Below are 57,671 nucleotides of genomic sequence, written 5' to 3' on the forward strand. Positions count from 1 at the left end.
AAGCCAGCTTCAAAAGGGAAAAGTAGTTGTTGTGGCAGGATTTCAAGGCATGACAGACGACAGTGAAATCACGACTTTGGGCAGGGGCGGTTCAGACACAACAGCAGTGGCTTTGGCTGCCGCATTAAAAGCGGACAAATGTGATATTTATACCGACGTGCCCGGCGTGTTTACAACCGATCCGCGCTACGTGAAATCAGCGAGAAAGCTTGCCGGCATCTCTTACGATGAAATGCTGGAGCTTGCCAATTTAGGCGCTGGAGTTCTTCATCCGAGAGCGGTTGAATTTGCGAAAAATCACCAAGTGCCGTTAGAAGTGCGTTCAAGTACAGAAACAGAAGCGGGAACATTAATTGAGGAGGAATCATCCATGGAGCAGAATCTTATCGTCAGAGGCATCGCGTTCGAAGATCAAATCACAAGGGTAACCATCTACGGGCTGATAAGCGGACTGACCACTTTGTCTACTATTTTTACAACTCTTGCAAAAAGAAACATTAACGTGGATATCATTATTCAAACGCAGGCGGGAGACCATGAGACCGGAATTTCCTTCTCTGTTAAATCCGAAGACGCGGACCAGACTGTTGCCGTACTTGAAGAGTACAAAGATGCGCTGGAATTCGAAAAAATCGAGACAGAAAGCAAATTGGCCAAAGTATCCATTGTTGGATCAGGCATGGTATCAAACCCTGGTGTAGCGGCTGAAATGTTTGCTGTACTGGCGGAAAAAAACATATTAATCAAAATGGTCAGCACATCTGAAATCAAAGTTTCAACAGTAGTGAGCGAAAATGACATGGTAAAAGCGGTGGAAGCACTGCACGATGCGTTTGAACTCTCGAAACACCCTTCAGCTGTGTCATGACAACCAAAAAGGCGGGACTCATGCAGTCACCGCCTTTTTCATTAAACAGGGTCTTTCATATCCCATTTAACAGTCAGAACCACTTTATCGGCTCTCTTTTTTACTTGTTCGTATGATTCGGCAATCTGATCATTCATCAATTGAATTTGCTCGGCGATGAAGCCAGCTTCCAGCTGAAAGCACGGTTCTTTCTGATATTTGAGCCGATTGGAAATGATCTGCCCTTCAAGCTCGAATTCCAGCTCCTGTTTCTTTGCGCTAACGTTTGTGAGGGTTCCCCAGCCTGCTTCTTCAAAGAAAGCCGGAAATTCCTCCCATGATTCAAGAGGAAACTTTCGGGCGAGATGTTTCCCTGCCCAATACATCATGGAAGAGTAATCTTGGCCAAGCATGTCTGGGAGAACAATCTCTCGTATCAGTTCATAGGCATAGGCGTTCATTTCAATTTCTTTTAGATTATGTATTGATGCTTCATATTTAGACTTCATATCTGTCTCCCCTCTCTCCTTCGTATATTATAGCCCAAACAGGGGGGAGGATTACAGAATGATCCTGTAATTCTCATGAAAAATTAAGAAAGAATTATATATTGATAAAATAAAATTTTTGAATCAACTAATCAATTCGGAAAATTAGAATTTATGTACGCGTTTTCTTGACGCCCTTTTGTGGTAGGAGTAAAATGAAATTGTCAATAAATCTTAATAAAGTGCTTACAATTGAAAGAAGTGGGGGAAGAGATTTAGCACATTTCGCACTTATCAAACAGGGGGTAAAGTAATGTCTGGGAACAGAGAGTTTTATTTTCGAAGATTGCATTCCTTGCTTGGCGTCATACCGGTCGGCATCTTTTTGATTCAGCATTTGGTCGTCAACCAGTTTGCCGCAAGGGGCGCGGAAGCATTCAATAATGCTGCTCATTTTATGGATAGTCTGCCTTTCAGGTATGCTCTGGAAATCTTTATTATCTTCTTACCTTTAATTTATCATGCAGTTTATGGTGTGTACATAGCGTTTACTGCGAAAAATAACGCAGGACAATATAGCTATATGCGAAACTGGCTCTTCGTCCTGCAGCGTGTAACCGGTATCATCACTCTCATTTTTGTGAGCTGGCATGTGTGGGAAACCCGCATTGCTGCACAGATGGGCGCTGAGGTCAATTTCGACATGATGGCGAATATCTTGAGCTCGCCGGCTATGCTGGGCTTTTACATTGTAGGTGTTTTATCGACAATTTTCCACTTCTCGAACGGTTTATGGTCTTTTGCTGTCACGTGGGGCATCACTGTAACGCCACGTTCTCAAAGAATTTCGACGTACGTTACGCTGATTATCTTTGTTGCACTGTCATACGTAGGCTTAAAAGCGATTTTTGCATTTGTATAAGAGTACTAGATTACTAGAGGGAGAGGGGCTATCATGAGTCAAACAAGCATTATTGTAGTCGGCGGGGGTCTTGCCGGCCTCATGGCGACAATCAAAGCAGCGGAATCAGGAATGGCGGTTAAGCTGTTTTCCATCGTTCCTGTGAAACGTTCTCATTCGGTTTGTGCCCAAGGCGGCATCAACGGAGCAGTCAATACAAAAGGGGAAGGCGACTCTCCGTGGGAACATTTTGACGATACTGTATACGGGGGAGACTTTCTTGCCAATCAGCCGCCGGTTAAGGCGATGTGTGAAGCGGCGCCATCAATCATCCACTTATTAGACCGGATGGGCGTCATGTTTAACCGGACGCCTGAGGGGCTGCTTGATTTCCGCCGATTTGGGGGTACACAGCACCACAGAACAGCTTATGCAGGTGCGACGACTGGCCAGCAGCTGCTTTACGCTTTGGACGAGCAAGTGCGCAGATACGAGGTTGCCGGTCTGGTCACAAAATACGAAGGCTGGGAATTCCTTGGCGCTATATTAGATGATGACAGAACCTGCCGCGGAATTGTCGCGCAAAACCTGACAAACATGCAAATTGAATCCTTCCGTTCTGACGCTGTCATTATGGCGACAGGCGGACCGGGAATCATTTTCGGTAAATCCACAAACTCCATGATTAATACAGGGTCTGCTGCATCGATCGTTTATCAGCAGGGAGCGTATTATGCAAATGGAGAATTCATTCAGATCCACCCGACAGCCATACCGGGGGATGATAAATTAAGGTTGATGAGTGAATCTGCACGCGGTGAAGGCGGACGTGTATGGACATACAAAGACGGTAAGCCGTGGTATTTCCTTGAAGAGAAATATCCTGCATATGGAAACTTGGTGCCGCGTGATATTGCGACACGCGAAATATTTGATGTGTGTGTGAATCAGAAACTCGGCATCAACGGCGAGAATATGGTATATCTCGATCTGTCTCATAAAGATCCAAAAGAGCTTGACATTAAGCTCGGCGGCATCATTGAAATTTATGAGAAGTTTATGGGAGACGACCCGCGCAAACTTCCGATGAAAATCTTCCCTGCGGTTCATTATTCAATGGGCGGCTTATGGGTGGACTACGATCAAATGACAAATATTCCGGGACTGTTTGCCGCTGGAGAATGTGATTACTCCATGCACGGCGGCAACCGCTTGGGAGCAAACTCCCTGCTCTCCGCGATTTACGGAGGAATGGTAGCCGGACCGAATGCGGTTAAATATGTAAACGGCTTAGAATCTTCCGCAGAGGATATGTCTTCATCGATATTCGATGCCCACGTGAAAAAAGAAGAAGAAAAATGGGCTGAGATCATGAATATGGACGGAAACGAAAATGCATACGTCCTCCATAGAGAGCTCGGGGAATGGATGACGGCGAATGTGACGGTTGTCCGCCATAACGACAAGCTGTTGAAAACAGATGACAAAATTCAGGAGTTAATGGAGCGGTATAAAAAGATTAACATCAATGACACGACAAAATGGAGCAACCAGGGAGCTATGTTTACACGCCAGCTTTCAAACATGCTTCAGCTTGCCAGGGTGATTACACTGGGTGCTTACAACCGTAATGAAAGCAGGGGCGCCCATTATAAACCGGATTTCCCTGAGCGTAATGACGATGAATGGCTCAAAACAACAATGGCTAAACATGTAAGCCCGTATGAAGCGCCTGAGTTTGAGTATCAGGATGTTGATGTATCACTGATAACGCCTCGGAAACGGGATTACTCGAAGAAGAAGGTGGCGAAATAATCATGAGTGAGAAAAAGACCATACGATTTATTATCACACGTCAAGATACACCCGACAGCACGCCTTACGATGAAGAATTTGAAATACCATACCGCCCGAACCTGAACGTCATTTCCGCTTTAATGGAAATCCGCCGGAATCCGGTTAACGTGAAAGGTGAAAAGACAACTCCTGTCACATGGGATATGAACTGTCTTGAAGAAGTATGCGGCGCATGTTCAATGGTTATAAACGGAAAGCCCCGCCAGTCTTGTACGGCGCTTGTTGACCAGCTTGAACAGCCGATCCGCTTAAAACCGATGAAAACATTCCCGGTCGTGCGTGATCTGCAGGTTGACCGCAGCAGAATGTTTAATTCTCTGAAAAAAGTAAAAGCGTGGATACCGATCGACGGCACTTACGATTTAGGACCGGGACCGAGAATGCCGGAAAAACGCCGCCAGTGGGCATATGAATTATCAAAATGCATGACGTGCGGTGTCTGCCTGGAAGCCTGCCCGAATGTAAACAGCAAATCGAAATTCATGGGGCCTGCTCCGATGTCTCAGGTCCGTCTGTTTAACGCCCATCCGACAGGAGCCATGAACAAATCCGACCGGCTGGAAGCGCTGATGGATGAAGGAGGCCTTGCAGATTGCGGCAACTCGCAAAACTGCGTTCAATCCTGTCCGAAAGGCATTCCGCTTACCACTTCTATCGCTGCCTTAAACAGGGATACAAACTTACAAGCATTCCGCAATTTCTTCGGAAGCGACAGAGTATAAGATGAAAAAAACCTCTTCCGCATGGGAGAGGTTTTTTTAACAATAAGGAGATGAGTGAAATGAAGCTTCCTGCTTACATTGACATGCCGTTTCAAAAATGGAAAGAATCCTTTTCTTTTTTTAATGAAGTATCTGTACGATTTTCTGAAACAGATATGCTTGGGCATATGAATAATGTAATCCCTTTCATCTATTTTGAAGAAGCGAGGATATCTTATTTTAAAAATCTGAATATGATGAAACAACATAAGCAAACCATGACAGTCGTTGCCAGTCAGCAATGTGATTATCTGCGCCAAGTTATGCCTTATGAAGACTTGCGTATTTATGTAAAAACAAGCGCTGTCGGCAGTTCATCCCTCACCTTGCATTACCTCGGAGAAAATAGCGTAGGGGAGCCTTGCTTCACCGGAGCCGTTGTCATGGTTCAAGTGTCAAAGGAAAGCGGAAAGGCTGTCAGCTGGACGAGTGAGGAGAAAGAAAAGCTTCTCCATACACCATAAACTAATTCTTCTGTAAACGTCACCTCCTGCGCCCTCCTGACATATGATATCTTGACTATATCAAAACCCATTCGTTTCAGATTCGCTCTCACCTTAGCAAGGAGGGTTACAATACTTGAAGGAGAAAGAATTTCAATCGAAGCCGCTGCTAACGAAAAGAGAAAGAGAAGTGTTCGAATTGCTCGTTCAAGATAAGACAACAAAGGAGATTGCAAGCGAGCTATTTATCAGTGAGAAAACCGTTCGAAACCATATTTCAAATGCCATGCAGAAATTAGGTGTGAAAGGGCGTTCGCAAGCCGTTGTTGAGCTTCTTAGAATGGGTGAGCTAGAGCTTTAATCCTTGCCGGTATTCCTTCTTTTCAGGAGGGAGCCGGTTATTGCTGTTTGTTTGAAAAGTTCCAAATTCCTATATTAAACTTGGATGATACGATATAAAACGAGATTTTCAATTTGCTTTCATTTGCCTAATGTCCCTCTATTTCTCGTCCCGCGAGTCTTGCATTTTCTTTAAAAAAGAAGGAAAATAGACACGGAACGCTTTTGTGCGTAAGAGATCCTTGAGTGAGGGATGGACAAATGACATCAAAACCTTTGGAGCATGTTGCGGACATTGAAAAGTCGCTCCGCCACATTGCCGCGATCATTAAACAAAAAGGAAGAGAAATCCTAAACCAATACGCGATCACGCCGCCGCAATTTGTCGGTCTGCAATGGCTTTATGAATTAGGAGACATGACAATCGGCGAACTATCGGGGAAAATGTATCTGGCATGCAGCACGACGACGGATCTCATCGACCGTATGCAAAAAAATGAGCTTGTCGAGCGGGTAAAGGATCCGGCGGACAGACGTGTCGTCAGGATACACCTTCTGCCTGAAGGAGAACGCATTATCCAAGAGGTCATTACAAAAAGGCAGGAATACCTGCGTGATATGTTCGAAACGTTTACAGATGAAGAAATAGCCATCTTCGAAAAATCATTGATGAAACTGCAGCATGAAATGAAGAGAAAATGAGGCGATTTTGTTGGAACAACCAATAGGAGTCATTGATTCCGGGGTTGGCGGGTTAACCGTTGCAAAGGAAATCATGAGACAGCTACCAAAAGAAAATATAATCTACGTAGGGGATACAAAACGGTGTCCGTACGGGCCGCGTCCTGAAGAAGAAGTGCTTCAATACACGCGGGAGCTGACAAATTATTTGTTGAAAAACCACCACATTAAGATGCTGGTGATCGCCTGCAACACCGCGACAGCAATTGCACTGGAAGACATCCAGCGCGACGTTGATATTCCGGTGGTCGGGGTGATCCAGCCTGGTGCGCGGGCAGCGATAAAAGTGACAGAAAATCAGCATATCGGTGTAATCGGCACAGAAAACACCATTAAGAGCAATGCTTATGAAGAAGCCCTTCTGGCATTAAATGCCGAACTGAAGGTCGAAAATCTTGCCTGTCCGCTGCTTGTGCCGTTTGTGGAAAGCGGAAAGTTTCTGGACAAAACAGCAGACGAGATTGTCAAAACATCATTATCTCCATTAAAAGATACATCGATTGACTCGCTGATTTTAGGCTGCACCCATTATCCTATTTTAAAAGACGCAATTCAAAGATATATGGGAGAGCATGTGAATATTATTTCGTCAGGCGATGAAACAGCCCGGGAAGTGAGTACGATTCTATCGTATAAAGGACTGCTGAATCAATCTCCGTTTGCCCCGGATCATCAATTCCTGACTACAGGAGAACGGGATCAGTTTGCGAAAATAGCAGATGACTGGTTTGGCCATGAAGTAGGTCACGTAGAATGCATCTCTTTGCGAGAACCAATTAGAAGATAGTTTTGCCCCGCAACGGCGTGTTGCGGGTTTTTTCTGTTTTTAATGGAATTCATCGGTCTATTTCCCGCAGAGGCTCGTATACATAGTAGTACAAACAGCCTTAGGAGGGAAAAGTATGCTGAAAAAAGGACCTGCAGTCATTGGTGCCACTTGTCTCACCTCTGCCTTGCTTTTATCCGGGTGCGGTTTATTTCAATCCGATAAGACAGCTGAGGAAATCGATCCGCCTCAAGACGTTACATACGTAAATGATGAAGCGGGGACCGATTCAAATACAACAGCAGCCGAAAAAACAAAAAATGAAAAAAGTGATACCGAAAAAGCGAATCAGGACTCTTCTACAGTGATGAGGGAGCTTTATCTCATTGATAAAAACGGTTATGTCGTTGCGCAAACGATGCCTCTTCCGAAAAGTGAAGGAACGGCTAAGCAGGCGCTTGAATACCTTGTGCAGGGCGGGCCTGTGTCAGAGATTCTGCCGAATGGCTTCAGAGCCGTTTTGCCGGCTGACACAACTGTTAACGTAGACATCAAAAAAGATGGCACTGCTATAGCGGACTTCTCGAAAGAATTTAAAAACTATAAGAAGGAAGATGAACAGAAAATCGTCCAATCGGTGACGTGGACGCTGACTCAATTCAGTTCAATTGATAAAGTGAAGCTGAGAATCAACGGCCATGAACTGAAGGAGATGCCTGTAGGCGGCACGCCGATCTCAGACGATTTAAGCCGTAAGGACGGGATTAATTTGGAAACTGCCGGCGTCAATGATCTCACAGCTACACATCCGCTGACAGTCTATTATTTAGCGGAAAACGATGACAGTGAATATTACGTGCCGGTAACAAAACGAATTGACAATTCCAAAACAGACGACATTACAGCGGCTATTAATGAACTGGCTGAGGGCCCGAGCAAGGCGAGCGGCCTGTTGACGGATTTCAGCGAAGATGTGAAATTGGTCAGTAAGCCGAAAATCAAAGATGGACGTGTAACGTTAGATTTTAATCAATCCATTTTCGGAAGCGCCGATGAAAAGACGAAAATGATTTCTTCAGAAGTGCTCAACAGCATTGTGCTGACTTTAACAGAGCAGCCGGATGTAAAAAGCGTATCTGTTAAAGTGAACGGAAAAGCCGAGCTTGTGAACGAAAAAGGCGAAAAACTTTCAGAAGCGGTATCCAGACCGTCTCAAGTGAATACGGGTAGTTTTTAAATTGGGATTTTTGATATACTAGAAAGAAAGAGGTTAGCGTTCCGGCTGCCTCTTTCTTTATTCAATTCCGGGACAAAAATGGTTTATGTACATACAATCGGAGGTAAAACATGAGACATGACGGAAGACAACATGATGAGCTGCGTCCAATCACGTTTGATTTGGACTTTATCAGCCATCCGGAAGGGTCTGTTCTAATAACAGCGGGGAATACAAAAGTAATCTGCAACGCATCTGTAGAGGATCGCGTACCGCCGTTTTTGCGGGGCGGAGGCAAAGGCTGGATTACAGCTGAATACAGCATGCTGCCGCGGGCTACAAATCAAAGAACGATCAGAGAATCTTCCAAAGGAAAAATTTCCGGCAGAACGATGGAAATTCAGCGTTTGATCGGCCGCGCGCTTCGGGCAGTCGTTGATTTAGAGAAACTGGGCGAACGGACGATTTGGATTGACTGTGACGTCATTCAGGCGGACGGAGGAACGAGAACGGCTTCCATTACCGGAGCATTTCTTGCCATGGCGATTGCGGTTGGCAAGCTTCTCAAAGCAGGAACGATTAAAACAAACCCGCTCACTGATTACCTGGCAGCGATCTCTGTCGGAATTGATAAAGAGCAGGGAATTTTGTTAGATTTAAATTATGAAGAAGATTCTGCTGCTGAAGTTGATATGAATGTCATCATGACAGGCAGCGGCCGCTTTGTGGAGCTTCAGGGAACAGGGGAAGAGGCAACCTTTTCACGTGAGGATCTGAATGGGCTTCTCGGTCTTGCAGAAAAAGGCATTCAGGAACTGATTGACAAGCAAAAAGAAGTACTGGGCGATTCTCTTCCAGAACTGAAATAATGACAGAAAGGCTTGATCATCATGAAAGAAGCAATTATTGCAACTCACAATCCGGGAAAAGTGAAGGAATTTAAAGAAATCCTTGAGCCGAAAGGGTACGAGGTAAAATCATTAGCTGAAATCGGGTTTACAGATGAAATTGAAGAGACAGGCCATACGTTTGAAGAAAATGCGATTCTAAAAGCGGAAGCGGTGGCGAAAGCAGTGAACAAAATGGTGATTGCAGACGACTCCGGCTTGTCCGTTGATAATTTAGGAGGCCGTCCCGGCGTCTATTCAGCACGTTATGCAGGGGAACAGAAAGATGACCAGGCGAATATCGATAAAGTGCTGAGTGAGCTGAAAGGCATCGAAAAAGAGCAGCGTACGGCCCGTTTTCGCTGCGCGCTTGCCGTGAGTATTCCGGGAGAGGAAACAAAAACTGTTGAGGGGCATGTTGAAGGGTATATTGCCGAGGAGCCGAAAGGTGAATACGGCTTTGGCTATGACCCGATCTTTATCGTCAAAGATAAAGATAAGACAATGGCAGAGCTGACAAGTGATGAAAAAAATAAAATCAGCCACAGGGCTGACGCACTTAAAAAGCTGTCGAAGCTGTTGGAGGCATAAGGGGGAGCGTATATATGAACGTGCTGATTATCAGTGACAGCCATGGGCTTGAAGAAGAACTCCAAACCATCGCGAAACGTCATGAAGCGGATGTTGATCTCATGATTCATTGCGGAGACTCTGAGCTTGAAACCGGCCATCCGGCGTTAGAGCCTTATTCCGTTGTAAAAGGCAATTGTGATTTTATCGGCGATTTTAAGGACGAGCTCCTGCTGACGGCCGGTTCCAAAAAAATATTGGTTACGCACGGACACCTTCATGGTATTAAACAGACCTTATTAAACGTATACTATCGTGCAGAGGAGCTCGGAGCGGATATCATTTGCTTCGGGCATTCACACATCGCAGGAAGCGAAATGCTGCGCGGAAAACTGCTGATTAATCCCGGCAGCATCCGCCTTCCAAGAGTGCGCAGCACAGAAAGCTATGCTATACTGTCTTTAGAAAATGATACAGCAACAGTGCGTTTTTATAACCAAGCAGGCGATGAAATCATTGATTTGCAACACCGGGTAACCCTATGAAATATCACATGAGGAAGAAAAATTTCTTCCTCATGAAAAAAATTCTAAAAAACCGTTGACTTATCATTGCATCCCATATATAATAAATCTTGTCGCTGATAGTTAAAGCGAAAACAAAAAAACAAAACGTGTCCCAGTAGCTCAGCTGGATAGAGCAACGGCCTTCTAAGCCGTCGGTCGGGAGTTCGAATCTCTCCTGGGACGTACCAAGAAAAAACCTCAAATCTTAAAGGATTTGAGGTTTTTGTTTATGATGATTTTTATTTGTTATTTAACGTATCATCATCCAGATCGCGGACATTTCCTTCTTTATTCAGTCGCGGTTCTTCTTTTTTCACAGTTTCGGAAATATGTTCGTTTTCTTCGACAGTCCGTTTTCCGACAACCACTTCATCCGTAACAACTGGTTTTTTTGTCACTTCGAGCTTTTCCTCAACGATAGGAACTCTGACCGTTTCTGAGTCATTTACGGGAGAAGCGTCTGCCGTGTTTTCATCCACCGGACGGCGTTCAACGTAAATTTCATCATGTCTTACCGGAATGTCGATATCTCTTTGTTCTGTTTTGACTTCTTTTCCGATTTCCACTTCTCCGGTTTGGATATCTTCTTTATCCACTTTCAGCTGTTCTTCTCGAAGCGGCATGGTTTTTTCTTCTTTTGTTGTATAATCCACTGTCTCATTTGGATTTGCAAAGCCGCCTGAAAGGGCATTGCCGTTATCAATAGTCGCATCTAAGTCTGCGTCTGTATCGACGGCTACGAGAAGTTTTCCGTCATCCAGATCCTCTTGATACTTGTCTATTTCATCATTTGAGATATCCAGGTCTGATAATGCTTTGCTGTGCGCGCCAGTATCATCCATTGTGAAATAATCTTTCAGTTTATCGAAAAAGGATTCAGAATCGCTATCATTTGCTTCAAGGGCTTGATTTACTTCTGTCCCTGTACGGGATTCGAGATAATCGGTATCCCGGCGATTTGTGACAACAGAAATATCGTCAGAATCATACCCCTTTGTTAGTAAGCCTTCAATCACTGCAATGGTCTCTTGTGGAGTTTCGTATACACCAACTACACTTTTTGTCATATTAATCTCCTCCTCTGTAAAAATAAAATTTTATCGTTCTTGTCGTCTTTAATTCCCGTTACGTTTTAAAATAAACAAAATAGAAAACACTCACAGTTTTCGACAATCGCATAAAGATTAATTTATATTATTTCTTTTTAAAAGAATAAGCTTTTTATTATATGAATTTCCTGAAAAATAAATATTTGGATACAGATATGGAAAAATTTATAGTCATGCCGATATTTGTTATGTGGAAAAACAAATAAAGGAGTGTTATCTTTTGAAAAAATGGTTCATTGTTTTTTTCTTATTCGTGATTACGCTGTTTCAATCGCTCCAAACAGTTAGCGCGGAAACAGTTGAATGGAAAGAAAGAGCAGATTTGCCTGAGCCGCGTGTCGGCGCAAGCAGCGGTGTAGTAGATGGAAAGATATATGTGATAGGTGGCGGGACAGTAAAATCAGGTACTTATGGGAATCAAACGTTTGTCTACGATCCTAAAACAAATGAATGGACAAAAAAAGCGGACATGCCCACGGAGAGGGGAGGAGCTGCGACTGTTACAGTTGACGGTAAAATTTATGTCATGGGTGGAAGGTCAAACGATGGAGTTGTCAAGACAGTAGAAGTATATGATCCAAAAAAAGATACGTGGGAAAAATTGGTTGACTTACCCTTTGAAAAAATGGTTCCAGCCTATAAGATTTATGCAGAAGCTATTGGAAAGAAAATTTATGTTGTAGGTTCTGCAAGTAACTCGTATGCAACGACTTACAGTTATGATCTAGAAACGAAGAAATGGGAGGAAAAACAAAAATTAAATTATGAAGTAACCGGAGCAGTAACCGGAGCTTCTACAGCAATAATTGATAATAAACTATATATTCTTGGCGGAACTCATTATATACCCCAAATCGTTTATGTTTATGATCCAGAAAAAGACACATGGGTAGAAAATGGTAAAGGATTCACAGCAGGATATTATTCTGCTCTTCCTTATAAAGGAAAAATTCTGATGACTGGAGGTGTAAACCGAATAAAGGTGTACGATCCCAAAAGTCAATCAGTTACAGCTGTGACAAACCCTAAAGTCCCCTACAGAATGGCTCATTCTTCTGCCATTATTGATGATACTCTCTACGTAATCGGTGGAAGAGAGGAAACATCCAGTTTTACTGGAAGTGCATTCTCTAAATTTAAATCAGTTATGTCAATTTCATTAAAGGATTTAAACATACCAACCGATGGGGCTGAGAATCCAGGAGATAAGGATAATGGATCAACAACCCCTTCTGAGGATAATTCAGCAGAAGACGGAGACGCCCTTCTTGTTATTACAATGGTAAACGGTTTGCAAAAAGAGTACCAGCTGTCCATGAAAGAAGTGAACGGTTTCCTCAAATGGTATAAGCAGCGTGATGCTGGAGAGGGACCGGGCTTTTATGAAATTGATGAGCATGACAACAACAAAGGGCCTTTTGAAAGTAAAAAGGATTATGTTGTGTTTAAAAATATTTTGATGTATGAAGTGAATAAATATAAATAATAATTCAATCATCCAGTACAATGCTGGATGGTTTTTTTGTGTGATAAGCAATCGAGAAAGTTGTCTGCAGAAGGAAAAAACGTAGCAGATTGCTAATGTAAAATGCTGCCTAGATAGCAGAAGGTGAATTGTAACCACAAAAAAAGATAGATAAGACAGAAACATAGTCCTGCACTTATCTATCCTTTATATTTCACAATTCCTTTGTCATAAACACGCTGTTCGGATCTTCCGTATAGTCTGCAAACGGCTGGCAATACCGGAATCCGAAGCTTTCATAAAGTTTTCTTGCCGGCTCGAAAGAAGTCATTGACCCCGTTTCCAAACTCAATCGCTGATAGCCGCGCCGCTTGGCTTCTACTATAAGGTGCTGAAGAACCTTGCTGGCAACGCCCTTTCTTAAATGGGAAGAAGAGGTTCGCATCGACTTAATTTCTCCATGCCGGCTGTCCAGTTCCTTAAGTGCTCCGCAGCCGGCTAATTCATTGTCGTCCCAAGCGCTCCAAAATGTAATCTCAGGTTTTTTCAGCCTTTCTATGTCCAGGGCATGAATACTTTCAGCCGGAGACATGAGAGTCATGCTATGTAAATGCTCACTCACTAATTCGATCACTTGATGTCCGGTCAAATCATCTACTTTAATATGCAAAATGAATTCCTCCTCAAAAACCGTAACTCTGAACAGACTTATCATTTATCTTAAAATATATCCTTTTTGCTTCCAAATAGTAAGATAGGAAACCTCACAGTCTATTAACTTTATTAAAGATGAATAAATTAACAAGTGCCGAACATAGATGTTCGGCACCTCATGATATTTTAATATCGAAATCCTCCGTGTACTCCAGATGCTCCGCCGAATCCTCCGGCGTGCGTTGCGGGAATACTGAAACCGCCGCCATGGCCGCTATAGCCGGCACCTGAAAATTGCTGCCCGTAAAATCCTGAAGCATATGGAAATGAGGAGTACATAGCAGAGGGGGTGCTTAGCGGGCTGTATGCCTGGCTGTACGGCTGTCCGTATCCAAAGCCTCCAAATGGCTGATGGCCTTGCTGGTAAAAGCTGGGAGCTGCCGGATAAAATGGCTGGGGAAAGTTTGGAAAACCCCCGGGAAATCCTTGGATGTCTGCAAATGATTTATTCATCGTATCACCTTTTCTTTGCAAGATAACACCAGTGTATGACGAAAAATAATGAAAGAGCCTATCCGAACTGAAATCGTTTTTTTGCGAGAAGATCTTTCATATAGACGTTTCATCGAAACAATAACACGTCATATTATGTGACATATTTATATGAAATTGAAAAATTCGAGTGTAAACTTGATAGATTAATAAAAAAATTACAAAAACTTTTATCTTTTGAAATTCCTTATATACCAATAATGAAAGCGTATACAGTATAGTTTGATTAATCTAAATTGTCTAATAATTTTAAAAAATGCTGTTGACACTGCGTCCAAAGCGGCGTAATATGAGTTCAACAAAAGATAAACGCAAGTTTCACAAGCACAAATGATTGCAATATGATTCTGAAAAATAAAAAACAAACGATCTTCTTGGACGGCAGAAAAGCTGTTCAAGAGACTGAATATGAAAAGCGCAGATGAGGATAAGTAGCCTTGAAAAAGCTTTCCACAGAGAACCGGATTAGCTGAGAACCGGCGAAGCTTTACAAGGTGAACTCGCCTCAGAGTGCCAGTCTGAAATCACAGTAGGACTTGGCCGGGTGAACGATGATGTTTACTCGTTATTAAAACGGATAGGAATATCCATGAGACGGCCGCATGAAAGGCCGTAAACAAGGGTGGTACCGCGGAAAGAAGAGCCTTTTCGCCCCTTTTGGCTATCGCATTCAATGCGCGGCTGATTGTGGGCGGAAGGGCTTTTTTTATTGAATAATCAGCTATAAAGCTAATAAATGATGATCTTTAGAGGATGAAAATCCAAAAGGAGGAACTAAAAATGGGGACTAATGTACAGGTGGATTCAGCATCTGCCAAATGTACACAGACGATGAGCGGAGCGTTAATGCTGATTGAATCATTAAAGAAAGAAAAAGTAGAAATGATATTCGGCTATCCGGGCGGAGCTGTACTTCCGATCTACGATAAGCTGTACAATTCGGGAATGGTACATATCCTTCCCCGGCACGAGCAAGGCGCCATTCATGCAGCAGAAGGATACGCGAGAGTTTCTGGAAAACCAGGGGTCGTTATTGCGACATCAGGCCCGGGAGCGACAAACCTTGTTACTGGACTTGCGGATGCCATGATTGATTCACTGCCTTTAGTCGTCTTTACAGGGCAGGTGGCAACCTCCGTTATCGGCAGCGACGCTTTTCAGGAAGCGGACATTTTGGGAATTACAATGCCGGTTACAAAACACAGCTATCAGGTCCGCCAGCCGGAAGATCTGCCGCGCATCATTAAAGAAGCATTCCATATTGCGACAACGGGAAGACCGGGGCCTGTACTAATCGATATTCCGAAAGATGTTGCAACAATTGAAGGAGAATTCAGCTATGATCACGAGATGAATCTCCCGGGATATCAGCCGACAACGGAGCCGAATTATTTGCAGATCCGCAAGCTTGTGGAAGCCGTAAGCAGCGCAAAGAAACCGGTTATCCTAGCGGGTGCGGGCGTATTGCACGGAAAAGCGTCAGAAGAATTAAAAAATTATGCCGAGCAGCAGCAAATTCCAGTTGTGCACACGCTTTTAGGACTTGGGGGTTTCCCGGCAGACCATCCGCTTTTCTTGGGGATGGCGGGTATGCACGGCACTTATACAGCGAACATGGCCCTTCATGACTGTGATCTTTTAATCAGTATCGGCGCCCGTTTTGATGACCGCGTCACAGGAAACCTGAAACATTTTGCGAGAAACGCAAAGATTGCCCACATTGATATTGATCCGGCTGAAATCGGAAAAATCATGAAAACACAGATTCCGGTTGTCGGCGACAGCAAAGTTGTCCTGCAAGAGCTGATCAAACAAAACGGCAAACAAGGCGATTCAAGCGAATGGAAAAAACAGCTTGCCGAGTGGAAAGAAGAGTATCCGCTCTGGTATGTAGACAATGAAGAAGAAGGCTTTAAACCTCAAAAACTGATTGAATACATTCATCAATTTACAAAAGGGGAAGCCATTGTCGCAACGGATGTCGGCCAGCATCAAATGTGGTCAGCGCAATTTTATCCGTTTCAAAAGGCAGATAAATGGGTGACATCAGGCGGTCTTGGAACAATGGGTTTCGGCCTTCCGGCAGCGATCGGCGCACAGCTGGCCGATAAAGATGCAACCGTGGTGGCGGTGCTTGGAGACGGCGGTTTTCAAATGACGCTACAGGAACTTGATGTTATTCGCGAATTGAATCTGCCGGTTAAAGTTGTGATCTTAAATAACGCTTGTCTCGGAATGGTAAGACAGTGGCAGGAGATTTTCTATGAAGAGCGTTATTCAGAGTCTAAATTCGCTTCACAGCCGGACTTTGTCAAATTGTCAGAAGCATACGGCATTAAAGGCATCAGAATCTCCTCTGATGCAGAAGCGAAGGAAAAGCTGGAAGAGGCATTGACATCAAAAGAACCGGTTGTCATTGACGTTCGGGTCGCCAGCGAAGAAAAAGTATTCCCGATGGTGGCTCCGGGGAAAGGGCTGCATGAAATGGTGGGGGTGAAACCTTGAAAAGAATTATCACATTGACTGTGGTGAACCGCTCCGGCGTGTTAAACCGGATCACCGGTCTATTTACAAAAAGACACTACAACATTGAAAGCATTACAGTTGGACACACAGAAACAAGCGGCGTCTCCAGAATTACCTTTGTCGTTCACGTTGAAGGAGAAAATGATGTTGAACAGCTGACAAAACAGCTTAACAAACAAATTGATGTGCTGAAAGTCACTGACATCACAAATCAATCAATTGTCCAAAGGGAGCTGGCCTTAATCAAGGTCGTTTCCGCACCGTCAACGAGGACAGAGATTCACGGAATGATAGAGCCGTTCAGAGCTTCTGTCGTTGATGTCAGCAGAGACAGCATCGTTGTACAGGTGACTGGCGAATCTAACAAAATTGAAGCGCTGATTGAATTACTAAAACCGTATGGAATCAAAGAAATTGCGAGAACAGGTACAACGGCTTTTGCGAGGGGCACTCAGCAAAAGTCGTCATCCAATAAAACAATATCTATTGTATAAAACAAAACAAGGGAGAGATTGAAATGGTAAAAGTATATTATAACGGTGATATCAAAGAGAACGTATTGGCTGGAAAAACAGTAGCGATTATCGGTTATGGCTCACAAGGGCATGCACACGCGCTGAACCTGAAAGAAAGCGGAATTGACGTGATTGTCGGTGTCAGACAAGGAAAATCTTTCACTCAGGCGCAAGAAGACGGACATCGAGTATTTTCAGTAAAAGAAGCTGCGGCTCAAGCTGAGATCATTATGGTTCTTCTTCCGGATGAACAGCAGCAAAAAGTATATGAAGCTGAAATCAAAGATGAGCTGACTGCAGGCAAATCATTGGTCTTCGCTCACGGATTTAACGTTCATTTCCACCAAATTGTTCCACCGGCAGATGTTGACGTATTTTTGGTAGCGCCTAAAGGTCCTGGACATTTGGTTAGAAGAACATATGAGCAAGGAGCAGGCGTACCGGCGTTGTTCGCGATCTATCAAGATGTGACAGGTGAAGCGAAAGATAAAGCTTTGGCATACGCAAAAGGAATCGGCGGAGCAAGAGCAGGCGTTTTGGAAACGACATTTAAAGAAGAAACAGAAACGGATCTGTTCGGTGAGCAAGCTGTACTTTGCGGAGGATTAACTTCCCTTGTAAAAGCTGGATTTGAAACATTAACTGAAGCTGGTTATCAGCCGGAACTTGCATACTTTGAATGTCTTCATGAGCTGAAATTGATCGTTGACCTTATGTATGAAGAAGGCTTGGAAGGCATGAGATACTCTATTTCTGATACTGCTCAATGGGGAGATTTCGTATCCGGGCCGCGTGTTGTAGACGCAAAAGTAAAAGAATCAATGAAAGAAGTCTTAAAAGACATCCAAGACGGAACATTTGCAAAAGAATGGATCGTAGAAAACCAAGTAAACCGTCCTCGTTTCAACGCAATCAATACGAGCGAAAACGAACATCAAATCGAAGTGGTGGGAAGAAAGCTTCGTGAAATGATGCCGTTTGTCAAACAAGGCAAGAAGAAGGAAGCGGTGGTCTCCGTTGCGCAAAATTAATTTTTTCGATACGACGCTTCGTGATGGTGAACAATCCCCTGGAGTAAACTTAAATACACAGGAGAAACTTGCCATAGCAAAGCAGCTCGAAAGACTCGGGGCAGATATTATTGAAGCGGGATTTCCCGCTTCGTCCCGAGGTGACTTTTTAGCTGTGCAGGAAATCGCAAGAACCATAAAAAATTGTTCTGTGACAGGTCTTGCCCGCTGTGTAAAAGGTGATATTGATGCGGCCTGGGAAGCGTTAAAAGACGGTGCTCAGCCAAGAATTCACGTATTCATTGCCACATCGGACATTCATTTAAAACACAAGCTGAAAATGACGCGTGAACAGGTCATCGAAAGAGCGGTTGAAATGGTGAGATACGCAAAAGAGCGTTTCCCGATTGTTCAATGGTCTGCTGAAGATGCCTGCCGAACTGAACTGCCGTTTTTAGCGGAAATCGTAGAAAAAGTGATTGACGCAGGGGCTAGTGTCATCAACCTTCCGGATACAGTCGGCTATTTGGCTCCGGCAGAATACGGGAATATCTTTAAATATATGAAAGAGAACGTTCCAAACATTCATCAAGCAAAGCTGTCAGCTCACTGCCACGATGATTTGGGAATGGCAGTCGCCAATTCTCTCTCAGCGATCGAAAATGGCGCCGATCAAATTGAATGTGCGATTAACGGAATTGGTGAAAGAGCCGGAAATGCTGCATTAGAGGAAATTGCAGTTGCCCTTCATATCAGAAAAGATTTCTATCAAGTCGAAACAGGCATTACGCTAAATGAAATAAAACGCACTAGTGATTTAGTAAGCAAGTTCACAGGTATGGCTGTTCCGCGAAATAAAGCGGTAGTGGGCGACAACGCATTTGCTCATGAATCAGGCATCCACCAGGACGGTTTCTTAAAGGAAAAATCAACATACGAAATTATTTCACCAGAGCTTGTCGGTGTAACGGCAGATGCGCTTGTCCTAGGCAAGCATTCAGGACGCCATGCATTTAAAGACCGGCTGACTGCATTGGGATTCCAATTTGATAGTGAAGAGATTAATAAGTTCTTTACGATGTTTAAAGAGTTAACTGAGAAGAAAAAAGAAATCACTGATGAGGATCTTGTCTCTCTTATTTTAGAAGAAAAAGTAACAGACCGCAAGATTGGGTATGAATTTCTTTCTCTGCAAGTCCATTATGGAACATCTCAGGTCCCTACGGCTACGGTTTCTTTGAAAAATCAAGAAAACGCCCAGCTTATTCAGGAAGCGGCAACAGGAGCCGGAAGCGTGGAAGCGATATACAATACCCTTGAACGCTGTATTGATAAAGATGTGGAGCTCTTAGACTACCGCATTCAGTCCAATAGAAAAGGCGAAGACGCATTTGCCCAGGTTTATGTAAGAGTAGTAGTAAACGGAAAAGAATCAGCAGGGCGGGGCATAGCGCAAGACGTATTAGAAGCTTCGGCGAAAGCCTATCTGAACGCTGTCAACCGTCAATTGGTTTTCCAGTCTAATATGAACGGACTGCAAAACCATACAGCTGTCGGATCATAAAAGAAAGGAGAACTTAATTTGAAGAAACGGATTGCTCTATTGCCCGGAGACGGGATCGGCCCCGAAGTATTAGAATCAGCGACAGACGTGCTGAAAAGTGTTGCCGAACGCTTCAGCCATGAATTTGAATTTGAATACGGCCTTATTGGAGGAGCGGCAATTGACGAACACAACGACCCTCTCCCAGAGGAAACCATTGCGATTTGTAAAAAGGCTGATGCTATTTTGCTTGGTGCTGTCGGCGGCCCGAAATGGGATCAAAACCCTTCGGAGCTGAGACCCGAAAAAGGTCTGCTCAGCATTAGAAAACAGCTTGACCTGTTTGCGAATTTACGGCCTGTGAAAGTGTTTGAAAGCCTTTCTGACGCTTCGCCTTTGAAAAAAGAATATATTGATAACGTTGATTTCGTTATCGTTCGTGAACTGACAGGCGGTTTGTATTTCGGCCAGCCGAGCAAACGCTATGTAAACAGTGAAGGTGAGCAAGAAGCGGTAGACACACTGTTTTATAAGAGGGAAGAAATTGAACGCGTGATCAGAGAGGGCTTTAAAATGGCGGCTGCCAGAAAAGGCAAGGTTACCTCTGTTGATAAAGCGAACGTTCTTGAATCAAGCAGGCTGTGGCGGGAAGTGGCTGAAGACGTCGCAAAAGACTATCCTGATGTGAAACTTGAGCATATGCTCGTTGATAACGCGGCTATGCAGCTGATTTATGCACCGAATCAATTTGATGTCGTGGTGACTGAAAATATGTTTGGTGACATTTTAAGCGACGAAGCGTCCATGCTAACAGGTTCTCTCGGAATGCTTCCGTCAGCCAGCTTATCAAGCTCAGGACTCCATCTGTTCGAGCCTGTACACGGCTCAGCACCTGACATAGCAGGGAAAGGGATGGCAAATCCATTCGCGGCGATATTATCAGCGGCAATGCTTTTGAGAACATCTTTCGGGCTTGAAGAAGAAGCGAAAGCTGTAGAAGATGCAGTCAATCAGGTTCTTACTTCCGGAAAAAGAACAAGAGACTTGGCGAGAGGCGAAGAATACAGCAGCACTCAGGCCATTACAGAGGAAGTAAAGACGGCATTGATGAGTGAAAATACAATTTCTAACGTGTGACAGCTTATGGTGTAAGCGGTCTTAGTTCATAGGTAGAGGGAGGAAATAAAGATGATGCCTCGAACGATCATCGAAAAGATTTGGGATCAGCATATTGTAAAACATGGTGAGGGAAAACCGGATCTTCTCTATATTGATTTGCATCTCATCCATGAAGTGACATCCCCTCAGGCATTTGAAGGGTTGAGACAAAAGGGAAGAAAGGTCAGAAGACCGCAAAATACATTCGCAACGATGGATCACAACATTCCAACCGTCAATCGCTTTGAGATAACGGATGAAGTTGCGAAACGCCAAGTGACAGCGCTTGAGCGGAACTGCGAAGAGTTTGGCGTACGCCTTGCCGATCTTCACAGCGTAGATCAGGGGATTGTCCATGTAGTCGGGCCCGAGCTTGGCTTAACGCTTCCGGGAAAAACGATCGTATGCGGCGACAGCCATACTTCCACTCACGGTGCATTCGGCGCCCTGGCATTTGGAATCGGAACGAGTGAGGTTGAGCATGTTCTTTCTACACAGACACTCTGGCAGCAGCGTCCGAAAACGCTTGAGGTGCGTGTAGACGGGACACTGCAAAAAGGGGTAACGGCAAAGGATGTCATTCTTGCTGTTATCGGTAAATACGGCGTGAAATTCGGCACCGGTTACGTTATTGAATACACTGGGGAAGTATTCAGAAACATGACGATGGATGAGCGGATGACCGTTTGCAACATGTCAATTGAGGCCGGAGCAAGAGCAGGTTTGATTGCGCCTGACGAAGTGACATTTGAATATTGCAAAAACCGCAAGTATACGCCAAAAGGAGAAGAATTTGATAAAGCCGTAGCAGAATGGAAAGCACTTCGCACTGATCCAGGCGCTGTTTACGATAAATCAATTGTGCTTGACGGCAATGACATTTCTCCTATGGTGACATGGGGGATCAACCCGGGAATGGTTCTTCCTGTCGATTCTGAAGTTCCGGCGCCGGAAAGCTTTTCAGCGGAAGATGACAAAAAAGAAGCGATTCGCGCTTATGAATATATGGGGCTGACTCCTCATCAGAAAATTGAAGACATCAAAGTGGAGCACGTATTTATTGGTTCCTGTACAAATTCACGCATGACTGACCTCCGCCAGGCTGCCGATATGATCAAAGGGAAAAAGGTGGCTGAAAGTGTTAGAGCAATCGTCGTGCCTGGATCTCAGAGCGTAAAACTTCAGGCTGAAAAGGAAGGGCTTCATCAGATCTTCTTAGACGCTGGATTTGAATGGAGAGAATCAGGCTGCAGCATGTGTTTGAGCATGAATAATGACGTTGTTCCTGAAGGAGAGCGCTGTGCGTCAACCTCTAACCGTAACTTTGAGGGCAGACAAGGAAAAGGCGCGAAAACACATCTCGTCAGCCCTGCGATGGCTGCGATGGCCGCCATTCACGGCCATTTCGTGGATGTCAGAAAGTTTTATCAGGAAAAAACAGTTGTGTAAGGAGTGCACGAGATGGAACCTTTGAAAACACATACGGGGAAAGCGGCCGTATTAAATCGTATTAATGTTGATACAGACCAGATCATTCCGAAACAATTTCTGAAGAGAATTGAAAGAACGGGCTACGGCCGTTTTGCATTCTTTGACTGGAGATACGATGCGAATGGCGAACCAAACCCGGAATTTGAATTAAACCAGCCGGCTTATGAAGGGGCGTCCATTTTAATAGCGGGAGAAAACTTCGGCTGCGGGTCATCGCGTGAACACGCTCCGTGGGCGCTTGATGACTACGGCTTTAAAATCATTATCGCACCGTCATTTGCTGATATTTTCCACCAAAACTGCTTTAAAAACGGTATGCTGCCGATTCGCATGCCGTATGACAATTGGAAAAAGCTTGTCGGACAATACGAAAATCAGTCACTGCAAATGACAGTCGATCTTGAAAATCAGCTTATTCACGACAGCGAAAGCAATCAGATCTCATTCGAAGTCGATCCGCATTGGAAAGAAATGCTGATCAACGGCTATGATGAAATTTCATTAACGCTTTTACTTGAAGATGAAATTAAGCAATTTGAGTCGCAGAGAAGCTCTTGGCTTCAAGCTTAAAAAAAGCTGCCCGGCAATTTGTCCGGCAGCTTTTTTTGCCTGGCAGAACCTTTCCTTTCTTGTTTTTGTGTACGGGTGTTGATACACTTGAACAAAATAAATGCCTGAAAGGAATATAGGTATGACGCATGACAAGAAAAACGCAAAAATTATTCCTTTTCCTCATTTGAAAGACCGTCTGGTGGAAAAAGGAATGTCCTCGCTGAAGGAGAAAAAGTATCAAGAGGCACTGGAACTGTTTTCAGAAGCAATGAAATATGATGATACTGAATCAGATCTTCACTTGGGCATGGCCATTTGCTTTTTGGAGCTGGGCGAATTGGAAGAGGCAAAACGTGTATGCGAAAAGATGCTGAAAGAAGGATACGGCCAGTATTTTACAGTTTTACAAGTATACATGACGATCTTAATTCAGCTTAAGAAATACGAAGAAGTAAAAAGCACGATTGAAGCCGTCCTGGAGGAAAATCAGCTGCCTGCGGAAAGCGCCGAGCAATTTTATAAGCTGCTTGATTTCAGCCGCAAAATGACCGACCCGGAGCGAGAAGACGAGGCTTGGGCCGAAGAGTATGAAGATGTGATCGACACGGAGAAAGTGTTAGCCAGCCCAGAGGAACAAATGAATTTGATCCATTCATTGAAAGACCGCAATGTAGCGAAGTATACGGGGCTGTTAAAAACAATTCTTGAAGATCCCGCTGCTCACCCGATTATCAAGACGATGATCGTGATGTTAATGGCGGAACACGACTACAGCAAACCGGTCCACATTACAAAATTCGGCGACTCCATGACAATCGAGCCGAGCGAGACTGTCCCGCCTGACGCCTCCCCGATTTTGCACCGCGTTCTCCGTGTGCTGGATGAAACGCTTGGGAATGAAAATCCGACCCTGTATGCTGCGGTAGAAGAACTGTGGAGAAGACATTTGTATGTTTTATATCCATTTCAGCCAAAACTGCTGTCTGCCGATCTTTGGGCGGCGGCCCTGCATAAAGTCGGCTATGAAATGCATGGGATTGAGATTGAAAGAGAAGAGCTGCATATGATGTATGAGTTTACCGACAGAGAACTTGATGAAGCGTGCACAATGATTAAAGATATTGAAGAAATTTCTTATTTGTAAATCACGCCATATAGTTGAAAGCGGTATGTGTTATGTTATAATATAATGGTTGTATTTGTGTATAACGGGTTATAAGAAATACGGTTGGACAGGCTTTGCAGTTCATTATTAAAATGTATACATAATGATTCTGATCTTTGGCAGCTTCGTTTTTGATGGACGAAGCCGAATGATTGCTTTAGAATGGAAGACCGACACAACCTGAATAGATTTTTGGAGGGAAACACATGTCTGTAAAATGGGAAAAACAAGAAGGCAACGAAGGCGTTTTAACGGTTGAAGTTGATGCTGAAACATTTAAAACGGCACTTGATGATGCATTTAAAAAAGTAGTTAAGCAAGTTTCAATTCCTGGATTCCGTAAAGGGAAAATTCCTCGCGGTTTATTCGAACAGCGCTTTGGCGTAGAAGCTCTTTACCAAGATGCTTTGGATATTCTTCTTCCTGTAGAATACCCTAAAGCGGTTGAAGAAGCTGGAATCGAGCCTGTAGACCGTCCTGAAATCGATGTTGAAAAAATCGAAAAAGGCGAAAGCTTAATCTTCACTGCAAAAGTAACAGTGAAACCTGAAGTGAAGCTTGGCGAATACAAAGGCTTAGGCGTCGAAAAAGACGACACAGCTGTAACTGACGAAGATGTTCAAAACGAACTAAAAGGGCTTCAAGAGCGTCAAGCTGAGCTTGTTGTAAAAGAAGAAGGCGCTGTTGAAGAAGGAAACACAGTTGTTCTTGACTTCGAAGGATTCGTTGACGGCGAAGCATTCGAAGGCGGAAAAGCTGAAAACTATTCACTTGAAGTGGGTTCAGGTTCATTCATCCCTGGCTTCGAAGATCAGTTAGTCGGCCTTGAAGCAGGTGCTGAGAAGGATGTTGAAGTAACATTCCCTGAAGAGTACCACGCTGAAGATCTTGCCGGCAAACAAGCTGTCTTCAAAGTGAAAATTCACGAAATCAAAGCGAAAGAGCTTCCTGAGCTTGACGATGAATTCGCAAAAGATATCGATGAAGAAGTGGAAACACTTGCTGAATTGACTGAAAAAACGAAGAAACGCTTAGAAGAAGCTAAAGAAAACGAAGCTGACGCTAAATTGCGTGAAGAGCTTGTTCTGAAAGCTTCTGAAAACGCTGAAATCGATGTTCCTCAAGCGATGATCGACACTGAGCTTGACCGCATGCTGAAAGAATTCGAACAGCGTCTTCAAATGCAAGGCATGAACCTTGAGCTTTACACTCAATTCTCAGGCCAAGACGAAGCTGCGTTAAAAGAGCAAATGAAAGAAGATGCTGCAAAACGCGTAAAATCTAACCTGACTCTTGAGGCGATTGCGAAAGCGGAAAACCTTGAAGTAACAGATGAGGAAGTTGATGCTGAGCTTTCTAAAATGGCTGAAGCATACAACATGCCTGTTGAAAATATCAAACAAGCCATCGGTTCTACTGACGCGATGAAAGAAGATTTAAAAGTTCGCAAAGCAATTGATTTTCTTGTAGAAAACCGTTAATATGGTGCATAATAATAGTAATAATAAAACAGGGCGCGAATGATTCGTGCCTTGTTTTGTACAATTATGATATATCTCTTTTTCTTGGGGCAATATAGTTAATGCAGGCTGTTTTTTGTCATACATATAGAATGTGCAAGTCAGAAACACAATGTTACCGTCTTTTTGGAAAGTATGGTAAAATGCAATACATACTCGTTTCGTTTCAAGAATCATTTTCTTTTGCTCTGCCGGTAAAAGAAAAAGTGAGACAAGATTAAGGGGTGAAAGAATGTTTAAATTCAACGAGGAAAAAGGACAATTAAAATGCTCGTTCTGTGGAAAAACACAAGATCAGGTTCGTAAGCTTGTAGCTGGACCTGGTGTATATATATGTGACGAATGTATCGAACTCTGCACTGAAATTGTGGAGGAAGAACTCGGAACAGAAGAAGAAGTAGAATTTAAAGATGTGCCGAAGCCGCAGGAAATTCGTGAAATTCTGAATGAATATGTAATCGGTCAGGATCAGGCGAAGAAATCACTAGCTGTTGCGGTGTATAACCACTACAAACGCATCAACTCCAACAGCAAAGTGGACGATGTCGAGCTTTCGAAAAGTAACATTTCATTAATCGGCCCGACAGGAAGCGGTAAAACCCTTCTTGCGCAAACTTTAGCCCGTATTTTAAATGTGCCGTTTGCGATTGCTGACGCTACGTCCCTGACAGAAGCTGGATATGTAGGTGAAGATGTAGAGAATATTCTCTTGAAACTCATCCAAGCTGCTGACTATGACGTGGAAAAAGCGGAAAAAGGCATTATTTATATTGATGAAATCGATAAAGTGGCAAGAAAGTCTGAAAACCCGTCTATTACACGTGATGTGTCAGGTGAAGGCGTGCAGCAGGCATTGCTAAAAATTCTTGAAGGAACTGTGGCGAGCGTGCCGCCTCAAGGTGGACGTAAGCACCCTCATCAAGAGTTTATTCAAATTGATACAACAAACATTTTGTTCATTTGCGGCGGTGCCTTCGATGGTATCGAACAAATCATCAAACGCCGTTTAGGACAAAAAGTGATTGGCTTCGGTTCAGATAATAAGGCTGCAGATCTGGAGAAAGAAGACCTTCTTTCAAAAGTGCTTCCAGAAGACTTGCTCCGTTTCGGATTAATTCCGGAATTCATCGGACGTCTTCCGGTTATTGCAAGCCTTGAAAAGCTTGACGAAGAAGCGTTGGTTGCGATCTTAACAAAACCGAAAAACGCTCTTGTGAAGCAATTCAAGAAAATGCTTGAGCTTGATAATGTTGAGCTTGAGTTTGAAGAAGAAGCGCTGTCTGAAATTGCTAAAAAAGCAATTGAGCGTAAGACAGGAGCACGCGGACTCCGTTCCATCATTGAAGGCATTATGCTTGATGTGATGTTTGACCTGCCTTCCCGTGATGACATTGAAAAATGTGTGATTACTGGGGCGACTGTAACGCATGGAGAACCGCCTCGCCTTTTGTTAAAGGACGGTACTGAGGTTAGCCAAGATAAAACGTCTGCTTAAAAATGAAAATGAACCTCCTGAGTGGTAACATTCAGGAGGTTTTTTTGTTGTGTAAACTCTTCCGGAAAACGTTTATTCCCCTCTTTTGTGGGAGATACTAGCAATCAGAGGAATGAATTGGATACATAAATTGTTTTTCAGGAGGGACCACCATGAGTTGGACAGGGATCGCATTATTTATTCAGCTGTTTTTTGGGATTATCATTGGTTTGTATTTTTGGAATTTGCTTAAAAATCAAAGGACACAAAAAGTCACGATAGATAAGGAATCAAAGAAGGAAATGGAGCAGCTTCGCAAAATGCGGGCTATCAGCCTGTCCGAACCGTTATCTGAAAAGGTGCGCCCTAAAAGCTTTCAAGATATCGTCGGTCAGGAAGACGGGATTAAAGCGTTAAAAGCTGCGTTGTGCGGACCGAATCCCCAGCACGTCATTGTCTATGGACCGCCGGGAGTCGGAAAAACAGCTGCTGCAAGGCTTGTGTTAGAGGAAGCCAAAAAACATAAGCAATCACCTTTTAAAGAGCAGGCTGTTTTTGTGGAACTCGATGCGACAACGGCTCGATTTGATGAAAGAGGAATTGCCGATCCGCTCATTGGTTCTGTACATGATCCGATATACCAAGGGGCCGGAGCGATGGGACAGGCGGGTATTCCGCAGCCGAAGCAGGGGGCTGTCACGCATGCCCACGGCGGTGTATTGTTTATTGATGAAATTGGGGAGCTACACCCTATTCAAATGAATAAAATGCTGAAGGTGCTTGAGGACCGGAAAGTCTTTTTAGACAGCGCTTATTACAGCGAAGAAAATACACAAATACCGAACCATATTCACGACATTTTTCAAAATGGGCTTCCAGCTGATTTTCGTTTGATCGGTGCGACAACGAGAATGCCTAATGAAATCCCTCCGGCAATCCGATCCCGCTGTTTAGAGGTATTTTTCCGCGAGCTTGAGAAAGATGAGCTGAAATCAGTTGCCAAAACAGCAGTGGATAAGATTGAAAAGAATATTTCTGAAGAGGGGCTTGATTTGCTGACCAGCTATACGCGGAACGGCCGGGAAGCCGTCAATATGATTCAAATCGCGGCGGGAATGGCGGTGACCGAAGATCGGAAGGACATCACCATTGAGGATATAGAATGGGTGATTCATTCCAGCCAGCTTACCCCTAAGCACGAGCAGAAAATCGGCACTGCACCGCAAATCGGCATTGTAAACGGACTCGCAGTGTATGGCCCTAACAGCGGTTCGCTGCTGGAAATCGAAGTGAACGTAACACCGGCTCAGGATAAAGGTTCAATTAACATTACCGGAATAGCAGAAGAAGAAAGCATCGGCAGCCAATCAAAATCAATTCGCCGGAAAAGCATGGCAAAGGGCTCGGTTGAGAATGTGCTAACCGTACTGCGTACAATGGGAATGAAGCCTTCAGACTATGATATCCACATTAATTTTCCCGGCGGCATTCCGATTGATGGGCCGTCGGCTGGTATTGCCATGGCGGCGGGAATTTTTTCAGCCGTTCATAAAATTCCCATCGATAACACGGTTGCCATGACAGGCGAGATCAGCCTAAACGGACTTGTAAAACCGATTGGAGGCGTGATCCCGAAAATTAAAGCGGCAAAACAGTCCGGTGCCAAAAAAGTTATTATCCCGCATGAAAATCAGCAATCGATCTTAAAACAGATTGAAGGGATCAAAATTGTGGCGGTGAAAACGTTCCAGGAAGTGCTTGATGAAATTTTAGTGAACCCGCCTACTGAACAAAAACCGTTTAACATGCAAATGAATAAAGAATCGGTCTGACCCTATTTTAAAAATAGGGTTTTTTTCATGAAGGACATCTTTTCCTTTTTCAGATCAGAAAGAAAGGGTATACTACGAGGAGACTGTGTTATAGAAAATGAAACCATGCCGTTTATTGTACAAGGATGAAAAAGTTGTATTATAATGGTTCATACTAAAGTCACGGAGGTGTCAGTCACATGGCAGAAGAATTAAAACGCAGCATCCCGCTCCTCCCTTTAAGAGGTTTATTAGTGTACCCGACAATGGTTTTGCACTTAGATGTAGGACGTGACAAGTCGGTTCAGGCCCTTGAACAGGCAATGATGCATGATCATATGATATTTTTAGCTACTCAGCAGGATATTTCGATAGACGAACCGGGTGAAGACGAAATTTTTACTGTCGGCACCTATACGAAAATTAAACAAATGCTGAAGCTTCCGAACGGTACGATTCGTGTGCTGGTGGAGGGTATACAGCGCGCCCAGATCATTGAATACAATGAGCATGAAGATTATACATCAGTAGACATTCAGCTGATCCATGAAGATGATTCAAAAGATACAGAAGACGAAGCGCTGATGCGGACTTTGTTGGACCACTTTGATCAGTACATAAAAATTTCTAAAAAAATCTCAGCCGAAACGTACGCCGCGGTTACTGATATCGAAGAGCCGGGCAGAATGGCAGACATTGTTGCTTCTCACCTGCCTCTTAAACTAAAGGATAAGCAGGATATATTAGAAACGGCTGATGTCAAAGACAGACTGAACAAGGTCATTGATTTTATCAACAATGAAAAAGAAGTGCTTGAGATCGAGAAAAAAATCGGCCAGCGCGTCAAACGTTCAATGGAGCGTACGCAAAAGGAATACTATTTGCGCGAACAGATGAAGGCGATCCAAAAAGAGCTTGGCGATAAAGAAGGCAAAACAGGTGAAGTTCAAACGCTGACCGAAAAAATCGAAGAAGCGGGCATGCCTGACCATGTGAAGGAAACGGCTCTTAAGGAATTAAACAGATATGAAAAAATTCCGTCCAGTTCTGCCGAAAGTTCTGTTATCCGCAATTATATTGACTGGCTGGTCGCTCTCCCATGGACGGATGAGACAGAAGATAAGCTTGATTTAAAAGAGGCTGAACATCTTTTGGACAAAGAACATCACGGACTTGAAAAAGTGAAAGAGCGTATTTTAGAGTATTTGGCTGTTCAGAAGCTGACAAAATCCTTAAAAGGTCCGATTCTCTGTTTGGCTGGACCTCCAGGGGTCGGAAAAACGTCCTTGGCCAAATCGATTGCTAAAAGTATGGATCGGAAATTTGTCAGAATTTCACTTGGCGGGGTGCGCGACGAATCAGAAATTCGCGGGCACAGACGGACATATGTCGGGGCAATGCCGGGACGTATTATTCAAGGCATGAAAAAAGCCGGCAAGCTGAATCCGGTCTTCTTACTAGACGAAATTGACAAAATGTCTTCTGATTTCAGAGGCGATCCGTCATCCGCAATGCTTGAAGTGCTTGATCCGGAGCAAAACAGTACCTTCAGCGACCACTACATTGAGGAGACTTTTGATCTGTCAAAAGTGCTCTTTATCGCTACGGCTAACAATTTAGCGACAATCCCGGGACCGCTTAGAGACAGAATGGAAATCATTAATATTGCGGGCTACACGGAAGTGGAAAAACTTGAAATTGTGAAAGATCACCTTCTTCCGAAGCAGATCAAGGAGCATGGGCTCAAAAAGAGCAACCTGCAGCTGCGTGATCAGGCCATTCTTGATATTATTCGCTATTATACGAGAGAAGCAGGTGTGAGAAACCTCGAACGCCAGCTTGCTGCCATCTGCCGCAAGGCCGCAAAAGCCATTGTTTCTGAAGATAGAAAACGGATTACAGTTACGGAGAAAAATCTTCATGACTTTATCGGAAAACGAATTTTCAGATATGGACAAGCAGAAACGGAAGATCAGGTGGGCGTCGTCACGGGGCTGGCTTATACAACTGTCGGCGGAGATACGCTGTCGATCGAAGTATCGCTTTCTCCAGGGAAAGGAAAATTGATCCTGACGGGTAAGCTTGGCGATGTCATGAGAGAGTCTGCTCAGGCGGCTTTCAGCTACGTGCGTTCAAAAACAGAAGAACTTGGCATTGAACCTGACTTTCATGAGAAGTATGATATTCATATACATGTTCCTGAGGGTGCGGTGCCTAAAGATGGTCCGTCTGCCGGTATCACAATGGCGACTGCGCTTGTTTCTGCTTTAACAGGACGGGCTGTATCGCGTAAAGTCGGAATGACTGGCGAAATTACGCTTCGCGGACGCGTGCTTCCGATCGGCGGACTGAAAGAAAAAGCACTCGGGGCACATAGAGCGGGATTGACGACCATTATTGCGCCTAAAGATAATGAAAAAGATATAGAGGATATTCCAGAAAGCGTCAGAGAGGGGCTCACCTTTATATTGGCATCCCACTTAGACGAAGTTTTGGAACATGCCTTAGTAGGAGAGAAGAAATGAAAGTCACAAAGTCAGAAATCGTAATCAGTGCAGTTAAACCTGAACAGTACCCTGAAGGGGGGCTTCCGGAGATTGCACTGGCCGGAAGATCGAACGTTGGAAAGTCATCTTTTATCAATTCATTGATTAATCGTAAAAATCTTGCGAGAACATCATCAAAACCGGGAAAAACACAAACATTAAATTTCTACATTATTAATGACGAATTGCATTTTGTTGATGTACCGGGTTACGGTTTTGCCAAAGTGTCAAAATCCGAGCGTGAAGCTTGGGGCAGAATGATTGAAACCTACATCACGACACGCGAGGAATTGAAAGCAGTGGTGCAGATCGTTGATTTGCGGCATGCACCGTCTAATGATGATGTGCAGATGTATGAATTCTTAAAGTATTACGGCATTCCTGTTATTATTATCGCTACAAAAGCCGATAAGATCCCGAAAGGAAAATGGGACAAACACGCGAAGGTTGTAAGACAGACATTAAATATTGATCCGGAAGACGAGCTGATTCTCTTCTCCTCAGAAACGAAAAAGGGGAAAGATGAAGCTTGGGGAGTGATCAAAAAAATGATAAACCGGTAGAGAATACTCTCTGCCGGTTTTATTTATCGTATAGATTTTTTTCGTTTTATCAATAATAACAATAAACTGATTCCGATAAATACAAATGGCCAATACTTTTTCAGCAGGGCCGTGGGAACATGCGCAGACTCGAGCCATGCCATAATCTGTTTGAAAAAGTAAAGAAACAGGGAAAAACAAATCATCGAAACAGCTTCATATACATATTCTTTTTTCTGAACGGTTGAAACGAGCAGTGAGAAGCCGACCATGAAGAGTAGCATTTCAAAATCATCCGGCCACCATGTCCACTTTGGCTTAGCGAAAAAGTGCAAACCGATTCCGAAGAGAAGCAAGCCGATAAAGAAATGGGGGGAGACAGCTTCTTTTTTTCCTTGGTATATAAAGGATGCGCCTAACAGCATAAGAAGAACAGGCCATTGATCCTGTCCTGAAAACAGTTCGGCTTGGCCGCTTTCAAGCCATGCGTAAACGGATGCGGCGAGCAGCAGACAAGGAAATAAAATTGATTTTTGTTTCATGCATATCACCTTCTTGTTTTCTAGAGCTGATTTTGAGTAATTTTCTGCTGTTTTTGGTATTGTCAATAGGAACATATTTTGTTCGTGAAGCTTTTTCTAATATAGCACAAGATTTTTGAAATCTGTTCACAATTTGCGAAAGAAACTATGTTATAATTATTATAAATAATGAATTCTATGTTAGAATGATTATAAATTAAAGTTTGGGTGTTGGGGGTGTAAGGAAAGCTATGCATATACTTGTTGTGGGAGTAGATTATAAATCCGCCCCTATTGAGATACGTGAAAAAGTAAGTTTTCAGCCGAATGAGCTTGCAGAAGCGATGGTGCAGCTAAAAGCAGAGAAAAGCATTCTCGAAAATATCATCGTATCTACCTGCAACCGCACTGAAATTTATGCGGTAGTCGACCAGCTCCATACCGGCCGTTATTATATAAAAAAATTTTTAGCTGACTGGTTTCACTTAAGCAAAGAAGACCTGTCGCCGTTTTTAAGATTTTATGAAAGCGATGCGGCTGTTGAGCATTTGTTCCGTGTAGCCTGCGGATTGGATTCTATGGTGATCGGTGAAACGCAAATTCTCGGTCAGGTGCGCGACAGCTTCAAAACAGCTCAGCAAGAAAAAACGATCGGCACGATTTTTAATGAGTTGTTTAAGCAGGCGGTTACAGTGGGTAAACGGACTCATGCCGAAACAGACATTGGCTCTAATGCAGTGTCTGTTAGCTATGCGGCCGTTGAGCTTGCGAAAAAAATCTTCGGAAACCTTTCAAGCAAGCATATATTGATCCTTGGTGCAGGAAAGATGGGCGAGCTTGCAGCCGAAAATCTGCATGGACAGGGAATCGGAAAAGTGACAGTCATTAACAGAACATACTTGAAAGCGAAAGAACTTGCAGACCGTTTCTCCGGTGAAGCGCGAAGCTTAAATCAGCTTGAAAGCGCGCTTGCAGAAGCCGATATTTTAATCAGCTCTACCGGTGCGAGTGATTTTGTTGTGTCTAAAGAAATGATGGAAAACGCGAATAAGCTTCGCAAGGGCCGTCCTTTATTTATGGTGGACATCGCCGTGCCAAGAGACTTGGATCCCGCTTTAAACGATCTAGAAGGCGTCTTCCTTTATGATATAGACGATCTTGAAGGGATCGTAGAAGCGAACCTGAAAGAGCGGAGAGAAACCGCTGAGAAGGTTGAACTGTTAATCGAAGAAACCATTGTGGAGTTTAAACAATGGCTGAATACACTCGGTGTAGTGCCCGTCATTTCCGCATTGCGTGAAAAAGCGCTGGCAATCCAGTCTGAAACGATGGACAGCATTGAACGGAAGCTGCCTCATTTGACGACAAGAGAGAAAAAACTTTTGAATAAACATACGAAAAGTATCATTAATCAAATGCTCCGCGACCCGATATTAAAGGTGAAAGAACTTGCGGCAGAGGCTGATTCTGAAGAAAAGCTGGCTTTGTTTAAGCAGATTTTTGATATAGAAGAAGCTGCGGGCCGGCAAATGATCAAAAGCGTTGAAGGCAGCCAAAAGGTCCATTCTTATAACAAGGCTGAATCAAGAGCGGGGTTTGCCCCACTTGTAAGTGAGTGAAAGCTGAATGATTGATACTGCAATGGCAAGACTTAATGAAGGGACAATCGTCATTTACGCATTAAGTGTACTCTTTTATTTTATAGATTTTCTTCAACACAACCGGAAGGCTGGGAAAATGGCCTTCTGGTTGCTTTCTATTGTCTGGACTCTGCAAACCGTGTATTTAGCCTACTTTATGTGGGTGACGGGGCGGTTTCCGGTATTAAATGTGACGGAGGCCCTTTATTTTTATGCTTGGGTGCTTGTCACACTGTCACTTGTACTGACAAAGCTGCTGCGTGTTGATTTTATTGTGTTTTTTACAAATGTAATAGGGTTTGCTATGATCGCCATTCATACATTTTCACCGACGGAGCAGCAGTCAGCGGCTTTTTCGGGTCAGCTCGTATCGGAGCTGTTAGTGATTCATATTACAATGGCGATTCTTTCTTACGGTGCTTTTTCCCTTTCTTTTGTATTTTCTGTGCTCTATTTGTTTCAATATCATCTGTTAAAAAAGAAAAAATGGGGAAAGTGGCTGTTGAGAATAGAAGATTTGTCTAAGCTTGATTATATGGCGTATGTTCTGAATGTCATCGGAGTTCCGATGCTTTTGCTGAGTTTAATTCTTGGCGTCATTTGGGCGTATGTGTCTCTAGAAACGCTGTATTGGTTCGACGCCAAAGTGCTTGGTTCGTTTGTCGTCCTGCTTCTGTACAGCTATTATCTTTATATCAGGCTGATTAAAGAGCTTCAGGGGAAGGTCGCCGCACTGTGGAATACGGCTTGTTTTCTCGTGCTGATGATCAATTATTTCCTGCTCGGAAGCCTGTCTCAATTCCATTGGTTCAGTTAAATAATGTGCCCAAGCAGATTCGGGAGGAAAGAAAAAATGAGAACGATAAAAGTAGGTTCCAGACGGAGCAAACTCGCTATGACCCAAACAAAATGGGTGATTCGCAAACTGAAGGAAATCAATCCTTCTTTTGCTTTTGACATAAAAGAAATCGTCACAAAGGGTGACCGGATCGTTGATGTTACCCTGTCAAAAGTGGGAGGGAAAGGGCTGTTTGTCAAAGAAATCGAACAAGCGCTTTTAAACGAAGACATTGATATGGCGGTTCACAGCATGAAGGATATGCCTGCCGTTTTGCCTGAAGGCCTTGTGATCGGCTGTATTCCTGAACGGGAAGATCCTCGTGACGCTCTTATTTCAAAGAATCGTGTAAAGCTTTCTGAATTGAAGGAAGGTGCTGTCATCGGCACAAGCAGTTTAAGAAGAAGCGCACAGCTTTTGATTGAGCGCCCTGACATTACAATTAAATGGATTAGAGGTAATATAGATACGAGACTTCAAAAGCTGGAAAACGAAGATTACGATGCAATTATTTTAGCTGCGGCAGGGCTTTCCAGAATGGGCTGGAAGCAGGATGTCGTAACTGAATTTCTTGAGCCTGAGCGCTGTCTTCCGGCTGTTGGCCAAGGCGCTCTTGCAATTGAGTGCCGCGAATCCGATCGAGAGCTTTTAACGTTATTTTCTCAGTTTACGGATGAGTATACAAAACGGACTGTACTGGCAGAACGTGCCTACTTAAACGCGATGGAGGGCGGCTGTCAGGTGCCGATCGCCGGCTACTCGGTGATAAACGGCCAGGATGAAATTGAACTGACAGGGCTTGTGGCTTCGCCTGATGGAAAAATCATTTTCAAAGAAACCGTCACCGGAAACAATCCGGAGGAAGTCGGTAAGCGCTGTGCGGCTCTCATGACTGATAAAGGCGCTAAAGATTTAATCGATCGCGTAAAACGGGAGCTTGATGAGGATGGTAAATGATTTTCCTTTGAAAGGAAAAACAGTGCTTGTCACCCGAAATAAGACGCAGGCAAAATCGTTTCGGCAGAAAGTGGAGCAGCTTGGCGGAAAAGCGGTATTGGCCTCATTGATCACGTTTCGCCGAACTCTGCCGAATGATCTGGCGGAACAGGTGCGACTAGATCTAACCATACCCGGCTGGCTTGTGTTTACGAGTGTAAATGGAGCGGATTTCTTTTTTTCTTATCTGAAAGAAAATCAGCTTATTGTTCCCGGTCATAAAAAAATTGCGGCTGTTGGTGAAAAAACCGCACGCCGTTTAGAATCGTACAACGTATCGGTTGATGTAATGCCTCATGACTATATTGCAGAACAATTGGCGGACGCTCTTAAGCAGCATGCCGAACCGTCAGAACGGATTTCAGTCATAAAAGGCAATTTATCTCGCGATGTGATAAAAAAAGAGCTTACGCCTCTTGGCTTTGAGGTGAAGGAATGGGTCGTATATGAAACTGTTCCTGATGAAGATGGCATCGAGGAATTAAAAAATGCCGCGAATCAGTATTCATTTGATTATGTGACATTTACAAGCTCATCAACCGTACATACATTTATGCATGTTCTGGGAGAAGGAGTAAAAAAATGGCCGGCGCACCAGACGGACTGCATCAGCATCGGACCGCTAACGAGGGACGCTCTGCTGTCGTACGGAATCACGTCGTATATGCCTGATACATTTACAATTGACGGCATGCTTGATTTAATGTGCCGCATGTCTAGAAAGGAAGATAGAATATGAGTCAATCATTTAACAGACACCGCCGTTTGCGGTCATCAAAAGCAATGAGAGAGATGGTGAAAGAAACTCGTCTGCATCCATCTGATTTTATTTATCCGATCTTTGTCGTTGAAGGTTTAGAAGGAAAAAAAGCTGTTCCTTCAATGCCTGATGTTTATCATGTATCTTTAGATCTATTAAAGGATGAAGTGGCTGAGCTGGTCAGTCTCGGAATTCAATCCGTCATTGTTTTCGGCATACCTGAAGAAAAAGATGATTGCGGAACGCAAGCTTACCATGACCACGGGATTGTGCAAGAAGCAATTGCCGAAATTAAAAAGCACTTCCCTGAGATGGTTGTCGTTGCTGATACATGCCTATGTGAATATACAGATCACGGACATTGCGGTCTCGTCAAAGACGGACAGATCCTGAATGATGAATCCTTGGAGCTATTGGCACAGACAGCTGTCAGCCAAGCAAAAGCCGGAGCGGATATCATTGCGCCTTCTAACATGATGGACGGATTTGTGACGGTTATCAGAGAAGCATTAGATAAAGAAGGCTTCATCAATATTCCGATCATGTCTTACGCCGTGAAATATTCAAGTGAGTTTTACGGTCCGTTCCGTGATGCAGCAAACAGCACGCCTCAATTTGGCGACCGCAAAACGTATCAAATGGACCCTGCCAACCGTCTGGAAGCACTCCGTGAAGCCCAATCAGATGTTGAGGAAGGCGCGGACTTCCTGATTGTGAAACCTTCACTTTCTTATATGGATATCATGCGGGATGTAAAAAATGAGTTTACATTGCCGCTTGTGGCTTATAATGTAAGCGGAGAGTATTCTATGGTGAAGGCTGCAGCTCAGAACGGCTGGATCAAGGAAAAAGAGATTGTCTTAGAAATTTTGACAAGCATGAAGCGTGCGGGTGCCGACCTGATTATTACGTATCATGCAAAAGACGCAGCAAAATGGCTTGCGGAGTAATTTTATTCAGTTGACAGGAGTTGAGGCAGATGAGAAGCTATGAAAAATCAAAAGCGGCTTTTAAAGAAGCGCAAAAACTCATGCCGGGCGGTGTAAACAGCCCCGTTCGCGCCTTTAAATCGGTAGACATGGACCCGATTTTTATGGAGCGCGGAAATGGCTCTAAAATCTATGATATTGATGGAAATGAGTATATTGATTACGTATTGTCATGGGGGCCTTTAATTTTAGGACACACAAATGACCGCGTTGTAGAGAGCCTCAAAAAAGTGGCTGAATACGGGACAAGCTTCGGGGCTCCGACTGAGGTGGAAAATGAATTGGCGAAGCTCGTCATTGACCGAGTGCCGTCAGTAGAAATTGTACGGATGGTCAGCTCAGGAACCGAGGCGACCATGAGCGCGCTTCGTTTGGCAAGAGGATATACAGGCCGCAATAAGATTTTAAAATTTGAGGGCTGCTACCATGGACACGGAGATTCTCTGCTGATTAAAGCGGGTTCAGGAGTGGCAACACTCGGTCTGCCTGACAGCCCGGGCGTACCTGAAGGAATAGCGAAAAACACCATCACCGTTCCGTACAATGATTTAGAAAGTGTAAAGCTTGCATTCCAACAGTTCGGTGAAGATATTGCAGGCGTCATCGTAGAACCGGTTGCCGGAAACATGGGAGTAGTTCCGCCGCAAGAAGGCTTCCTGCAAGGATTGCGTGATATTACTGAACAGTACGGCACGCTGCTGATTTTTGATGAAGTCATGACTGGCTTCCGGGTCGATTACAAATGCGCTCAAGGCTATTTCGGCGTAACGCCTGATCTGACTTGCTTAGGAAAAGTGATCGGGGGCGGACTGCCTGTCGGCGCTTATGGCGGTAAAGCCGAAATTATGGAGCGGATTGCTCCGAGCGGTCCGATTTATCAGGCAGGTACGCTGTCAGGCAACCCGCTTGCGATGACGGCTGGACTCGAAACATTAATGCAGCTCACGCCTGAATCATACAAGATCTTTATGAAAAAAGGTGACAGGCTGGAAGAAGGCATTTCAAAAGCGGCAGAGGCGCACGGTATTCCGCATACCTTTAACCGCGCAGGTTCAATGATCGGTTTCTTCTTTACAAATGAACCTGTCATCAATTATGAAACAGCCAAAGCATCGGATTTGAAGCTGTTTGCCAAGTATTATAAAGGAATGGCAAACGAAGGTGTGTTCCTTCCGCCGTCTCAATTTGAAGGGCTTTTCCTCTCGACGGCTCATACTGATGAAGATATTGAAAAAACAATTCAGGCAGCTGAGAACGTATTCGCTGAGATCAGCCGCGGATAAGTACGATAAAAACCGGTATCAAGGACATCCTTGTACCGGTTTTTCTATGCTTCCCCATTCATATTTTCTCCATTTCATACATACACCTTTAGTGACATCTAATTTTAAGGATTAGATGAAAGGAGGATATGAACTTGCCGCAAAATCATCGATTGCAATTTTCTGTAGAAGAATCGATCTGTTTCCAAAAAGGACAGGAAGTTTCTGAACTGCTTTCCATTTCATTAGATCCTGATATTAGGGTTCAGGAAGTAAATGATTACGTTTCAATCAGAGGATCGCTTGAACTTACAGGTGAGTACAACATAGATCAGAGCAAAAATACTGAAGAGTTTGATACCGATAAGCGGTTTGTCGAAGAGGTCAGAACGAGAGAGGATGGAACTGCGGAACTGACTCATTGTTTCCCTGTCGATATAACCATCCCGAAAAATAAAGTCAGTCATTTACATGAAGTTTTTGTGTTTATTGATGCATTTGACTATCAACTAACAGACTCGCGCATCCTGACGATCCAGGCTGATTTAGCAATAGAAGGCCTTCTTGATGACACAGCAGACAGAGAGCAAGACATTCCTCTCTATGAAGCTCCTGATGAAGGTTTTTCTGAGCCGCCAGAGCTATTTGCTTTAGAAGCAGAGGACAGCGAAGAAGAAGCGCCAGCCGAGCCGCCGGAGCTTCTAGTCTCGGAAGCAGGGCTTCGTGAAGAGCAGGAAAATGAAGAGGAAGAAGCTGAGCGGTCAGAGCCATTGGCTTTGAAATCAGAGGACAGCGAAGGTATAAAGGCGGAAGAAGCGCCAGCTGAGCCGCCAGAGCTTGTTGTCTCGGAAGCGAGGCTTCGTGAAGAGCAGGAAAATGAAGAGGAAGAAGCTGAGCGGTCAGAGCCATTGGCTTTGAAATCAGAGGACAGCGAAGATATAAAGGCGGAAGAAGCGCCAGCTGAGCCGCCGGAGCTTGTTGTCTCGGAAGCGGGGCTTCGTGAAGAGCAGGAAAATGAAGAGGAAGAAGCTGAGCGGTCAGAGCCATTGACTTTAAAAGCAGAGGACAGCGAAGGTATAAAGGCGGAAGAAGCGCCAGCTGAGCCGCCGGAGCTTGTTGTCTCGGAAGCGGGGTTTCGTGAAGAACAGGAAAATGAAGAGGAAGAAGCTGAGCGGTCAGAGCCATTGGCTTTAAAAGCAGAGGACAGCGAAGATATAAAAGCGGAAGAAGAAGCGTCAGCTGAGCCGCCGGAGCTTGTTGTCTCGGAAGCGGGGCTTCGTGAAGAGCAGGAAAATGAAGAGGAAGAAGCTGAGCGGTCAGAGCCATTGGCTTTAAAAGCAGAGGACAGCGGCGGTATAAAAGCAGAAGAAGCGTCAGTTGATCCGCCAGAGCTTGTTGTCTCGGAAGCGAGGCTTCGTGAAGAACAGGAAAATGAAAAGAAAGAAGCTGAGCGATCAGAATCAGCTGCTTTAAAAGCAGAGGGCAGCAAAGATATAAATGCAGAAGAAGCGAAGCCGCCGGAGCTCATTCTTTCAGAGGCAGGGCTTCGTGAGGAAGCGGAAACAGTAGAAGCAGATTCCCCAAAGGCTGCTTCAGGAATAGAGATCCGCGAAAAAGCAGAGACGGAAGAAGAGCATGCGGAACTGTCAGAACCGCTTGTTTCGGCGGCGGAAATATCACCTGCTGTAGAAGCTGAGCTTCAGCAAGAGGCTGAGCGTGGTGAAGAAAAAACAGAAAAACCAGATTCTTCTATTCTTGAGCATGCTCTGCGTCAAGAATCCCAAAAAACAGAATCGGAGCTATCGGATCACATAGAGCCTGCACCTCGACAGGATGCAGAACAACTGAAGGAAGTCCAGGAAACTATACATGAAGACGTTGTTTCTTTAGAAGGAAGCAGAGAGCAGGAAGAAGCGCCAGCTGCACTTTTAAAGGAAGAAGCAGCAGCTCCAACCCTGCATTTTAATCAAAAGATAAGTGCTGAAGGGGAATCTCAGGAAGAAGAGCTTACGCCGGCCTACCGTACCTTCCTGCCGGAACAAGATTCAGAAGAGCATTCCTTTTATTCAGCGCCTAAGCTGCTGGAGGAAGAAGAGCAGAAGAAAGAAAGCTTTGAAATTGAAGTGAGAAAAACACCTACACCTGAAGAATCTGAGGAAGAGGCGTCTTTTCATTCTTACCAGCTGCCAGACACTTCCGAACCTGAAAGGAAGGAAACAGATGCTATTGCTGGGGCTGTTCCTGCTGCTCAAACAAAGGGAACTGAAACAAAGGAAAATCATAATTCTCTTTATTTAACAAAACTCTTTACGAGAGAAGAAGATGAGTTTTCTAGAATGAAAATCTGTATTGTTCAGCAGGAAGATACCATTGAACGTTTATGCGAACGGTACGACATTACCTCCCAGCAGCTGATCAGGATGAATTCTTTGGCGCTGGATGATGAATTGAAAGCAGGGCAGATTCTTTATATCCCTCAATACAACAGCAGCCATGCGTAAGCCGTAAGCGATCGGAAAATGTGGTGAATGGAATGGAAGATGTCCAATCGGTTCTTCAGGAATACGGACTGACGGCTCAATTTATTGAGCCAGTCAGTTCTCGTGTGTGGAAAGTGTATTCAGATTATGGGGTATTTGCGCTGAAAAAAATGAAATCGGTTCGCGGCAAACATTTTACAGATCAAATGGTGGCAATTGAGGAAAAAGGCTTTCATTCCTTTGTTCCCATTTACAGAACAAATGGGGGAGAGTTTTTCTCCGGGGGCGTACAAACTGGAGACTCCTATTACTTAATGCCTTGGCTCCAATTTGACCAAGAGGAAGAGCGGGATCAGAAACATGCCTATCTATTTAGAGAAACAGCCCGCCTTCACGAGAGAACTGCGCAGGAAATCAAGGTCAGGCGTGAAGACATTGAACGCCACTATGAACAAACGAGAAAAAAGTGGGAAAATGAAAAGGTCATTTATGAACAGTTTGTAGACAGAGCTGAGAAAGAATGGTACCTTTCCCCCTTTGAATTGCAGGCTGTAACCTATTATTCAGAAACCATTTCCGCCGTAAACTTTGCGCTTGAGCGGATTAAGGACTGGTATGAAGCGGCAAAAGAAAAAGGCTCCTCAAGGGTTGTCATTACCCACGGCAGCCTGTCTATTCACCATTTTCTGTATAATGATGCAGGGACCGGATACTTTACGAATTTTGAGAGAGCGTCTGTGGGGCCGCCGCATAACGACTTGCTCGGCTTTTACACACGAATGTTCAGCGGTTTTCCAAAAGCTTGTCCGGAGTGTGTCGATTGGTTTTATGCATATACGAAAGCATTTCCTCTGCATGAGGCTGAAATCAGTCTTTTTCTCAGTTACATGGCTTATCCGGCAACGGTGTACAAAGTGCTGAACCGCTATCAGACCGGGAAAAGACGGCGTGAAAAAGATGAATGTACACACTTATTAAAGGCATACTGGCAAATGAAAAATATTGAGCCGTTTGTGATGAAAATCCATCAAATTGAACAAGAGAAAAAATTTCAGGCGGAAAACGAGTCCACGTCTTAATTGGCGCGGACTTGTTTGTTTATATCCATTCCAAATGAAGCGCACAGGCTAACAGAATCAATATTGCGAGCAGCAAGACATCAAAGGTTGTCGGAAAGAAAATGGTTCTGATACCTTGAAAAATCGTAATCGGGATAATCACTTGCGCGGATACAAGCCGAATTTGCCTGACCCACGGCGGCAGGGAATAAGAGCTGAAACGTTTCTTCACGGTGCATCCTCCTCAACGCATTTACAAGCATCATATGTATACTTGGTCAATAGGTGCCTGCCCATCTTGTATAGGACGCAGTATTTTTGGAAAAGATGATTGACGAATCAAAAACACTTTTACTATAATAAAGAACATAAATAAAGTATATAATGAGCTGATAGATACACCTGCTTAGAACGGGAAGAGTACAAGAAAGACGCATGCAGAGAGAGAAGCCGCTTGCTGAAAGGCTTCTTATGTTGTCTGATTGGAAGGTCGCCCGGGAGCATAATTTCTTGAAAGAAGAGTAGAGAAATTCGGGAAACCCCCGTTATCCGTTGAAGCGCATGAACTGACAAAGTTCATGAAAAAAGGTGGTACCGCGAAAGAGCTTTTTCGTCCTTTTCCCAAGGATGAAGGGCTCTTTTTTCGTTCTCAGCCATTTTAAACATGCTGGAGGGTTATGATGGAAACGAATGAACAAACAATGCCGACGAAATACGATCCGGCTGCGGTTGAAAAAGACCGATATGATTTTTGGCTAAAAGGTAAGTTTTTTGAAGCAGGCAGCGATCAGACAAAAGAGCCGTACTCTGTCGTTATTCCGCCGCCAAACGTAACAGGAAGGCTTCACCTTGGCCACGCTTGGGATACCACGCTGCAAGACATTGTAACAAGAATGAAACGCATGCAGGGGTATGATGTACTGTGGCTTCCGGGTATGGACCACGCCGGTATCGCGACACAGGCTAAAGTTGAAGCGAAACTTCGTGAAGAAGGCACAAGCCGTTACGATTTAGGCCGTGAGAAATTCCTTGAAGAAACGTGGAAGTGGAAGGAAGAGTATGCTGATTTCATCCGCAGTCAGTGGGCGAAATTAGGGCTTGGCCTTGATTATTCCCGTGAACGCTTTACGCTTGATGAAGGCTTAAACAGAGCGGTTCGCGAAGTGTTCGTCAAACTTTATGAAAAAGGCTTGATCTACAGAGGCGAATACATCATAAATTGGGACCCTGCAACAAAAACAGCTTTATCAGACATTGAGGTCATTTACAAGGATGTTCAAGGCGCGTTTTATCACATGAGCTATCCGCTTGCTGACGGATCAGGTTCAATTGAAATCGCGACGACACGTCCAGAAACGATGCTTGGTGATTCGGCCGTTGCGGTTCACCCTGAAGATGAGCGCTACAAGCACCTTATCGGAAAAACGGTTATTCTGCCTATCACAAATCGTGAAATACCGATTGTCGGCGATGACTATGTTGATATGGAATTTGGTTCAGGTGCGGTGAAAATTACGCCTGCCCACGATCCGAACGACTTCGAACTTGGCAACCGTCATAACTTAGAGCGTATTCTGGTCATGAATGAAGACGGCACGATGAATGAAAATGCGCTGCAATATCAAGGCATGGATCGCTTTGAATGCCGTAAAAAGCTCGTTAAAGATTTACAGGAGGCAGGCGTTCTCTTCAAAATCGAGGACCATCTGCACTCTGTCGGACATAGTGAACGGAGCGGAGCGGTTGTTGAACCATATCTTTCTACCCAATGGTTTGTGCGTATGCAGCCGCTTGCTGATGCAGCAATTGAATTGCAGGAGAAAGAAGAAAAAGTCAACTTTGTTCCTGACCGCTTCGAAAAAACGTATTTGCATTGGATGGAAAATATTCGCGACTGGTGTATTTCCCGTCAATTATGGTGGGGCCACCGCATTCCTGCCTGGTATCATAAAGAAACAGGCGAGTTATATGTCGGTCTTGAAGCGCCGGAGGACAGCGAAAATTGGGAGCAGGATACAGACGTGCTGGATACATGGTTCAGTTCTGCGCTCTGGCCTTTCTCCACTATGGGCTGGCCTGATTTGACAGCTGAAGACTTTAAACGCTATTATCCGACTGACGTTCTCGTTACAGGCTACGACATCATTTTCTTCTGGGTGTCACGCATGATTTTCCAAGGGATTGAATTTACTGGCGAACGTCCGTTTAAAGATGTTTTAATCCATGGCTTAATCCGTGATGAGCAAGGCAGAAAAATGAGTAAATCTCTTGGCAACGGTGTCGATCCGATGGAAGTGATTGACAAGTACGGAGCCGATTCCCTTCGCTATTTCCTGGCGACTGGAAGCTCTCCTGGCCAAGATCTTCGCTTCAGCTATGAAAAAGTGGAATCGACTTGGAATTTTGCCAATAAAATTTGGAACGCTTCTCGTTTCGCATTAATGAACATGGATGGCATGACATATGATGAGCTTGATCTTTCAGGTGAGAAATCAGTAGCTGACAAGTGGATTTTAACGCGTTTAAACGAAACGATCGAAAGTGTGACACAGCTAGCTGATAAATATGAATTTGGTGAAGTCGGCCGCCATTTATATAACTTTATTTGGGACGATTTCTGTGATTGGTATATTGAAATGGCGAAGCTTCCTCTATACGGAGAAGACGAAGCGGCTAAGAAAACAACCCGTTCCATCCTTGCTTATGTTCTGGATCAAACGATGCGCCTGCTCCATCCGTTTATGCCATTCTTAACGGAGGAAATTTGGCAGCACCTGCCTCACCAAGGAGAATCCATTACTGTAAGCACATGGCCTGCTGTTGTGCCTGAGCATACAGACACTGAAGCTGCTGCTGACATGAAGCTTCTCGTTGAACTGATCCGTTCTGTGCGTAATATCCGCAGCGAAGTAAACACACCGATGAGCAAGCAAGTTGAATTGTACATTAAAGCGAGCACGGACGAGGTCGCAGCCCGTCTCGAAGCAAACCGTTCTTATGTGGAACGCTTTACAAATCCGAGCGCGCTGAAAATCGGTACAGATATCGAAGCTGTTGATAAAGCAATGACGGCAGTTGTCACAGGAGCAGAGGTCATACTTCCGCTTGAAGGTTTAATTAATATCGATGAAGAAATCGCCCGTCTGCAAAAAGAATTCGATAAGCTGACGAAAGAAGTCGAGCGAGTCCAAAAGAAACTTGGAAACGAAGGATTTATAAAAAAAGCGCCTGCACACGTAATTGATGAAGAACGTGAGAAAGAGAAAGATTATGTGGCAAAGCGTGACGCTGTTCAAAAACGAATGGCTGAGCTGAAGGGCTAATGAAAAGCCGAGGCGGTTTCTTGAGAAACCGCCTTGTCTTATAAAAGAGGGGATTATCATTGTTTACTGCATATGAAGAAGCGCGCAGCTGGATTCACAGCCGTCTAAAATTCGGAGTGAAGCCCGGTCTTGATCGAATGAAGCAGCTGATGGCGCGATTGGACCATCCTGAAAAGAAAATCCGCGCGCTCCACGTGGCGGGAACAAACGGCAAAGGATCAACTGTCGCTTTTATCCGTTCTATGCTGCAAGAAGCGGGATACACTGTCGGTACGTTTACATCGCCTTATATCATCACATTTAATGAGCGCATCAGCGTAAACGGCACACCTATTACAGATGAGGAGTGGGTCACACTCGTTAATCAGGTGAAACCGATCGTTGAAGCGCTTGATCAAACTGAACACGGTCAGCCGACAGAATTTGAAATTATGACGGCTTGTGCATTTTTATATTTTGCTGCGTATCATCAGGTCGATTTTGTTATTTTTGAAACAGGTCTGGGCGGAAGGTACGATTCTACTAATGTTGTCGAGCCGCTTTTAACTGTCATCACAAGTATCGGACACGACCATATGAACATTTTAGGAAACACCATTGAAGAAATCGCAGGCGAAAAAGCCGGGATTATAAAAGAAGGCATTCCGATCGTGACAGCCGTTACCCAGCCGGAAGCCTTACAGGTAATCCGGCATGAAGCTGAACGAAAATCTGCTCCTTTTCAGTCATTGCATGATACAAGCAGGATTTATAATGAAAAGGCTCTCTCTGCAGGAGAACAGTTTTCTTTAAAAACCGGAGAAACGTGTTATGAAGATATTCGAACATCTCTCATCGGTACGCATCAAAGACAAAATGCGGCATTGTCCATTTTGGCTGCCGAATGGCTTAACAGGGAAAACATTGCTGAAATTAGTGGTGCTGCGTTAAGAAGCGGGCTCGTAAAGGCTGCTTGGCCGGGCAGATTAGAGTTGGTTCAGGAACATCCGCCGGTATATTTAGACGGCGCCCATAATGAAGAAGGGATCGATAAGCTGACTGAAACGATGAAGCAGCGTTTTCCGGATTCCGATATTTGTGTGGTGTTCAGTGCGTTAAAGGATAAGCCGTATCATGACATGATTAAGAAACTGGAAACGATCGCGCACTCGATTCATTTTGCTTCTTTTGATTTTCCGCGTGCTTCTCTTGCGAAAGATCTGTATGATGCTAGTGAAATCAGCAGCAAAAGCTGGAATGAAGATCCGGAGCATGTGATCAAATTAATAGAAAGCAAAAAAGGCTCAAATGATATCGTGCTCATTACGGGATCACTTTATTTTATTTCTGACATTCGAAAAAGAATGCTGTAATGACTTTGGCCCGGCAGAATCAATAATGATATTCTGCCGGGATTTTTTCTGTCAAAATCTAAAATTGCTTATTATAGATCAATATGCTTGCTGTGCTACAATCCATAGCATAATCTAAAGAGAGTAAAGGTGTGTTGTCTATGATTCCGATTCTTTTTGTCCTCGGCCTTATCCTCGGTTCATTTTATTATACGGTTGGATGCCGTATCCCCTTGCACATATCCATCATAAGTCCGCGTTCGGCATGTTCCTTTTGCCGTCGAACCCTAACCCCGACGGAATTAATCCCTGTTTTATCTTTTATTCTGCAAAAAGGCAATTGCAAAAGCTGCGGCCAAAAGCTCTCTCTTATGTACCCGGCGGCAGAGCTCTCGACAGCGAGTTTATTTGCAGCCGCGGGATTTCGTTTCGGTTTGTCTTGGGAACTGATTGTTGCGTTGGTGTTTCTATCTCTTCTAATTATTGTTTCTGTGACAGATATTCACTTTATGCTGATTCCAAATCGCATATTGCTATTCTTTCTTCCCTTTCTGGCGGCTGGCAGAATCATTTCTCCGCTTCTTTCTTGGTATGAAGGCTTTATAGGCGCGGCTGCCGGTTTTCTTTTACTGGCCTTTATTGCCGTCATCACTCATGGAGGAATAGGGGGAGGGGATGTTAAATTATTTGCCGTTATTGGCCTTGTGCTTGGTGTAAAAATGCTTGCTGCCGCCTTTTTCTTTTCAGTTTTTATAGGCGCATTGTACGGAGCTGCCGCTGTACTGTTCGGAAGGCTGGCCAGAAAACAGCCGATTCCCTTTGCCCCGGCAATTGCGGCAGGAAGCATTTTCGCTTATTTATACGGTGACTCTATCATTTCCTTTTATGTCAAAACGGCGTTAGGCTGACTGATGAAAAATTTGACGAACGTTTTTTGGACAAGACGACAAAAGTCTTGTTCTTTTTTTTTTCGCCTGTGCTAAAGTGTGTAGCATGAAAAGCCACAAGAACGGTCACACAAATGAAGGGAGGAAGCAGAATTGAAAAAAAGGAAGCAAAAAAAAATCAGTAAAGCGGAAGAAAAAGCCCTTAAGGTGACGATTAATGGAAAAGAAGAAACAGTTTATGAACAAGAGACACCGGAGACAGAGCAAGAAAAAAACATGACGTTTTCAAATTGGGAGGAAAAGAGAAAGGCGGAGCAGGAGGTTGCGGCGTCCCATGAACATCCTGATGAAGATGAATTCAACTGGGATTCAGACGAGGATAAGGTGTTTAAAGATGACCCCAAAGTTGTTCCGCCTTATCAAAAGAAGAAATCGAAGCTCTATTCAAAAGGAAAGTCAGGGTCGGCCAAGCCGGTAAAAAGAGTGGCGGCGACAATTGCCTTTGCTGCGGTTTTAGGCACAGGCTTAGGGCTATTCGCATTGAATATATCAGGCAATAAAGAAGCGTCGGCGCCAGCCTCCTTAGACGATTCTTTAGGCAGCCAGACGGCAAAAGCAGGAGATACATCTGCGGAGAAACAAAGCACCGGCGGTGAAAAACAAGCGGCACAAACGGAAGGTACATATAAAACATATGCAGTTCAAGCAGGAAAGTTTTCAAATGAAAAGGGTGCTGAGACGTTAACTGAACAGCTGACTGAAAAAGGATATTCCGCCGTCTCCCTGTCAAAGGATGACGGGTACACGTATGTCATCGCGGGTCTGGCAAATGATAAGGCTGTATCACAGCAGTTAGGGCAGCTTTTGATCGACAGCGATTTTGAAGCTTGGGGAGGCAAGGAATTATCCTTATCAATAGAGTCGGATATGACAGATTCTTTCAAGAAAACAGCAGAGCTCTCTGCGAAGGCGATTCTCGGAGAAGATATCACAAAAGCAAGTGTTAAAAAAATAGAAAAGTCGCTCGGTGAATCAGAAGCGGCTGAAACGGGAGAGAAAAAAGCAGTTTTGCAGGCGTTAAAGGAATTAGAGGACCCAAGTGCTGAAGCCGGATGGAAGGCTCAGCAGCAGCTTTTAGCCGTAATTAAATAATAGAAAGTGCCTGAGCCTTCGTCCTTAGTGACAGGCTTTTTTTATTTTGTCATGAAAAAGTTATTTTTCTGAAATTGTGGCGAGCCTCATGATTTGGTAGGATAAATGAGTATCTTTTTTTCTTAAGCAAACCCTGAAAGGATGACGAACATGGCTAAGCCGCTTATACTTGCATCACAATCTCCGCGAAGAAAAGAACTCCTCGATCTGCTTCAGATCCCCTACACCATTACTGTCAGTGAAGTAGAGGAAAAATTAAATCGAAACTTTTCACCTGAAGAAAACGTCCAATGGTTGGCAAAACAAAAAGCTAAGGCTGTGGCCGATCTCAATCCGGGCGCAATCGTAATCGGTGCTGATACAATGGTATGTCTTGACGGTGAGTGCCTAGGCAAACCGCAAGATCAAGAAGAAGCCGCTGCTATGCTCCGCAGGCTTTCCGGCCGTAGTCATTCAGTGATAACCGCTGTCAGTATTCAAGCTGCAAATCACAGCGAAACGTTCTATGATAAGACTGAGGTTGTGTTTTGGCCCCTCAGTGAAGAAGATATTTGGACTTATATTGAAACGAAAGAACCGATGGATAAAGCAGGTGCTTACGGCATCCAAGGAAAAGGCGCACTTTTTGTAAAAAAAATAGACGGAGATTATTATTCAGTCGTAGGGCTCCCTATATCAAAAACAATGAGAGTTCTGAAGGATTTTGATGTAGAAGCCTGACGATTTTTATAAACGGGAAGGGAAAGAAAAGGAGGGCTTGATCATACACGATCTGCCATTAAAACTCAGAGATTTCCCAAAGAAAGAAAAACCTAGAGAACGGCTGCTGAAAGTCGGAGCCGAGAACTTAGCAAACAACGAACTTTTGGCTATTTTATTGCGGACAGGCACAAAGAACGAATCTGTTATGAACCTTTCAAACAGGCTTCTGCGCTCGTTTGACGGGCTGCGTCTGCTGAAAGAAGCTTCCGTTGAGGAGCTGTCCAGCATCCCGGGAATCGGTCTGGTGAAGGCTGTGCAAATACTGGCAGCAGTTGAACTGGGAAGCCGTATTCATAAACTAGCCAATGAAGAACATTTTGTAATCCGCTCCCCGGAAGACGGCGCAAACCTGGTCATGGAGGATATGCGCTTTTTAACCCAGGAGCATTTTGTCTGTTTATATTTAAATACAAAAAACCAAGTCATCCATAAACGCACTGTTTTTATCGGAAGTCTGAATTCATCTATTGTCCACCCCCGGGAGGTATTTAAAGAAGCGTTTAAACGATCTGCCGCTTCCTTTATTTGTATCCACAATCATCCATCGGGGGATCCGACGCCGAGCAGGGAAGATATTGAAGTGACAAGACGGCTGTTTGAATGCGGAAACCTGATTGGCATCGAGCTGCTTGACCATTTGGTGATTGGCGACAAAAAATTTGTGAGTTTAAAGGAAAAAGGATATTTGTAACACTTTTTTTTTCGTCGAATTAAGCTATAATAGAGTTTATGAGTTTTTCCCTTTAGGGTATTTTTGCTTTAAGAAAGGAAGATACATACATATGTTTGGAATTGGTACAAGAGACCTTGGTATAGATCTTGGAACTGCGAATACGCTTGTTTTTGTGAAAGGTAAAGGAATTGTTGTGAGAGAGCCGTCAGTCGTTGCTCTGCAAACGGATACGAAATCGATTGTTGCTGTCGGAAATGATGCGAAAAATATGATCGGACGGACTCCTGGAAACGTAGTAGCTCTTCGCCCGATGAAAGACGGCGTTATCGCTGATTATGAAACGACGGCTACCATGATGAAATATTACATCAATCAGGCCATTAAAAATAAAGGCATGTTTGCCAGAAAACCTTATGTGATGGTTTGTGTGCCATCCGGCATTACTGCGGTTGAAGAGCGTGCTGTTATCGATGCGACAAGACAAGCCGGAGCGCGTGACGCGTATCCGATCGAAGAACCGTTTGCTGCGGCTATCGGCGCCAATCTGCCGGTTTGGGAACCGACTGGAAGCATGGTTGTTGATATCGGTGGCGGAACGACAGAAGTTGCGATTATTTCCCTCGGAGGTATTGTAACATCTCAATCCATCCGCGTTGCCGGTGATGAAATGGACGATGCGATTATCAACTACATCAGAAAAACATACAACCTGATGATCGGGGACCGCACTGCTGAAGCGATTAAAATGGATATCGGCTCTGCTGAATCCGCAGAAGAATCCGATAAAATGGAAATCCGCGGCCGTGACTTGCTGACAGGTCTGCCGAAAACGATCGAAATTACTGGAAAAGAAATTTCTAATGCTTTGCGTGACACTGTGTCAACTATTGTAGAGGCAGTGAAAAGCACACTTGAAAAAACACCGCCTGAGCTTGCCGCAGATATCATGGACAGAGGTATTGTGTTAACCGGCGGCGGAGCGCTTCTTCGTAATTTGGACAAAGTCATCAGCGAAGAAACAAAAATGCCGGTCCTTATCGCTGAAGACCCGCTTGATTGTGTAGCGATCGGTACAGGAAAAGCACTGGAGCACATCCATCTTTTCAAAGGAAAAACAAGATAATCGGGAGTTCAATAGAAGAGGTGTAACACGATGCCGAATAAACGGTTAATGCTATTACTTCTGTGTATTATCATATTGGTGGCTATGATTGGATTTTCGCTGAAGGACGGCCGTAATACCACCTGGCCTGAGAAACTGATCGGTGATACGACGGGAGTATTTCAAAACATTTTTCATACGCCTGCCGAATTTTTTGCAGGGATATTTGAGAACATTAGTGATTTAAAAAACACATACGAAGAAAACGAGCGTCTGAGAGAAAAGCTTGACGGACAGACAAAATATGAAGCCAAGCTCCAAGAACTTGAAGACGAAAACAAATCCTTGCGTGACGAACTCGGCCATGTGAAATCAATAAAAGATTACAAGCCGATTTTGGCGACAGTCATTGCCAGAAGTCCTGATAACTGGGCGAAGCAAGTGACCCTTAACAAAGGGACTCAGCAAAACGTAGCGAAAGATATGGCTGTAACGAACGAAAAAGGCGCATTAATCGGGAAGATTAAAAGCTCCGGCCTTAATAACTTTACGTCTACGGTCCAGCTTTTAAGCGATACTGACCGGAATAACAGAGTCGCAACAACCATTTCCGGGAAAAAAGGCAGCAAAGGCTACGGTTTAATCGAAGGCTATGATAAAGACAAAAAACGGCTTAAGATGACCATAATCGAACGCAAGGATAAACAAGATGTGAAAAAAGGCGATCTGATCGAAACGTCGGGCACAGGAGGCGTATTTCCAGAAGGGCTGACAATCGGTGAAGTGACTGAGATCGAGTCTGATTCTTATGGATTAACGAAAGTTGCCTATGTAAAACCTGCGGCTGATCTTTCTGATTTAAATAATGTGATCGTTGTTAATCGTGATGTGCCGACTGTCGATACAGAGGAGGAAGGATCGTGAAACGTTTCCTTCTCCCTTTCGTTATGATGTTGGTTTTTTCGGCGGAAAGCATCTTTACTGATCTGGTGCATTTCCCGTTCGTCACGGATGACCAGGTGCTCGTCCCGCGTTTTCTGATGCTTGTGCTGATTTTTATGTCGGCTTTTATCAATCAAAAACACGCGGTGATCTACGGTTTTATTTTCGGCTTTCTATATGATATGAATTATACAAGTCTATTAGGTGTTTATATGTTTGGCTTTGCGGGGCTAAGCTATTTGGCGTCAAAAGCGTTTAAAGTGCTGCACACAAACGCTTTTGTCGTCATCCTGATTGCTGTTCTCGCAGTTTGCCTGCTTGAATTTTATGTATTCGGCATTCAGTCGCTGATTCACAAAGACATTATGACGTTTAATGGCTTTGTGCTAGACCGGTTTATACCGACAGTTTTATTAAATATGATAAGCGCACTCATCCTGGTTCTCCCATTTAGATTATTTTTTATGAGTCTAAAGAAAGAATTGAGAGATGAGTAAAAAGGATTTTATCTTTTTTTGACGAAATGAGTATGTTGTTGAGGTGAATATTGTGAAGACCAAAAAGCAGCAATATGTAACGATAAAAGGAACAAAGAATGGTTTGACATTGCATCTTGATGATGCATGTTCTTTTGATGAGCTTCTCGATGGTCTTCAGAATATGCTGTCAATTGAACAATATACAGATGGAAAAGGCCAGAAAATCAGCGTTCACATTAAGCTGGGTAATCGCTGCTTATATCAGGAGCAAGAGGAACAGCTGACCGAATTAATTGCGTCAAAGAAAGATTTGTTTGTTCATTCTATTGAGAGTGAAGTCATTACTAAAAAAGAAGCACAGCGTATGAAAGAGGAAGCTGAAATTATTTCTGTTTCAAAAATTGTCCGTTCAGGCCAAGTGCTCGAGGTGAAGGGCGATTTGCTTCTAATCGGAGATGTGAACCCGGGCGGGACAGTCAGAGCCGGCGGAAACATTTTTGTTCTGGGTTCGCTGAAAGGGATTGCCCACGCCGGATTTAACGGAAATAATCATGCGGTCATTGCTGCCTCTGAAATGCTGCCGACACAGTTAAGAATCAATCACGTGTTAAATCGCTCCCCAGACCACATTCAAAAAGGGAACGAAATGGAATGTGCTTATTTAGATACAGACGGAAATATGGTCATTGAACGCCTTCAACATTTGGCTCATTTAAGACCTGATCTAACAAGGCTTGAGGGAGGAATGTGAATTGGGTGAGGCTATCGTAATAACTTCGGGAAAAGGCGGAGTAGGTAAAACAACAACATCTGCTAACCTCGGTACCGCCTTAGCCATTTTAGGGAAGCGTGTATGTTTAGTAGATACTGATATAGGACTGCGCAACCTGGATGTAGTAATGGGTCTTGAAAATAGAATTATTTATGATCTCGTAGACGTTGTAGAGGGCAGATGTAAAATGCATCAGGCGCTCGTAAAGGATAAACGTTTTGATGATTTGCTCTATTTAATGCCCGCTGCTCAAACGAGCGATAAAACGGCTGTTGCTCCTGAACAAATTAAAACTATGGTCCAAGAGCTCAAGCAGGAATTTGATTATGTCATCATAGACTGCCCCGCAGGAATTGAGCAAGGATACAAAAACGCCGTTTCCGGGGCTGACAAGGCGGTAGTGGTCACAACGCCTGAAATTTCAGCTGTGCGAGATGCTGATCGCATTATAGGGCTTTTGGAACAAGAAGAAAATATTGAACCGCCGCGGCTCATCGTAAACAGAATCAGAAATCACCTGATGAAAAACGGTGACACGATGGATATCGATGAAATCGTTCAGCATTTGTCGATTGATTTGCTCGGTATCGTTGCCGATGATGATGAAGTGATTAAGGCATCTAACCATGGCGAACCGATTGCAATGGACCCTAAAAATCGCGCCTCCATCGCATATCGCAATATTGCCCGCCGCATTTTAGGCGAATCTGTTCCTTTGCAGGTGCTTGAAGAGCAAAACAAGGGAATGATGGCTAAGATTAAGTCATTTTTCGGAGTAAGATCATAATTTCATAGAATAAAAGAGAAGAATCTGACAAAGCAAATGCTGTGTCAGGTTTTTTTGTTTCTGACTGCTCTGTGCTGAAGGTAAATCGAATAATTGCCGTGGACAAGACATATGATGTACAAACCCAACGAATGCAAAGGATGATGGCAATGAGTCACAGAGCAGATGAAATCAGAAAACGATTAGAGAAAAGAAGGAAACAGGTTTCCGGCTCAAAACGTTTCCCTACTCAGACAGGTTCCGAAAAGCAAAAAACGCCGTCCTGGGTCATGATGTCTGATCAGGAAAAACATGGAACCCTCCCGGTGTATGAGGATGGCAATTCGAATTTCAGCGGAAGACACCCTTTGGTGAAAACAGACTCAATTATTCTGAAATGTCTTCTATCGGCCTGCCTTGTTCTTGTTTCTGCCATAGCCTATAAAACAAATATTGGACCCGTCAGCCAGATCAAGCCGGTCGTTGCACAAACCTTCGAAACAGAATTTCAATTTGCTTCAGCAAGCCATTGGTTTGAAACGAAATTTGGCAGCCCGCTTGCATTTCTCGCTCCTGAAAAGAAAAATAAGGAACAGCAGGTTGAAGTGGGTCAGGATCTCGTCGCACCCGCATCTGGTAAAGTTCAGCAGGATTTTCAGGACAACGGGGAAGGCATTAAAGTCGAAACAAGCAGTGATACAATCGATTGTATAAAAGAAGGCTATGTTGTTGAAGTCAGTAAAGACGGTGAGACGGGGCTGACAGTGAAAGTGCAGCATGCTGACAATACCTACAGCATTTATGGCGAACTGAAAGACGTGGATGTCGCTTTATATGATTTTGTAGATAAAGGAAAAAAGCTCGGTTCGATTAAACTCGATGATCATAACAAAGGGCTCTATTATTTTGCCATGAAAGACGGCGACAAATTTATTGATCCGATTCAGGTGATCTCATTTGAATAAATGGCTTGACCTCATCTTGAAAATTCATGTTCATCCTTTTCTTTGGATTATCGTGGCGCTGGGGCTGATTACAGGGCATATGAAAGCATTGCTGTGTTTGCTTGTGATTGTTCTGATCCATGAGCTGGGGCATGCCGCTCTGGCCGTGTTTTTTTCTTGGAGAATCAAGCGTGTTTTTTTGCTGCCATTTGGAGGAACAGTTGAAGTGGAAGAGCACGGAAATCGGCCGTTAAAGGAAGAGTTTGCGGTTATTATTGCCGGACCTCTTCAGCACATTTGGCTTCAGCTTGCGGCTTGGATGATTGCAGGCCTCTCAATAATTGATCAGCAGACCTTTGAACTGTTTACATTTTATAATCTATCTATTTTATTTGTGAATCTGCTGCCGATTTGGCCGCTTGATGGCGGCAAGCTGTTATTTTTAATTTTTTCAAAGCATCTGTCTTTTCAAAAAGCGCACCGGCTGAATCTGAAGACTTCACTTGTGTGCTGCCTGCTTCTCGCATGCTGGGTTTTATTTGCGGTTCCTCTGCAAATCAGCGCATGGGTTTTGTTTGTCTTTCTGGCTGTTTCTCTGTTTGAGGAGTACAGGCAAAGACACTACATCCATGTGAGGTTTCTCCTGGAAAGATATTATGGGAAAAACCGTGAGCTTGAAAAATTGCTACCGCTTACCGTTAATGCTGAGGACAAAGTCTATCATGTCATGGCGGAATTCAAACGAGGCTGCAAGCATCCCATTATTATAGAAAAATCCGGCGAGAAGCTAAGCCAGCTGGATGAGAATGAAGTGCTGCATGCCTACTTTGCTGATAAACGGACAAATTCCTCCATGGAAGAGCTGCTGCTCCCTTATTAAAATCGATTGACAAACGCCTTGTATTCTGATATATTTTTTAATGTTATGGATGTAGCACCAATGCTACAACCGCTCAGTACAGGTGTTAAGAGTTGTTTTACAGCCCCCTGGTATCTGGCGAGTCTTAGTCTAATAGGAGGTGCAGAGAATGTACGCAATCATTAAAACAGGCGGTAAACAAATTAAAGTTGAAGAAGGCCAAACTGTTTACATCGAGAAACTTGCTGCTGAAGCAGGTGAAACAGTTACTTTTGAAGACGTTTTGTTTGTTGGCGGAGACAATGTGAAAGTCGGCAACCCTACAGTTGAAGGCGCAACAGTAACGGCTAAAGTTGAAAAACAAGGCCGCGCGAAAAAAATCACTGTTTTCAGATACAAAGCAAAGAAAAACGTTCATAAAAAACAAGGTCATCGTCAGCCTTACACTAAAGTGACGATCGAAAAAATCAACGCGTAAGCATGATTCAGGCAACAATCAGACGGTCCCGTACTGACAAAAGCTTATTGTCTTTTGAAATGACGGGCCACGCCGACTTTGCTGAACATGGACAAGATCTCGTTTGTGCCGGAGTAACAGCCGTTGTGTTTGGATCCGTTAACGCGGTCATCGCGCTGGCGGGCTTCGAGCCGCTTCTTGATATAGGAGAAGACGGGGGTTATTTCTACTTTGAATTCCCTGAATCTCTTGATCCGGAGGCGCGCCAAAAAGCTCAGTTGCTGATCGAAGGCATGATTGTTTCGTTAGAGACAATTGAGCGGGATTATAAAGATCACTTGCGTGTGACCACAAACATAATATAGGAGGTGAGCTACATGCTTAGATTAGATCTTCAGTTTTTCGCTTCTAAAAAAGGAGTAGGTTCTACAAAGAACGGACGTGACTCTGAGGCTAAACGTTTAGGTGCTAAACGTGCTGACGGTCAATTCGTAACAGGCGGTTCTATCCTTTACCGTCAACGCGGAACAAAAATTTACCCAGGTGAAAACGTGGGCCGCGGCGGAGATGACACTCTTTTTGCGAAAATCGACGGAACTGTTAAATTCGAACGTTTCGGCCGTGACCGCAAAAAAGTGAGCGTATATCCTGTAGCTCAATAAT

Annotated in this window: 56 protein-coding genes, 1 tRNA gene and 3 other annotated features (1 of these 60 only partly in view); of the genes, 51 read left to right on the plus strand and 6 right to left on the minus strand. The window is 44.0% G+C overall.

The window, feature by feature from the left end:
• Window positions 1-868, plus strand: partial view of an aspartate kinase gene (locus H7F27_RS06920; protein WP_185848740.1) — the 3' portion only. The gene continues 365 nt to the left of window position 1, outside the view; 868 of the gene's 1,233 nt are visible here — the last part of the coding sequence; the start codon falls outside the window, past its left edge; its stop codon occupies window positions 866-868.
• A gap of 41 nt (window positions 869-909) precedes the next feature.
• Here H7F27_RS06920 and H7F27_RS06925 read toward each other — a convergent pair whose 3' ends face one another.
• Window positions 910-1,356, minus strand: a complete 447-nt coding sequence (locus H7F27_RS06925) for a YslB family protein (protein ID WP_010335208.1) — start codon at window positions 1,354-1,356, stop codon at window positions 910-912.
• 292 nt (window positions 1,357-1,648) lie between these two features.
• Here H7F27_RS06925 and sdhC point away from each other — a divergent pair, with 292 nt between their 5' ends.
• From sdhC to H7F27_RS06985, 12 genes are all read left to right on the plus strand, one after another.
• A complete protein-coding gene (sdhC, locus tag H7F27_RS06930) occupies window positions 1,649-2,257 on the plus strand; it encodes a succinate dehydrogenase cytochrome B558 (protein WP_003237652.1) in 609 nt (202 codons plus the stop codon).
• Window positions 2,258-2,290: 33 nt separating this feature from the next.
• The gene (gene sdhA / locus H7F27_RS06935; protein WP_024122398.1) at window positions 2,291-4,051 is read left to right on the plus strand and encodes a succinate dehydrogenase flavoprotein subunit; all 1,761 of its coding nucleotides are present in this window, start codon (window positions 2,291-2,293) and stop codon (window positions 4,049-4,051) included.
• Between the two features lie 2 nt (window positions 4,052-4,053).
• Complete coding sequence (gene sdhB, locus H7F27_RS06940; protein ID WP_024122397.1) at window positions 4,054-4,815, plus strand: succinate dehydrogenase iron-sulfur subunit; 762 nt, start codon at window positions 4,054-4,056, stop codon at window positions 4,813-4,815.
• A 59-nt stretch (window positions 4,816-4,874) separates the two neighbouring features.
• Window positions 4,875-5,318, plus strand: coding sequence for an acyl-CoA thioesterase (locus H7F27_RS06945; RefSeq protein WP_185848741.1), 444 nt, complete (start codon window positions 4,875-4,877; stop codon window positions 5,316-5,318).
• A 115-nt stretch (window positions 5,319-5,433) separates the two neighbouring features.
• Window positions 5,434-5,658: a spore germination transcription factor GerE gene (gerE, locus tag H7F27_RS06950; RefSeq protein ID WP_003184172.1), complete on the plus strand. Its 225-nt coding sequence runs from the start codon at window positions 5,434-5,436 to the stop codon at window positions 5,656-5,658.
• Between the two features lie 239 nt (window positions 5,659-5,897).
• Window positions 5,898-6,338, plus strand: a complete 441-nt coding sequence (locus H7F27_RS06955) for a MarR family winged helix-turn-helix transcriptional regulator (RefSeq protein ID WP_003222521.1) — start codon at window positions 5,898-5,900, stop codon at window positions 6,336-6,338.
• Window positions 6,339-6,345: 7 nt separating this feature from the next.
• Complete coding sequence (gene racE / locus H7F27_RS06960; protein WP_095714270.1) at window positions 6,346-7,164, plus strand: glutamate racemase; 819 nt, start codon at window positions 6,346-6,348, stop codon at window positions 7,162-7,164.
• A 115-nt stretch (window positions 7,165-7,279) separates the two neighbouring features.
• Window positions 7,280-8,380, plus strand: coding sequence for a spore germination protein GerM (gene gerM, locus H7F27_RS06965; protein WP_029441379.1), 1,101 nt, complete (start codon window positions 7,280-7,282; stop codon window positions 8,378-8,380).
• Between the two features lie 110 nt (window positions 8,381-8,490).
• Window positions 8,491-9,228 (plus strand): ribonuclease PH, encoded by a 738-nt coding sequence (gene rph, locus H7F27_RS06970; RefSeq protein WP_044154054.1) that lies wholly within the window; start codon window positions 8,491-8,493, stop codon window positions 9,226-9,228.
• Between the two features lie 12 nt (window positions 9,229-9,240).
• Window positions 9,241-9,837 carry an XTP/dITP diphosphatase gene (locus tag H7F27_RS06975; RefSeq protein ID WP_101861323.1) on the plus strand — a complete coding sequence of 199 codons (597 nt, stop codon included), beginning with the start codon at window positions 9,241-9,243 and terminating at the stop codon, window positions 9,835-9,837.
• 14 nt (window positions 9,838-9,851) lie between these two features.
• Window positions 9,852-10,361, plus strand: a complete 510-nt coding sequence (locus H7F27_RS06980; protein WP_024122391.1) for a YfcE family phosphodiesterase — start codon at window positions 9,852-9,854, stop codon at window positions 10,359-10,361.
• 130 nt (window positions 10,362-10,491) lie between these two features.
• Window positions 10,492-10,565, plus strand: a tRNA-Arg gene (locus tag H7F27_RS06985).
• Between the two features lie 56 nt (window positions 10,566-10,621).
• Here the strand turns inward: H7F27_RS06985 and H7F27_RS06990 are convergent.
• Entirely contained in the window at window positions 10,622-11,449 is an 828-nt protein-coding gene (locus H7F27_RS06990) for a YsnF/AvaK domain-containing protein (protein WP_101861322.1), read from the minus strand.
• Between the two features lie 262 nt (window positions 11,450-11,711).
• Here H7F27_RS06990 and H7F27_RS06995 point away from each other — a divergent pair, with 262 nt between their 5' ends.
• A complete protein-coding gene (locus H7F27_RS06995) occupies window positions 11,712-12,977 on the plus strand; it encodes a Kelch repeat-containing protein (protein ID WP_185848742.1) in 1,266 nt (421 codons plus the stop codon).
• Window positions 12,978-13,170: 193 nt separating this feature from the next.
• Here the strand turns inward: H7F27_RS06995 and H7F27_RS07000 are convergent, their stop codons facing one another.
• Complete coding sequence (locus H7F27_RS07000; protein WP_185848743.1) at window positions 13,171-13,626, minus strand: GNAT family N-acetyltransferase; 456 nt, start codon at window positions 13,624-13,626, stop codon at window positions 13,171-13,173.
• A gap of 170 nt (window positions 13,627-13,796) precedes the next feature.
• A complete protein-coding gene (gene cotQ / locus H7F27_RS07005) occupies window positions 13,797-14,123 on the minus strand; it encodes an inner spore coat protein CotQ (RefSeq protein ID WP_024122387.1) in 327 nt (108 codons plus the stop codon).
• Between the two features lie 448 nt (window positions 14,124-14,571).
• Window positions 14,572-14,821: a binding site (T-box leader), on the plus strand.
• A 121-nt stretch (window positions 14,822-14,942) separates the two neighbouring features.
• Here cotQ and ilvB point away from each other — a divergent pair.
• From ilvB to yihA, 13 genes are all read left to right on the plus strand, one after another.
• Window positions 14,943-16,667 carry an acetolactate synthase large subunit gene (ilvB, locus tag H7F27_RS07010; protein ID WP_101861318.1) on the plus strand — a complete coding sequence of 575 codons (1,725 nt, stop codon included), beginning with the start codon at window positions 14,943-14,945 and terminating at the stop codon, window positions 16,665-16,667.
• Window positions 16,664-17,182: an acetolactate synthase small subunit gene (gene ilvN / locus H7F27_RS07015; RefSeq protein ID WP_024122385.1), complete on the plus strand. Its 519-nt coding sequence runs from the start codon at window positions 16,664-16,666 to the stop codon at window positions 17,180-17,182. The genes ilvB and ilvN overlap by 4 nt, the downstream gene beginning before the upstream one ends.
• Before the next feature lie 23 nt (window positions 17,183-17,205).
• Window positions 17,206-18,234, plus strand: coding sequence for a ketol-acid reductoisomerase (gene ilvC / locus H7F27_RS07020; protein WP_024122384.1), 1,029 nt, complete (start codon window positions 17,206-17,208; stop codon window positions 18,232-18,234).
• Window positions 18,221-19,777 carry a 2-isopropylmalate synthase gene (locus H7F27_RS07025; protein ID WP_185848744.1) on the plus strand — a complete coding sequence of 519 codons (1,557 nt, stop codon included), beginning with the start codon at window positions 18,221-18,223 and terminating at the stop codon, window positions 19,775-19,777. The genes ilvC and H7F27_RS07025 overlap by 14 nt, the downstream gene beginning before the upstream one ends.
• 18 nt (window positions 19,778-19,795) lie before the next feature.
• Window positions 19,796-20,893: a 3-isopropylmalate dehydrogenase gene (gene leuB / locus H7F27_RS07030; protein ID WP_024122382.1), complete on the plus strand. Its 1,098-nt coding sequence runs from the start codon at window positions 19,796-19,798 to the stop codon at window positions 20,891-20,893.
• A 51-nt stretch (window positions 20,894-20,944) separates the two neighbouring features.
• Entirely contained in the window at window positions 20,945-22,363 is a 1,419-nt protein-coding gene (leuC, locus tag H7F27_RS07035) for a 3-isopropylmalate dehydratase large subunit (RefSeq protein ID WP_106020211.1), read from the plus strand.
• Window positions 22,364-22,375: 12 nt separating this feature from the next.
• On the plus strand, window positions 22,376-22,975 hold the full coding sequence (leuD, locus tag H7F27_RS07040) for a 3-isopropylmalate dehydratase small subunit (RefSeq protein ID WP_101861315.1): 600 nt from the start codon (window positions 22,376-22,378) through the stop codon (window positions 22,973-22,975).
• Window positions 22,976-23,096: 121 nt separating this feature from the next.
• The gene (gene ddcA, locus H7F27_RS07045; RefSeq protein WP_024122379.1) at window positions 23,097-24,101 is read left to right on the plus strand and encodes a DNA damage checkpoint antagonist DdcA; all 1,005 of its coding nucleotides are present in this window, start codon (window positions 23,097-23,099) and stop codon (window positions 24,099-24,101) included.
• Between the two features lie 227 nt (window positions 24,102-24,328).
• Window positions 24,329-25,603, plus strand: a complete 1,275-nt coding sequence (gene tig, locus H7F27_RS07050) for a trigger factor (RefSeq protein WP_185848745.1) — start codon at window positions 24,329-24,331, stop codon at window positions 25,601-25,603.
• Between the two features lie 271 nt (window positions 25,604-25,874).
• A complete protein-coding gene (gene clpX / locus H7F27_RS07055) occupies window positions 25,875-27,137 on the plus strand; it encodes an ATP-dependent protease ATP-binding subunit ClpX (RefSeq protein ID WP_024122377.1) in 1,263 nt (420 codons plus the stop codon).
• Between the two features lie 152 nt (window positions 27,138-27,289).
• Window positions 27,290-28,948, plus strand: a complete 1,659-nt coding sequence (lonB, locus tag H7F27_RS07060; protein ID WP_024122376.1) for an ATP-dependent protease LonB — start codon at window positions 27,290-27,292, stop codon at window positions 28,946-28,948.
• 179 nt (window positions 28,949-29,127) lie between these two features.
• On the plus strand, window positions 29,128-31,452 hold the full coding sequence (gene lon, locus H7F27_RS07065) for an endopeptidase La (RefSeq protein ID WP_024122375.1): 2,325 nt from the start codon (window positions 29,128-29,130) through the stop codon (window positions 31,450-31,452).
• Window positions 31,449-32,036, plus strand: coding sequence for a ribosome biogenesis GTP-binding protein YihA/YsxC (gene yihA, locus H7F27_RS07070; protein ID WP_024122374.1), 588 nt, complete (start codon window positions 31,449-31,451; stop codon window positions 32,034-32,036). The genes lon and yihA overlap by 4 nt, the downstream gene beginning before the upstream one ends.
• Before the next feature lie 23 nt (window positions 32,037-32,059).
• On the opposite strand, the gene H7F27_RS07075 is transcribed toward yihA, so the two are convergent.
• Complete coding sequence (locus tag H7F27_RS07075; protein WP_185848746.1) at window positions 32,060-32,557, minus strand: hypothetical protein; 498 nt, start codon at window positions 32,555-32,557, stop codon at window positions 32,060-32,062.
• 230 nt (window positions 32,558-32,787) lie between these two features.
• Here H7F27_RS07075 and hemA point away from each other — a divergent pair, with 230 nt between their 5' ends.
• The 8 genes from hemA (at window position 32,788) to cotN (ending at window position 42,580) form a co-directional block, all read left to right on the plus strand.
• Window positions 32,788-34,155, plus strand: a complete 1,368-nt coding sequence (hemA, locus tag H7F27_RS07080) for a glutamyl-tRNA reductase (protein WP_024122372.1) — start codon at window positions 32,788-32,790, stop codon at window positions 34,153-34,155.
• Between the two features lie 7 nt (window positions 34,156-34,162).
• Complete coding sequence (locus tag H7F27_RS07085; protein ID WP_010335178.1) at window positions 34,163-34,993, plus strand: cytochrome c biogenesis protein; 831 nt, start codon at window positions 34,163-34,165, stop codon at window positions 34,991-34,993.
• Window positions 34,994-35,029: 36 nt separating this feature from the next.
• Window positions 35,030-35,971 carry a hydroxymethylbilane synthase gene (hemC, locus tag H7F27_RS07090; protein ID WP_103671732.1) on the plus strand — a complete coding sequence of 314 codons (942 nt, stop codon included), beginning with the start codon at window positions 35,030-35,032 and terminating at the stop codon, window positions 35,969-35,971.
• Window positions 35,961-36,749, plus strand: coding sequence for a uroporphyrinogen-III synthase (gene hemD, locus H7F27_RS07095; protein WP_185848747.1), 789 nt, complete (start codon window positions 35,961-35,963; stop codon window positions 36,747-36,749). Before hemC ends, hemD begins: the two co-directional genes overlap by 11 nt.
• Complete coding sequence (gene hemB / locus H7F27_RS07100; RefSeq protein ID WP_024122369.1) at window positions 36,746-37,720, plus strand: porphobilinogen synthase; 975 nt, start codon at window positions 36,746-36,748, stop codon at window positions 37,718-37,720. Before hemD ends, hemB begins: the two co-directional genes overlap by 4 nt.
• A gap of 29 nt (window positions 37,721-37,749) precedes the next feature.
• A complete protein-coding gene (hemL, locus tag H7F27_RS07105) occupies window positions 37,750-39,042 on the plus strand; it encodes a glutamate-1-semialdehyde 2,1-aminomutase (protein ID WP_185848748.1) in 1,293 nt (430 codons plus the stop codon).
• A 134-nt stretch (window positions 39,043-39,176) separates the two neighbouring features.
• Window positions 39,177-41,522 (plus strand): LysM peptidoglycan-binding domain-containing protein, encoded by a 2,346-nt coding sequence (locus tag H7F27_RS07110; protein WP_185848749.1) that lies wholly within the window; start codon window positions 39,177-39,179, stop codon window positions 41,520-41,522.
• Window positions 41,523-41,554: 32 nt separating this feature from the next.
• Window positions 41,555-42,580 (plus strand): spore coat protein CotN, encoded by a 1,026-nt coding sequence (gene cotN, locus H7F27_RS07115; RefSeq protein WP_095714285.1) that lies wholly within the window; start codon window positions 41,555-41,557, stop codon window positions 42,578-42,580.
• 19 nt (window positions 42,581-42,599) lie between these two features.
• On the opposite strand, the gene H7F27_RS07120 is transcribed toward cotN, so the two are convergent.
• Window positions 42,600-42,791, minus strand: a complete 192-nt coding sequence (locus H7F27_RS07120) for a hypothetical protein (RefSeq protein WP_024122364.1) — start codon at window positions 42,789-42,791, stop codon at window positions 42,600-42,602.
• A gap of 166 nt (window positions 42,792-42,957) precedes the next feature.
• Window positions 42,958-43,180, plus strand: a binding site (T-box leader).
• 59 nt (window positions 43,181-43,239) lie between these two features.
• Here H7F27_RS07120 and valS point away from each other — a divergent pair.
• The 16 genes from valS to rpmA all read left to right on the plus strand — a co-directional run bounded on the left by valS (window position 43,240) and on the right by rpmA (window position 57,670).
• Complete coding sequence (gene valS, locus H7F27_RS07125; RefSeq protein WP_024122363.1) at window positions 43,240-45,882, plus strand: valine--tRNA ligase; 2,643 nt, start codon at window positions 43,240-43,242, stop codon at window positions 45,880-45,882.
• A 59-nt stretch (window positions 45,883-45,941) separates the two neighbouring features.
• Window positions 45,942-47,234 (plus strand): bifunctional folylpolyglutamate synthase/dihydrofolate synthase, encoded by a 1,293-nt coding sequence (locus H7F27_RS07130; protein WP_185848750.1) that lies wholly within the window; start codon window positions 45,942-45,944, stop codon window positions 47,232-47,234.
• Between the two features lie 140 nt (window positions 47,235-47,374).
• A complete protein-coding gene (locus H7F27_RS07135; protein ID WP_185848751.1) occupies window positions 47,375-48,121 on the plus strand; it encodes a prepilin peptidase in 747 nt (248 codons plus the stop codon).
• A gap of 132 nt (window positions 48,122-48,253) precedes the next feature.
• The gene (locus tag H7F27_RS07140) at window positions 48,254-49,252 is read left to right on the plus strand and encodes an SPOR domain-containing protein (protein ID WP_024122359.1); all 999 of its coding nucleotides are present in this window, start codon (window positions 48,254-48,256) and stop codon (window positions 49,250-49,252) included.
• A 150-nt stretch (window positions 49,253-49,402) separates the two neighbouring features.
• Complete coding sequence (locus H7F27_RS07145) at window positions 49,403-49,972, plus strand: Maf family nucleotide pyrophosphatase (RefSeq protein WP_185848752.1); 570 nt, start codon at window positions 49,403-49,405, stop codon at window positions 49,970-49,972.
• 37 nt (window positions 49,973-50,009) lie between these two features.
• Window positions 50,010-50,705: a RadC family protein gene (gene radC, locus H7F27_RS07150; protein WP_024122357.1), complete on the plus strand. Its 696-nt coding sequence runs from the start codon at window positions 50,010-50,012 to the stop codon at window positions 50,703-50,705.
• A gap of 91 nt (window positions 50,706-50,796) precedes the next feature.
• Entirely contained in the window at window positions 50,797-51,810 is a 1,014-nt protein-coding gene (gene mreB / locus H7F27_RS07155; protein WP_010335164.1) for a cell shape-determining protein MreB, read from the plus strand.
• A 30-nt stretch (window positions 51,811-51,840) separates the two neighbouring features.
• On the plus strand, window positions 51,841-52,713 hold the full coding sequence (gene mreC / locus H7F27_RS07160) for a rod shape-determining protein MreC (RefSeq protein ID WP_024122356.1): 873 nt from the start codon (window positions 51,841-51,843) through the stop codon (window positions 52,711-52,713).
• On the plus strand, window positions 52,710-53,228 hold the full coding sequence (gene mreD / locus H7F27_RS07165) for a rod shape-determining protein MreD (protein WP_010335162.1): 519 nt from the start codon (window positions 52,710-52,712) through the stop codon (window positions 53,226-53,228). The genes mreC and mreD overlap by 4 nt, the downstream gene beginning before the upstream one ends.
• Before the next feature lie 52 nt (window positions 53,229-53,280).
• On the plus strand, window positions 53,281-53,961 hold the full coding sequence (gene minC / locus H7F27_RS07170) for a septum site-determining protein MinC (RefSeq protein ID WP_024122354.1): 681 nt from the start codon (window positions 53,281-53,283) through the stop codon (window positions 53,959-53,961).
• A 1-nt stretch (window position 53,962) separates the two neighbouring features.
• On the plus strand, window positions 53,963-54,769 hold the full coding sequence (minD, locus tag H7F27_RS07175) for a septum site-determining protein MinD (protein WP_185848753.1): 807 nt from the start codon (window positions 53,963-53,965) through the stop codon (window positions 54,767-54,769).
• 149 nt (window positions 54,770-54,918) lie between these two features.
• Window positions 54,919-55,713 (plus strand): M23 family metallopeptidase, encoded by a 795-nt coding sequence (locus H7F27_RS07180; protein WP_101861169.1) that lies wholly within the window; start codon window positions 54,919-54,921, stop codon window positions 55,711-55,713.
• Complete coding sequence (locus tag H7F27_RS07185; RefSeq protein WP_095714291.1) at window positions 55,706-56,572, plus strand: M50 family metallopeptidase; 867 nt, start codon at window positions 55,706-55,708, stop codon at window positions 56,570-56,572. The genes H7F27_RS07180 and H7F27_RS07185 overlap by 8 nt, the downstream gene beginning before the upstream one ends.
• A gap of 57 nt (window positions 56,573-56,629) precedes the next feature.
• Window positions 56,630-56,707, plus strand: a sequence feature (ribosomal protein L21 leader region).
• 13 nt (window positions 56,708-56,720) lie between these two features.
• Window positions 56,721-57,029 carry a 50S ribosomal protein L21 gene (gene rplU, locus H7F27_RS07190; protein ID WP_003222620.1) on the plus strand — a complete coding sequence of 103 codons (309 nt, stop codon included), beginning with the start codon at window positions 56,721-56,723 and terminating at the stop codon, window positions 57,027-57,029.
• Between the two features lie 2 nt (window positions 57,030-57,031).
• The gene (locus H7F27_RS07195; RefSeq protein ID WP_024122350.1) at window positions 57,032-57,373 is read left to right on the plus strand and encodes a ribosomal-processing cysteine protease Prp; all 342 of its coding nucleotides are present in this window, start codon (window positions 57,032-57,034) and stop codon (window positions 57,371-57,373) included.
• Window positions 57,374-57,385: 12 nt separating this feature from the next.
• Complete coding sequence (gene rpmA, locus H7F27_RS07200; protein ID WP_003222623.1) at window positions 57,386-57,670, plus strand: 50S ribosomal protein L27; 285 nt, start codon at window positions 57,386-57,388, stop codon at window positions 57,668-57,670.
• The last annotated feature ends 1 nt before the right edge of the window (window position 57,671 follow it).

Source organism: Bacillus sp. PAMC26543 (assembly GCF_014250375.1).
Taxonomy (GTDB): domain Bacteria; phylum Bacillota; class Bacilli; order Bacillales; family Bacillaceae; genus Bacillus; species Bacillus halotolerans.

Bases quoted from the DNA above. Each gene is read 5' to 3' on its own strand.
- cotQ (WP_024122387.1), bottom strand. From the start codon at position 14,123: ATGAATAAATCATTTGCAGACATCCAAGGATTTCCCGGGGGTTTTCCA.
- hemB (WP_024122369.1), top strand. From the start codon at position 36,746: ATGAGTCAATCATTTAACAGACACCGCCGTTTGCGGTCATCAAAAGCA.
- H7F27_RS07145 (WP_185848752.1), top strand. From the start codon at position 49,403: ATGGCTAAGCCGCTTATACTTGCATCACAATCTCCGCGAAGAAAAGAA.
- leuC (WP_106020211.1), top strand. From the start codon at position 20,945: ATGATGCCTCGAACGATCATCGAAAAGATTTGGGATCAGCATATTGTA.
- H7F27_RS07135 (WP_185848751.1), top strand. From the start codon at position 47,375: ATGATTCCGATTCTTTTTGTCCTCGGCCTTATCCTCGGTTCATTTTAT.
- rplU (WP_003222620.1), top strand. From the start codon at position 56,721: ATGTACGCAATCATTAAAACAGGCGGTAAACAAATTAAAGTTGAAGAA.
- H7F27_RS07180 (WP_101861169.1), top strand. From the start codon at position 54,919: ATGAGTCACAGAGCAGATGAAATCAGAAAACGATTAGAGAAAAGAAGG.
- tig (WP_185848745.1), top strand. From the start codon at position 24,329: ATGTCTGTAAAATGGGAAAAACAAGAAGGCAACGAAGGCGTTTTAACG.
- clpX (WP_024122377.1), top strand. From the start codon at position 25,875: ATGTTTAAATTCAACGAGGAAAAAGGACAATTAAAATGCTCGTTCTGT.
- H7F27_RS07075 (WP_185848746.1), bottom strand. From the start codon at position 32,557: ATGAAACAAAAATCAATTTTATTTCCTTGTCTGCTGCTCGCCGCATCC.
- leuD (WP_101861315.1), top strand. From the start codon at position 22,376: ATGGAACCTTTGAAAACACATACGGGGAAAGCGGCCGTATTAAATCGT.
- H7F27_RS06955 (WP_003222521.1), top strand. From the start codon at position 5,898: ATGACATCAAAACCTTTGGAGCATGTTGCGGACATTGAAAAGTCGCTC.
- H7F27_RS06990 (WP_101861322.1), bottom strand. From the start codon at position 11,449: ATGACAAAAAGTGTAGTTGGTGTATACGAAACTCCACAAGAGACCATT.
- ilvB (WP_101861318.1), top strand. From the start codon at position 14,943: ATGGGGACTAATGTACAGGTGGATTCAGCATCTGCCAAATGTACACAG.
- gerM (WP_029441379.1), top strand. From the start codon at position 7,280: ATGCTGAAAAAAGGACCTGCAGTCATTGGTGCCACTTGTCTCACCTCT.
- H7F27_RS06945 (WP_185848741.1), top strand. From the start codon at position 4,875: ATGAAGCTTCCTGCTTACATTGACATGCCGTTTCAAAAATGGAAAGAA.
- sdhA (WP_024122398.1), top strand. From the start codon at position 2,291: ATGAGTCAAACAAGCATTATTGTAGTCGGCGGGGGTCTTGCCGGCCTC.
- mreC (WP_024122356.1), top strand. From the start codon at position 51,841: ATGCCGAATAAACGGTTAATGCTATTACTTCTGTGTATTATCATATTG.
- rpmA (WP_003222623.1), top strand. From the start codon at position 57,386: ATGCTTAGATTAGATCTTCAGTTTTTCGCTTCTAAAAAAGGAGTAGGT.
- cotN (WP_095714285.1), top strand. From the start codon at position 41,555: ATGGAAGATGTCCAATCGGTTCTTCAGGAATACGGACTGACGGCTCAA.
- valS (WP_024122363.1), top strand. From the start codon at position 43,240: ATGGAAACGAATGAACAAACAATGCCGACGAAATACGATCCGGCTGCG.
- lon (WP_024122375.1), top strand. From the start codon at position 29,128: ATGGCAGAAGAATTAAAACGCAGCATCCCGCTCCTCCCTTTAAGAGGT.
- H7F27_RS06925 (WP_010335208.1), bottom strand. From the start codon at position 1,356: ATGAAGTCTAAATATGAAGCATCAATACATAATCTAAAAGAAATTGAA.
- H7F27_RS06980 (WP_024122391.1), top strand. From the start codon at position 9,852: ATGAACGTGCTGATTATCAGTGACAGCCATGGGCTTGAAGAAGAACTC.
- yihA (WP_024122374.1), top strand. From the start codon at position 31,449: ATGAAAGTCACAAAGTCAGAAATCGTAATCAGTGCAGTTAAACCTGAA.
- hemD (WP_185848747.1), top strand. From the start codon at position 35,961: ATGGTAAATGATTTTCCTTTGAAAGGAAAAACAGTGCTTGTCACCCGA.
- H7F27_RS07195 (WP_024122350.1), top strand. From the start codon at position 57,032: ATGATTCAGGCAACAATCAGACGGTCCCGTACTGACAAAAGCTTATTG.
- sdhB (WP_024122397.1), top strand. From the start codon at position 4,054: ATGAGTGAGAAAAAGACCATACGATTTATTATCACACGTCAAGATACA.
- lonB (WP_024122376.1), top strand. From the start codon at position 27,290: ATGAGTTGGACAGGGATCGCATTATTTATTCAGCTGTTTTTTGGGATT.
- ilvC (WP_024122384.1), top strand. From the start codon at position 17,206: ATGGTAAAAGTATATTATAACGGTGATATCAAAGAGAACGTATTGGCT.
- sdhC (WP_003237652.1), top strand. From the start codon at position 1,649: ATGTCTGGGAACAGAGAGTTTTATTTTCGAAGATTGCATTCCTTGCTT.
- rph (WP_044154054.1), top strand. From the start codon at position 8,491: ATGAGACATGACGGAAGACAACATGATGAGCTGCGTCCAATCACGTTT.
- ddcA (WP_024122379.1), top strand. From the start codon at position 23,097: ATGACGCATGACAAGAAAAACGCAAAAATTATTCCTTTTCCTCATTTG.
- hemA (WP_024122372.1), top strand. From the start codon at position 32,788: ATGCATATACTTGTTGTGGGAGTAGATTATAAATCCGCCCCTATTGAG.
- mreB (WP_010335164.1), top strand. From the start codon at position 50,797: ATGTTTGGAATTGGTACAAGAGACCTTGGTATAGATCTTGGAACTGCG.
- H7F27_RS07085 (WP_010335178.1), top strand. From the start codon at position 34,163: ATGATTGATACTGCAATGGCAAGACTTAATGAAGGGACAATCGTCATT.
- hemL (WP_185848748.1), top strand. From the start codon at position 37,750: ATGAGAAGCTATGAAAAATCAAAAGCGGCTTTTAAAGAAGCGCAAAAA.
- hemC (WP_103671732.1), top strand. From the start codon at position 35,030: ATGAGAACGATAAAAGTAGGTTCCAGACGGAGCAAACTCGCTATGACC.